Here is a 57,671-nt window from a genome sequence, read left to right on the forward strand (position 1 = left end):
TGTAATATCAACCGCCGTAATTAATAATCGTCACTTTTTTCTGGAACAACCAAACCTTCAATTCCCGCTAAAAGCTCTTCTTCTGACATTTGATCAAATGAAGCTCCTTCTTCTTGCGATGATGTATTAAAAACACTTTCAGCTTCACTTGAATGGGTAATGAACTCACTTGCCATTTCTGGTTCATCTACTTCCACATGCTTTTGCAGCGAATGAATAAGATCTTCTTTTAAATCAGCAGGAGACAATGTTTCTTCTGCTATTTCACGCAAAGCAACAACTGGATTTTTATCATTATCACGATCAACTGTAATCTGCGCACCTTGTGAAATCTGACGCGCCCGATGCCCTGCTAAAAGTACCAATTCAAAGCGGTTATCAACTTTATCAATACAATCTTCTACCGTTACACGAGCCATTTATGTCTCTTTCTCAAATAAAAATTTAATAGCGGATATGAGGAGTATATACAATAGTCAAAATAAAACACAAGAAAACAATATAAACTTTTATATTTTTTTCTTAAAGAACTTATTTGAGAAAACTCTTGGTAACTTTATAGAAAAATGTATATTCTTTTCATGCTCGTTATCAAAGCTGTGCTTCAAACAATTCCAATAGATTGGATTCGAGGAAAGAAAAGTGTTTCTTGACAAAATATCTCTTTGGAGTCTTTAATTTTCTTAAAAGAAATACAAGCTCTTAAAAATCCTTTCCAATAACAAAAGCTTTATGCACATTTTTTATGATACTATATTTATGAAAAACAAATTTTTTTCTTTAAACATCATATATATTACACTCTTATTCATCGAATAAATGACTGAAAGATTGCTTCTTGTTACATCATCATTCGCCATAAGTTTATATTAAACTTTTTCTAAAAAAGTTTATTGATATTCTGATTTTTTTATCAAAACATGATCCATCGTACACGCCATAAAAGACTTAAAAGAATAAAAAACAATTAATGCCTAACGCCATGAATAACCCATTAACATCACTTTACCCAGAGCCACCCCAAAATTGCAATTTATGCCCTAGGCTTCATCAGTTTATTGCTGACTGGCGTGTGAAAGAACCACGTTGGCATAACGCACCGGTACGCCCTTTCTTTCCCTATAAAGGAGCAGACACAACGCGTCTTCTCATTGTTGGTCTTGCTCCCGGTTTACGAGGTGCTAATCGAACTGGGCGTCCATTTACGGGTGATTATGCTGGACACTTACTTTATTCCACTTTAAAAAAATTCGGATTTGCCCAAGGAACCTTCGAAGAAAGAGCAGACGATACTCTTGAACTGATCGATGCTGCAATCGTTAACTCTGTTCGTTGTGTTCCACCAGAAAATAAACCCACCGGTGCTGAAATTAACACGTGCCGCTCTTTCTTCTCGCCTCTTTTAACAAATCTTCCCGAACTTAAAGCCGTTATTACCTTAGGCACCATTGCACACCATTCAACCATACGCGCTCTTAATGCAAAAGTTTTAGCGCATCCTTTTGGACATGGCACAATCAATAACATTGGTAGATTACGCATCTTTTCCAGCTATCACTGTTCTCGTTATAATACGAATACCGGCCGCTTGACAGATGCTATGTTTCACCAAATTTTTCAAGCAGCCAAAACATACTTAGATCAATGCTAAATCAATAAAGCATATCCAAGCCGATCATCCATATCTTTTTAAAAGTCTTGCTTTTTCACGTCCCCAATCACGTTTTTTTTCCGTTTCACGCTTATCATGAAGTTTTTTCCCACGGGCGAGAGCAATCTCTAACTTAACGCGCCCACGTTCGTTAAAATAAAGTTTGAGAGGAATAAGTGTCATTCCTTCACGGGATGTTGCATTAAAAAAGCGTGCCATTTCACGTTTTGAAAGTAATAATTTACGCAAACGTCGCGGCTCATGATTAAAACGATTGGCTTGCGTATATTCAGGAATATAGCTGTTGACTAACCATAATTCTCCATTTTCAAAACTGGCATAGCTTTCAGCAATATTAGCATGATTAGAACGTAAAGACTTCACTTCCGCTCCTTGGAGAACAAGACCCGCCTCAAGATTATTCAGAATTTCAAAATTAAAACGAGCTTTACGATTATCAGCAATTATTTTCCGTGCAGGCGTGTTCTTTTTTTTATTCATGGTTTTATCAATATCATTTTATGCTTTTAAAAGACCCGCATGAATAAGGGCTGCATCAATAATCTTCTTGGTGCTCTCTGTTAATGGAACGATCGGAGAACGCACAGTTTCACCACAAAACCCCAATTTTGCAGCAGCATATTTAATCCCTGCAGGGCTAGGTTCAATAAACACAGCTCGATTGAGAGGCATGAGGCGATCATTTAATTCCCTTGCTGTTTTATAATCACCATGAAAGCAAGCAGCTTGAAGCTCTGCACAAAGTTTTGGAGCAACATTGGAGGAAACTGAAATACATCCGACACCTCCATGGGCATTAAAACCTAATGCTGTACAATCATCACCAGAAAGCTGCACAAAATTTTTGCCACATTTTTCACCTTGTTCACTCACGCGCTCAATTCTGCTCGTTGCATCTTTAACACCAATGATATTGTTAAAGTCTTGATAAAGGCCTCTCATTGTTTCCATAGTCATATCGATAACAGAACGCCCTGGAATATTATAAATTATAATCGGGATAGAAACAGCTTTGGCAATAGAAGAAAAATGCTTATATAAACCAGACTGATTGGGTCTATTATAATAGGGCGTAACAACCAAAACGGCATCTGCACCAGCTTTTTGCGCATATTGTGCAAGCTCTATAGCTTCACTTGTGCTATTGGATCCTGCTCCAGCAACAACAGGAACACGCTTTGCGACCTGCTCAACACACAATGCTATAATTCGCTTATGTTCTTCATGACTTAAAGTTGCTGATTCACCTGTCGTTCCAACAGGGCTTACACCGTTAATCCCTTGTGTGATCTGCCATTCAACAAATTCACAAAACGCTTTCTCATCAATTGCACCCTTCTGATCAAACGGTGTGATAAGCGCAGTTATAGCTCCCTTGAGCATGATAAACTCCCTATAATGTTCGCTTTTGTTTTTTTTAATAATCGCCTTTATAAATTTTAAATAAAGCATAATCTTGCTCTATTATTGAAGCAAGATGAATTTCAAAAAAAGCTTCCATAAAATGAAGATGTCCCTCCTTAAATTTTGAACATTTCTTTAAAATAAGCCATCCGTATTAACGCGTTTTTCATGCTTGTGTTCTATAAGACCTTAAGTTTCTTACAAAAAGCAAGGTCTCAAGGTCTTTTCTCTATGCGTGTGTTTTCTACCTCTCTTTTCGTATCAACCTTTACTGCACTTATACTGGCAATAAGAATTTTATTTTCAAGTGCCTATGCACAAACACCTCTTTTACATGGGAAAGCACCAATCCCTTCGACCCGTCCGATCCCCCTTGCCTTTAAACAAGAAGCTCAAAAGCTTCTTCAACACAGACACACGACTTCGCACAATACTGTGACACTCAAACATCTAAAAGCTGGACTAGATGCCCTTGCAAACAACAATATTGCAAAAACAATAAGTCTTCGTAATTCACTGGAAAAACATAGCCTTGATCGTTATATTTTGACATGGGCGCTAGGGATGTCAAACCAAGATAATATACCAAGCTCTGAAATATATAATGCAATCAACATGCTAAAAGGATGGCCCGGTATAGAAACGATGCAACGCAATGCTGAGCGTGCTTTTCTTAACGAAACAAATGTCACACGCGCCATCATCCAAAAATTTTTGCATCATCCCCCTCTTACCGCACAAGGTATGGCTCTCTTTGCTAAAGCACTTATCGCAATGGGACAAATCACCCGTGCCCAATATATTATTGCGCCATGGTGGCATAAAACACCGCTTAATGCAAAAGAAGAAATGTTTGTTCTTAAAAATGCAGGTGCTGCCTTAAAACCTATAGATCATTTTAAACGCATGCAGTTTATGCTGTATGCACATCGTTTTGATTCAGCGGCACGCGTTGCAAAATTAGCCCATGCTCAATCTCTTTTTGATGCTTTTGTAGCTGTTGAAAAAAATGATCCTAGAGCGACACAAAAATTACAAGCTATAGAGAGAACATGGAAAAAAAATCCTCTCTTCCAGTTTGCTCGAATGCGTCATCTTCGGCGAACAGAGCAATATGATGCCGCAGCAACACTCATGATGAAAACATCCAAAGATACCTTCCATCTTATGAACCCTCATTCATTGTGGAAAGAACAACGCGCCCTTTCTCGCGAAATGCTCGATTTAAACAAACCCCAAATGGCTTATCAACTCGTTGCAATGCACACTGGCTTGACATCTGCATTAGCTGTTGATGCTGAGTTTCACGCAGGATGGTACGCACTACGGTTTCTTCATAACCCTAAATTAGCAATGCAGCACTTTTCACGCATTCCTCAACTTTCTTCTTTACCTTTTTCTGCATCACGTGGATATTACTGGATGGGACGAACAGCAGAAACGCTAAGAGAACACAAAAATGCCCAATATTACTTTCATCGCGCTGCTCATTTTGGTACAACTTATTATGGTCAATTAGCCGCTGCACGACTCAATCAAAAAAAGCTTAACATCTCCTTTCCTAAACCAACAACCGCTGAACGACAGCATTTTAGTGCAAGAAAAACTATTAAAGCAATTCAACGTCTTGAAGAAGCTGGCTATGCTGATTTTGCTAAAGTTTTTTATAGAGAGCTTGGAAAAAAAATAGAAAGCCCTGGTGAATTAGCCCTTTTGGCTGTTATGGCAGAAAAAAATGGTGACTATTATACCAGCCTCAAAATCGGGAAAATGGCTGTTTTTCAAGGGAAAAATGTCGGGGCACTTTCTCACCCTCTGGGCGCTATACCAGCTTCTGCACATATTTCTGTAGAAGAAAAATCACTTATCTATGCCATTGCACGCCAAGAAAGCGAATTTAATCCAACAGCCATATCAAAAGCAGGTGCACAAGGTATACTCCAATTGCTTCCTACAACAGCAAAAGCACTAGCAAGAAAATACTCAATCGCATGGTCTCATAAAAAATTCAGCAGTGATACTCATTATAATGTGACATTAGGTGCCCATTTTCTCAATGAACAATTGGAACGTTTTAATGGATCCTATATCCTAACGCTCATTGGCTATAATGCGGGGCCCCGTCGAGTTAATGAATGGATAAAACGTTATGGCGATCCTCGAGGAAAATCTCTCGATAACATCGTTGATTGGATTGAGCGCATTCCTTATACAGAAACACGGAATTACGTGATGCGCGTTATGGAAAATTACAGCGTCTACAAAGCAAGACTCACTGGAAAAATAGATATAAAAACCGACCTTCTTTCTGGTCGATGGAAATAATATATCTTCTCAAATACGAGTAGGCTCTTAAGAGGACTTTGTTCCTTCCTAAAAAAGTACCCACATACAACCTCACTTTTAACGTACAAGTTTAAGTGATTTTAATTGATTTAGTATCAATAGAGCTGAGATAGGAAAATTCTACGCTATTCTGGGCTCTCATTCCATATATAAAATAATGAATGATCATTATCAATCATCATGTTGTACAAATATTTCATTTCTTCTCAAGATATAAATGATAATAACATAGAAATTATCAATGTAAAAAGAGTGAAACGAATAGCGTATCCTTTTACTGTTGCTTATTCATCAACATTCAAGTTTTGTACAACAACATGTTTTTTCTGATTACAATATTTCTATCCCCCATAGGGGTAGGTTATCACCACTATAGCTGTTTGGATCCTCTCTAAAGCAAAAAGATAAACTCATTGAGTAAGACAACCTTAAAGATAAAAAAATATCCTCCTGCACCTTCTCTTTTCATTCATCTTTACAACTTTTAAACATATTCATATCTTTTAGCAATAAAGATGAAGCTTTACCTTTTGTTTCTCTCATTTTCACATATAAGATCACCCCCTTTATATAAAATAAAATATCTGTCCCAAATAGTATGTATTTCTTATGCCTATTTTTATTTTAAAAGGTATTTTTTAATGCTCTTAAGTTCATTTCACAACGGTGAATATGAAAAGTACTTATGAAAAATCTCTCTCGAATGGAATAGCGATTAGATATATCACTTTTAATGAGATAAGAGTGATGCGCCTACCATCTCCCCTAATACCTGATATTGCAACAGCCTTTTCATTTAGAGCATTCATAAGAAATATGTTCACTCCTCAAACTTTTTACCCATGTTCTCCCTTGTGACGTCTCTTTAAGAGAATGGTTTTGATTGATTCAACGTCAAAAAAACCTAGAAAAAACTATATTTCATTCACATTATGAAATTATGAGCAATCATTCTAAACCAATATATTATCTAAACAGAAACCTTCATAAAAATCAGCTAAATATCAAGGATACTCTAATCATTTTGTTTATCTTTGATGGTGGAGGGGGTGGAAAAGAGCCGACACGTTGAAGGGCTGCCATAGCCAGCCGATCAAGTTCTGGATCTCCGGCAGAAACGACGACACGGCTAGAAAAAATATTCCCCCGCTCGTGTACCCTAAACTCTAACTTCACCGTTCCTTTTGCCCGACTGGTACGTTGTCCTACAACATAATTTTTTTGCTTTTCTAATTGCGACTGTACCTTTGCTAACCACTCCATCAACACCATATCTTCAAACCCTGCTGTACTGCCGCTCTGTCTAGCAGTAAACGAACGTGCAGTCTTCACAAGGGGGAGCTTGATAACTGTTTTTGGTCTCGTTTTTTTTTCAAATATTTTATCTTCTACTTTATAAGGAAGAGATTCTTCCAAAGACTTTTCTATAAAATCATCTTTTTCTACAGTCTGCTGCGGCTCTTCTGGTTGAGTTTCATCCACCCTCTCCGATATCTCAGGCTCTTGCTCAGCAAGATCTGGTTGTAATAATTCTGATTTTGCACTGACACTTGATAAGTCTGTATCATGATCTGGATTCGACGAATCTATATCAGCATCCAGATAAAGACTCTCTTGGGCAAGAGTTAGCATAACCGTCGAAGAGAGCGTACCGTTACTGACACCAGTCTTTCGAAAATAAAACTGTGCGCCCAATACTATATGCAAAGAAAGGGCGCCAACAAATGCACCAATCCAAAGAGCTGATAGCTGCTTCATATTTGCAAAGTTCATCGTTTCTCCCGCCGCTATTCTACGTGCAATATTGGTATTTCATCTCATTAAAACAAGCTATTTTGAAATTGCAACTTTTTTCTTGACTGATTTTATCATGTTTAATATGGTTTCTCTGTGATTTTATATTGTTAAATCATTCCTGCTTGGTTGGTTAACTTTTGATAGGGTTAAGTCAGGCGTTTTTATGTAAAGTTTCAAGCTTAGAGAGGGGATGTTTTAAAAAAAGGTTATAATGTGTTATGCGAATAAGACGAGAAAATATCCATAAGAGCTGTGTGATTTTAGGTGCGTTGTCGGTTTGTATACCTTCGTTTGTTTTTGCGCAAAACAGTGATAAGGATGTTGTGACTGAGCTCAAACCAATCCTTATTAAAGGAAAAAAAATAGAAGATGCTGCAAATTCAATAACCATTCTAACTGATCGTAAAACCAACGAGAATATTGATGAAAAACAAGTAACTGATGCGTATGACGTGAGTCGTCTTAATCCTTCTGTCTCTTATAACTCAGAAAATAATAGTTTTGTTATTCGTGGTTTAGATGCGAACCGTGTTCTTACGACAATGGATGGTATTTCTCTTCCTTGGTTTAATGATGTACTGCGTGGTGGTGGTGGTGGAAACACCACTTTTGATTTCAACGCTCTTTCTGCGTTTGATACTATTCAAGGATCAGATTCTAGTCTTTATGGTTCTGGCGCCTTAGGGGGAGTAATTGCGTTGCGTACCCTTAATCCTGAAGACCTTATAACTGGAGAAAAGAATTGGGGGAGCCTTATAAAAGGTGGTTATAACTCTGTTGATAACAGCTGGCGCATCAATCAAGCTTTTGCTGTGCGCAATTATCGAACATTCTTGCTTTTACAAGGATCTTATGTGGGGGGGAATGAACGTAAGAATATGGGAACTGAGGGAGGATATGAAGAGCGTACACGTAAAAACCCTTCTCAGTTTGACAAGAATAACTTACTTTTTAAAATTCATCAATATTTGAGTGATAATCATCGGCTTGGTTTTACTGCAGAACGTTTTAATTATGATATAAATACGCATTCCTTGAATGGATTCTCCGCTCTTGCTCCTACTGCGTATGTCCCAGGTTCTGTTTATAATAAGGACAATAAATACCGTGAACGTCTTTCTCTTTCTTATAATTATAATGGTGATGGCGGTGCGATTGTTGATGCTTTTCGTGGGCAGCTTTATTGGCAAAGGCAGTTAGATCGTGACACTATGACTGGTGTTCGTATTCGAGCACCCAAAGGGGATTATTTGAGAGATAATTTTCTGCGTAATACCAATTATGGTTTCAATGCAGATGCGCTTAAAAAAGTCGATTTTGGCACTGTAAGCCATACGTTCAAGATTGCCGCTAATGTTTCGTCATCTAAATTTCATCACTATTTGTTCGGTAAAGACAATTGCCATTTAGAAGAAAATGCGCGTGGATGCTCTATGATGCCTGCTAATCGGTCAGATTCACCAGACACAAATGGTTATAATTTAGGTTTTGTTTTTGAAGATGAAATTGGGTTGAGTGATAATCGTTTTCGTATAACATCAGGAGTTCGGTATGATTGGTACAAATATGTTCCGCAAAAAAGCTCCGCTTATGAAAAAGCTCTAATTTCTGATAGATTTCCTCCAGAAAGAAATGGATCTCGCTTTTCTCCTAAATTACGCATGGAGTGGGATATTCGTAATCAAATAACGCTCTATGCTCAATGGGCACAAGCTTTCCGTGCACCACGTATTTCAGAACTTTACGTTTCTTATATTAGACCCTCTGCTTATTACGCAAAGGGAAATCCTGATCTTCAACCAGAAAAAAGCAATGGGTATGATATTGGTCTACGGTATGGAAATGCAAGTTTTGGTGGTTCTTTCAATGCCTTTATCAACCAATATCAAAATTTCATAGATATCGAGGATAAAGGGCCGTCAGAAGAATTCAGGTTTAAACGTCTGCATTATATAAATCGTTCACGCGTGAGAATTTTGGGTGTTGAAACAAAGGCGCGTTTAGTTCTTAAAAATGATTTTCATAGCAATGTTTCTCTTGTCTATTCACAAGGAAAAGATCTTGACAAAAAGGAATATCTTAACTCGATTCCTCCTTTGAAAGCCGTTATCGGATTAGGATATGCAAAAGAGGTTTGGGGGGGCGATATTATTCTTACTTTGGCAGCCAAACGTGACAAAGTAGCTAGAGAATCTGATTATCAAAAAATTCCAGGATACCATGTTGTTGATATGACGGGGTGGTGGAAACCATTCGGTGAAACAGGACCTATCTTAAGAGCTGGTGTTTATAATCTTTTCAATACAAAATATTGGAATGCATCAGATCTTCCTTCCGGTAAAAATGCAATTGCGAATAAAAATATAGCTCCGAAGGATTATTATAGCCAGCCTGGTCGTAACTTTAAGGTGTCTTTCGTACAAAAGTTTTAGTCACGTCTGTTAACGATTAGATCAAAAGTCGTATCGATAAAAGGATCAGTTATTGTGTTTCTAATATCTTTAAAATTACAAAGATTTGGTAGAAAAGCCCTAATTCTTTCCGTTTTATCGTTTTTTGATTGTTCAGCTGTTGGCGGTAAAGCGTTATTTTGTGATAGATTGAACTCTTAAAAGAATTTAATCTATTGCCTTGGAATTATAAAATTTGAAAGTTAGTTTTTGAGTTAAGTAACATAAAGGTAAAGTCCATGGCATATACAGCTGAAATGATTCTTCGTTTACGTGAAGAGAAAAAAGAAATGCGAAACCGCGATTTTGCGGTTTCGATTGGTATATCCGAAGCGGAGCTTATTGCGGCCTATTGTACCATTGGAAAAGCAAAAAGACTACAAACTAATGTTGCTACTCTCTTGGAAAGTGCTCCGCGACTTGGAAAAGTCATGGTCTTAACACGCAATGAATATGCTGTTCACGAAATAACAGGATGTTTTGAAAAAATTGTTCAAAATCAACATATTCCTATTACGTTGGGTGAAATTGATTTGCGTATTTTTACAAAACAATGGAAGTTTGGTTTTGAATATGATGTCATTATCCTTGGAAAGCCTGCAAAAAGTCTACAGTTCTTTGATGAGCATGGCGTTGCTATTTTAAAAATCTATTCTAAAGATATGACCAACATGGAAGAGTGGAATAAACTTGTTGAAAATCTCCTTCTTGAAGATCAGTCCTCTGTTCTTAACATTCTTCCTGTTTCCCTTCCAGTTCAGTGTGACATAACAGAATTGGATATTGAGAATTTTCGGGATCGTTGGCGTAAAATGACAGATGTACACCAACTTCATAAAATTATTTCCGAATTTAGAATTAATCGGCATCATGCTGTAAAATATGCTGGCAATGAATTTGCCGATGAATTACAGGTAGATGCTGTTGAAATAATGCTGAACCAAGTCGCAGAAAAAGAACTGCCCATTATGTGTTTTGTTGGGAATAAAGGGTGTATTCAAATTTTTAGTGGAACTGTAAAAAATATTAAGCAAATGGGACCTTGGCTTAATGTTCTTGATCCAAGCTTTGACCTTCATTTACTCACGTCTGGAATTGCTAGTGTATGGCATGTTCGCAAACCTACCCGTGATGGTTATATCAGTTCACTTGAAGTTTTCGATAAAAATGATGGTATGATTGTTCAATTCTTTGGGCTGCGCAAAGAAGGTCAAAAAGAGCGTGAGGATTGGCGTTCTTTATTGAAGTCTCTTCCTCCCTATCAAAAATTGGTCGTCGCTTAGAAAGATAAAATATGCTTATACTTCTTTTGCGCAGACACTTAAGTTTTTTTCTTCTTTTTATACTGCTTTCTCTTAACTTCTTTTCTCAACGTGTCATTGCTGAACCTACTACGCATTTTTCTAAAAATGCACGAATTGTCTCTATTGGTGGTTCTCTGACAGAAATTGTTTATGCATTAGGTGCACAAGATCAACTTGTTGCCCGTGATAGTACAAGTGTTTATCCCAAAGAAGCCCTCAAGCTTCCTGTACTTGGTTACATGCGTGCTCTTTCACCTGAAGGTGTTCTGTCTTTTGCTCCAGAAGGTATCTTGCTCATTGAAGGAAGTGGGCCTCCTTCAACAATTGAAATTCTCAAAAAAACATCAATCCCTATCGTGATTATACCAGAAAGCTATTCTCGAGAAAGTGTTATAGAAAAAATTCGTCTCGTTGGAAAAGCCATCCATCGTGAAGAGCAAGCCGCTGCATTAATTCAAAAAGTAAGCCGTGACTTTGTAGACAATGATGCTCTTTTGGCAAAGGTAACAAAACAAAAGCGAGTGCTTTTTATTTTGTCTGTGCAAAATGGACGCGTTATGGCATCTGGAACAGATACAGCCGCTGATGGTATCATAAAACTTTCAGGTGGTCTCAATGCCATTACTGATTATAAAGGGTATAAACTTCTCAATAACGAAGCGTTATTGAAAGCAAATCCTGATGTTATTTTGCTTATAACACACAGTGGAAAATCTGTTAATCTTGAAAAGCTTTTAGCTATACCAGCAATTCAAGCAACAGCTGCCGCCCAAAATCACGCTATTAAACAAATGGATGCTATGTACCTTTTAGGATTTGGTCCACGCACTGCGGATGCATCAAGAGAACTTATTCATATGCTTTATGGTACAAACAAAAACGATAAAAACGGATGGAATTGGTAGAGAAGCTGTCCATGATTTATGCATCTGAAACAGAAAAACAGAAAAAAATAAAGCGTGAAAATTTAAGAAAAATACTCTTATTCGGTCTCATAATATTCCTCGTTTTTAGTATTTTAAGCGGGCTTTTAAATGGTGCTTCAAATACTTCACTCTTTGATTTTCTTTATAGCATGTTTACGCAAGAGTTTTCTGTTAGTCGTAGAACGCGTGATTATCTCATATTTATTGATATAAGGCTTCCTCGCGTTATCTTAGGGCTATTGATCGGAGCTTCTTTAGCTGTCTCTGGGGTTCTGATGCAAGGACTTTTCCGTAATCCTCTTGCAGACCCTGGAATTGTGGGTGTATCAGCAGGAGCCGGTCTTGGTGCTGTTTTAGCAATTGTTGTAGGGTTTTCCCTTCCTATTTCATTTGCACCTTTTCTAGAACCGTATAAAGTTATCATAGGTGCTTTTTTGGGTGGGCTTTTATCAACGATTGTCCTCTACATAATAGCTACGCATCATAGCTTTACTTCTATTGCAACCATGTTGCTTGCCGGTATTGCCCTTGGAGCCTTAAGCAGTGCAGTTGTCGGAACGTTGATTTTTATCGCAAATGACCAACAATTACGCGATATCACTTTTTGGAGTCTTGGCTCTCTTGCGGGTGCAACGTGGTTGAAAATATGGCTTGTTCTCCCTTTCGTCTTTGTTGGTCTTCTTTTCTCCCCCTTTTTATCAAGAGCTCTGAATGCTCTTGCGCTTGGTGAAGCCGTTGCTGGTCATATTGGTTTTTCTGTTCAACGCGTTAAAAATATTGCTATTCCCCTTGTTGCTCTTATGTGTGGAAGTGCTGTTTCTGTCAGTGGTGGTATTGGTTTTATTGGAATTATTGTTCCTCATATTTTACGTCAGCTCATTGGTCCTGATCACCGCTATCTCATTCCTTACTCTGCTCTCTTAGGGGCAGCATTACTTATTTTTGCTGATACATTTGCACGCTTAATTGTTGCCCCAGCAGAATTGCCAATAGGAATCGTAACAGCACTTTTCGGTGCTCCCTTCTTCCTGTGGATCCTTATATGCAAACGAGGAACAAACTTTTCATGATTGAGGCGACAAACATTTGCGTTCAGCGCGGAAAGAAACAGATTCTTAATCACGTTAACCTTCAAGCTAAAAGTGGCGCTTTTACCATCATTATCGGTCCCAACGGATCAGGGAAAAGTACTTTTGTTAAAGCATTAAGTGGAGAAATTCCTTACAGTGGAAAAATAACTTTAAATGGTTATGATGTCCGCCAAACAAAAACTTATGAAATGGCAAAAATGCGAGCCGTTTTACCACAATCAACAACACTCGTATTTCCATTCTTAGTTCATGAAGTTGTGGGGCTTGGACTTTCTGGAAACCAAGTTACTATTGCCAAAGCCGAATTGCAAAATCTTATCCAAGAAGCTTTAGAACGTGTTGACCTGTCTGATTACGGTAACCTGTATTATCATCAATTATCAGGTGGAGAACAAGCACGCGTACAACTTGCGCGTGTTCTTTGCCAAATCTGGAAACCTATTTATAATGGAATTCCTCGTTGGATGATATTAGATGAACCTATTGCTAGCCTCGATATTCAACATCAAATTATCGTTATGGACATTGCAAAACAATTTGCCCATTCTGGTGGTGGCGTTCTTGCTGTTCTTCACGATCTCAACCTTGCAGCACATTATGCAGATAACATGATCTTACTCAAGAAGGGCGAGATTTATTGTGAAGGAAATTCTTCTGCTGTTTTGACAACACAAAATCTCCACGATGTTTACCATTGTTTCTTAAATGTTTCTGAATTGCCTAAAGAAGATGTCCCGTTTGTACTCCCTCAAACAGCGTCCCCCTATGAAATGAGATCACAAAGCTATCCGCTTCAATCTAAAAATTAAAATCCTTGAGAGAAATAAAACACGCAATATCCAAGAGTCTGTTTTATTTTTTAATGAACTCTTTTCTCTAAATCTATAGAAGATTTATTTGTAGTTTTAGTGGCATTATTCTTTTCATAACCATGTGCTTTAGCTGTTTTTATCAATAGATAAATATTGATTTATAATAATCATTTACCACTCTCTATAGCCAATAAGAATATCAAATATGATCACATTTTTCTTTCTCTATTTAAAATTTTTTTTGTCTCTCTTAAGTATCATATGAACCGTATAGGTTCCATCTTTATATATAAAAATAACGCGGAGTAATTCCGCGTTAACAAAATTATCAAATGACATAGATTCTGTATTTCCCAATCATACTCATGACTTTATAGCATAGACGACTGTTGTATTAACAGGGCGCGTTTCTGCCTCACCCGTATGGGCAAGAGTTATCTTGTGTGTATGTGCACCAGCAGAATCTGTTGTCCCTTGCAAGGTGGCATTATAGGTATAATAATTCGGGAGTCTCCCAATATTACCAGTTGGCCATCCAACGCCTTTATACTGAAAATTGTGCGTATGTTCACCTGATTCTTCAATGATACCAATATGCGTATGCGATTTTATGCTATCTTGTTGTTCATCGGCAAATTTTCTATTACCATCTAAGCCCCGACCATTATCAAAGCCACGTAAGAACATACCTCTAAAGTCTGGAACTTTAAAGGTTGTTTCACTGTCTTTTCCCCATTTATCACCTATAGCCTTAAATAACTGCGGATAATCTTTACGCTTATAGGCCTTACCATCACATAAAAGCCAACCGGTTGGCACTTCTTGCATAGCAAATGTTGCAATGAATCCAGCCGGAAAAAATTCTATCTTTGGTGGTGTAGGGTTTAATAAATACCAACCATCTCGACCCTCCATTAGAATATTGCCATTATATACCATTTCATAAATACCGTCTGTTTGTAGCTCTCCCCCTTCTAACGGTATAACACCTGTATTCGTCGCTTTATAGATAGGTTTTTCTCCCATGCTATTAACTTTTATTGTCGTCGTGCCAATATTCACGCCATGGGACTTAAAGCGTATGATGATATCATTGTTATATTTCTTTATCGGTGAAACTGTCTTTAAGGTAATTAATGTTGTTTTATCTTCCGCATTGATCATAAAGCTTGATTCAATAGATCCACCATTATCTGCAAGATATTCACGCACGCGCTGCATCATCGCCCGCGCACTATCATTGACAGAACTAGGTGGCTGGCCTTCTGACCAATTAATAATATTATCTGAATGAGCATTTTCATCAGCCTTTAACGACCAATCGTAAATATTAGACATTATAAATCCCCCATTATTTTCATCGTTTTTCTAATAATTTCTCGTTCTGTGCTCTAAAATATGTCACCACATTGGTACATCATAACCACTGACCATCTGTATTTTATGCATTCTTTCTCTCTTTACTCCTTTCAATTTAATAAGCTAATTTCATAAGACTTTTTTCATAATATCAATCTTAATGATTCCATTTCTAATGCGTAATGTAGCAGCTCACTTGATATTATTTGGTATTTTATTTTGTCTATCGTTATATAGTTGTATTTTAAAATCTTGGATCTTGTTGCAAAGTTTTACAAATACTGTTCAAACTTTTCCTTACTATGGATTCATATAACCATTATTAAATGCAATAATTTGTCATCTGCATAGAAAATTGCTGATTTAAATTTTTAATGAAACGTTTTATTTGTTCAATACGTCAAATCTCTTTTTTGACTATCATTTGTATTTAAAAAACTCAAAAGTTTAGCTTCAAATTCTTTGCATGCCTCATTATGTTTTTATTACACGCAGACACCCTATTCATTCAATTTATTTCTGAATTTGTGTTACGAGATCAATACCAATGTTTTTTTGAACAGACTTCTGTTCAGCCTCACTGTATCATAGAGAATATATTTGATATGATAATTTCTTTCCTTCAGTGAACTGAAATGCTAAGGAAAGATTACAGACTTTCCTCAAGTCTAAAAGTTGTATCCGATCCGGATAAGAAATACACTTCCCCCAAGCTTTTATGAATAGATCTCGTCGATTCTTTTAAAAGCCAACAGCCTGTAACCGCCTGTCCTCCTCCCTCACTTAGAACAGCCCTCTCCCTACATATATATTTTATTACAGGTATATTTTTTTTGCAAGAACAATAAATCCTTCTGAACATAATCACGCAATTATTGGTGTTCTCCTTAATTGATGACGATATCAAAGTAAGCCTTCTTCAAACTATTTTTCTAACTTATATGCTTCATCAATTCAGATAAAAACATTCGATCGATTTAACATTTTCTACCCCCTCAGCTATCAAAGACAACTTCTTAATATTATAGTTTATCACTTCATAATGCCTCTTTTCATTCTTAAAAAATATACCAAAATCATTAAAAATAATATCTTTGTGATTGACAATGTCCGTATTTAAGCCAATCATACTGATGCTAACAAAAGTGTTTATATGGGGGAGTGCGGATATTATTTAGATATTGCATTAATCTTTTCAAAATAAATTTTCTTAAGCTTTATTGGAGATCACTTAACTATAAAGTGTTATAAGTATTTCTTCATTCAAGAGGACATAATTGATCATTTATATATCCCCATACACCTTAGTTTTTGAACTCTGTGTTTAGAAGGAAAAAATTTGTGCCCAAAAATATTCCATCAATCAGTTGTAGCCCCTTTCCCGCCTCACGCAAAATTTATCAACAGAGTCCTCTTTTTTCTGATGTGCGTGTTCCATTGCGTGAAATTTTATTAACCAATGGGAGCGGTGAAAAACCTTTAAATGTTTACGATACTTCTGGCCTCTATACCGACAAAGATGCAATCATTGATCTTACAAAAGGTTTACCCGCAATTGGCTCATCTTGGCTCTCTAGGCGTGATGATACTGAACCTTATCCTGCACGCCCAATTAAACCTGAAGATAATGGATTAACGAGCTCTCCTATACCTGCCTTTGAAAAAAAACGATCTATTTTGCGTGCAAAAAATGGCAAAAAAATTACACAAATGGCATATGCGCGTGCAGGTATTGTTACAGAAGAAATGGAATATGTCGCTATACGAGAAAATGAAGGGTTAGCCATAAATGATCAACAACAAGCGCAATCAAGTCCATTGAATGGAGAAATACCAGAAATTTATACTGCGGAATTCGTTCGGAATGAAATTGCAAACGGACGCGCCATTATTCCCCAGAATATCAATCATCCAGAATGTGAACCAATGATTATTGGACGCAATTTTCGTGTTAAAATTAATGCCAATATTGGGAATTCTGCCGTAACATCTTCAATGGCAGAAGAAGTTGATAAAATGGTTTGGGCTATTCGTTGGGGTGCAGATACAGTGATGGATCTCTCGACAGGACGGAATATTCACAATATCCGTGAGTGGATTATTCGAAATTCTCCTGTCCCCATCGGAACTGTTCCTCTTTATCAAGCACTCGAAAAAGTACAAGGTATTGCTGAAAATTTAACATGGGACATTTTCCGTGATACCCTTATAGAACAAGCAGAACAAGGCGTTGATTATTTTACGATTCATGCTGGCTTAAGATTACCATTTATTCCGATGACCATTGATCGTATAACGGGTATCGTTTCACGGGGTGGTTCTATTATGGCGAAATGGTGTCTTCATCATCATAAAGAAAGCTTTCTTTATGAAAATTTTGATGAAATTTGTGATATTGCAAGCACCTATGATATCTCTCTTTCCTTAGGAGATGGATTACGCCCTGGCTCTATTGCTGATGCTAATGATGAAGCACAATTTGCTGAACTTAAGACTTTAGGAGAATTGACAAAAATTGCTTGGGGAAAAAATGTACAGGTTATGATTGAAGGACCAGGGCATGTTCCAATGCACAAAATTAAAGAAAATATGGAACAGCAACTCGATCTGTGTCATGAAGCCCCTTTTTATACTTTGGGACCTCTTACAACTGATATCGCTCCTGGTTATGACCATATTACATCTGCTATTGGTGCGGCTATGATTGGATGGTTTGGAACCGCTATGTTGTGTTATGTAACACCTAAAGAACATTTAGGGCTTCCCGATAAAAATGATGTCAAAACCGGAGTCATCACTTATAAAATTGCCGCTCATGCTGCTGATCTTGCAAAAGGTTTGCCCAGAGCACAGTTGCGCGATAATGCTCTCTCACGTGCACGATTTGACTTTAGATGGTATGATCAATTCAACCTTTCTCTTGATCCAGAAACGGCTTGTGCCTTTCATGATGAAACATTGCCTAAAGATGCGCATAAGTTGGTGCATTTTTGTTCTATGTGTGGACCCAAATTCTGTTCTATGCGTATTTCTCATGATATTCGTGATGCTGCATCACTCCAAAAGACAAAAGGTGAAGGTATGGTTGCTATGGCTGAAAAATATCAAGAAAGCGGTGACCTTTATGTCGAAGCACCTCAAAAAAAGAGAGTCAACAGTTGAAGAATATTCTTATCAAAGGTGCAGGGGTCGGTGGTTTAACGGTTGCTTTTATGTTACAACAAAAAGGCGCTCATGTTACTGTATCGGCTTCTCCTTCTTCTCCTATAGGAACGGCAAGTTGGTATGCAGGAGGAATGCTAGCGCCTTATTGTGAAAGAGAAAATGCTGAGCAAATAGTTGAAGATCTCGGTGTACAAGCCATACAATGGTGGTGCAAAATATTTCCAGATCTTGTCATAAGAAAAGGAACTTTAGTTGTCGCACCAGCACGAGATAAGGTAGAACTCGAACGATTTTCAGCGCGGACACATCATCATAGAATTGTAAACGGTGAAGAAATAGCGCATCTTGAACCCGATCTTGCAGAACGTTTTAACCATGCGCTTTTTTATGAAAATGAAGCCCATCTTGATCCTCGTAAAGCGCTCATTGCTTTAAAAGAAAACCTGATAAAAAACGGTGCATGTTTTGTTAATGTCAAAACATCTGAAATAAATTTTGATATGGTCATTGATGCAACAGGTATAGCTCGTTTGGGAAAAGACAAAAATATCCGCGGTGTTCGAGGTGAAATGCTGCTCATACGCTGTAGGGATATTAAACTTTCTCGCCCAATTCGTCTTCTTCATCCACGCATCCCACTCTACATTGTTCCGCGACAAGATAATATTTTTATGATTGGCGCAACGATGATTGAAAGTGACTTTGATGGTGCCATCTCCGTGAGATCAATGATGGAATTGCTTAACGCTGCCTATACATTGCACCCTGCTTTTGCTGAAGCAGAAATTGTTGAATCTGGTATTGGGGTTCGTCCCGCTTATCCTGATAACTTCCCTTCTGTATACAAATATGGTAATCATATTTCTATAAATGGATTTTATAGACATGGTTTTCTTTTGTCTCCAGAAATGGCAAAACGCGCGGTGAAATTGGCATTGGAATAAAACATGCAAATCTTTGTTAATGGTGAAAAAATTCAAACAGAAGCCACTTTTCTCAATCTCTTACTTGCGGAATTGGGGTATGAAGGAAATTGGCTCGCAACTGCTGTTAATGCGGAAGTTGTTCCTGTAAGTGAGCGAAGCCAATTTGTCTTGCATGAGGGAGATAAAATTGAAGTTTTAAGCCCAATGCAAGGAGGCTAATATTTATGTTGAATCTTTATGGACGTGAATTTTCATCCCGTCTTATGTTAGGTACAGCACAATATCCCTCCCCTGCAATTCTGCGTGATGCTATTTGTAAATCTGGTACAGAAATTATAACCGTTTCATTACGTCGAGAAAGCGCAGGGGAAAAACAAGGGGGGCAGTTTTGGCAATTCCTTCAAGAGCTCGATGTAACGATACTTCCCAATACCGCAGGTTGTTACACTGTTAAAGAAGCGGTGACGACAGCCCATTTAGCACGAGACCTCTTTAAAACCTCTTGGATTAAACTCGAAGTTATTGGTAATCACGACACCTTACAGCCCAATGTTTTTTCTTTAATTGAAGCAGCAAAAATTTTAAACAGTGAAGGTTTCCATATTTTTGCCTATACAACCGATGATCTCGTTGTTGCTGAAAAGCTTCTCGATGTTGGATGCCAAGTCATTATGCCTTGGTGTGCTCCTATTGGCTCTGCTAAAGGCCCTCATAATATCGATGGACTGCGTTCTATCCGTGCTTACCTTCCTGATGTTACTCTTGTGATTGATGCCGGCATTGGGCGTCCATCCCATGCGGTTGTTGCTATAGAACTGGGCTATGACGCAGTGCTTCTTAATACCGCAGTTGCTAAAGCAGGGAATCCTGTTTTAATGGCTGAAGCATTTTCTAAAGCTATTCAGGCAGGACGTATGGGATATAAAGCAGGACTTCTCGAAGCACGCAACGTAGCGGTTCCTTCAACACCCGTTATTGGTAAAGCGGTATTTTGATGAAATTGGATCCATTCTACCTCATCGTTGACAATGCTGATTGGGTTGAACACTTAGTTCCTCTTGGTGTCAAACTCATACAATTGCGTATGAAAAACAAAGACCTTCAAACAATCAGTCAACATATTAGGCGTGCAAAAAACATCTGTGATCAATGGGGAGCACAGTTAATTATTAATGATCATTGGCGTATAGCCATTGATGAAAAATGCGATTTTATTCATCTTGGACAAGAAGATCTACGTAATGCTGATCTTCTTACAATTCGTAGAAATGGGATAAGACTTGGTCTTAGCACCCATGATAACCAAGAATTGGATATAGCACTCTCTGCTCACCCTGACTATATTGCTCTTGGACCTATTTATCCAACAATCTTAAAAAAAATGAAATGGCAACCTCAAGGATTAGAAAAAATCAAACAATGGAGAAAACGGATTGGTACTTTACCTTTAATCGGCATTGGTGGCTTAAATCCAGAACGCGCAATAGATGTTTTGAAAGCAGGGGCTAATAGTGCTGCTGTTGTGACCGACATTATCCTCCATAAAAAACCCGAAGAGCGAGTAGAACAATGGCTCAAGGTGACACAGCCATGGCGTTGACACCTTCTATTCTCATTGTTGCAGGCACTGACCCAACAGGGGGAGCTGGCATTGTTCGTGATATAGAAACAGCTGCATATTTTCACATCAAAGCCAATTTAGCCATTACCTGTGTTAATGTACAAGATGATCATCACGTTGCTGAAATTGTTCCAATGAGTGAAAGACTCGTTGCCGCACAAATGCGCAGTGCTCTAGAAGCCCATCCAGTCAGTGCAATAAAAATTGGCATGACAGGAAATCAAGCAATTATAGCAGCAATTTGTAATGTGCTTAAAGATTATCCCCATATTCCCGTTATTTTTGATCCTGTAATGGTTTCCTCGTCAGGAGGAAAACTAACTACGGAAAAAATTATAGAAATTATGATCAATCAGCTTCTCCCATATGTTACCCTTTTAACACCCAATAGAAATGAACTCGCTCTTCTTAGTCAAACCCCACTGGCGTCTCATCATGAAGAGACAATACAACAAGCAAAAAAACTTTTGTCATTGGGCGCTCGTTCTATTTTAGTAAAAGGGGGGCATGCCGAAGGACCTCTTGCAATTGATAGCTTCATTGACAAAGTGGAAGTTATCAATATTTCTGCTCCACGTTTAAAAGGAACAATGCGTGGAACAGGGTGTATTCTCTCAAGTGCTATTGCAGCCCATTTAGCACTCAATGAATCACTTATTTCAGCTGTAAAAAAAGCAAAAGCATACACCCACACATTGCTTTTAACCCATTGTAAAAACAGTTTTTAAATAATATCAGTTTATATAAAAGTAATATTTATTTATTTTATTTATACAGATAGTATTAATTTTAATAAAATATAAAATATAAAATATTAATTTATAATTAAATTTATTCTAAAATAATATAGAATATAAGTTTTATTCATTATTAAATATAAATATAATGATCAAGATTTTATTATTTAATCACTTGCATAAAAGTGAAAGTTCTTTTACCATAGGGAAAATAATTTGTTTAAAAAGCTAAAATAACGGATCTAAGCCAATTCTTGAAGGATAATTTTTTTGATCTATAACTGTTAGATCATTAGAAAAAATAAAATGTTAAACCAAACGCCGTGCTCAATTTCCTATGAAGAACTCTTAAACTTTTATAAAGAGAGTGGTGTAGATGCTGTTCTGACAGATTTACCGGTTGATCGTTTTAAACAGTCTGCTTGTTCAGAGAGAAAATTAACACCTGTTGTGAACATTTCTCATAATCAACAAACATCCCCCAAAACATCTCCAATCGTAAAATTAAATCATCAGCCACTCCACACCTCGAGGGCTATACAAAACGAACCTACTGCTATAGAAAGTGCCAAAAATGCAAAGACACTTGATGAATTAAAGTCTGCTCTTCTTGCATTTAATGGCTGTTCATTAAAATTAACAGCCAAAAACACCTGTTTTTCAGATGGAACAGCAGGAAGCCCTTTGATGCTTATAGGCGAAGCTCCAGGACGAGAAGAGGATATACAAGGACTTCCTTTTGTAGGAAAAGCAGGAATGTTATTGAATAAAATTCTCGCATCAATTGGCTTAACAAGAAATAATGTATACATCGCCAACACTATTCCTTGGCGTCCACCAGGAAATCGTACACCAACACCAAGAGAAATTGCCTTGTGCCGCCCTTTTATTGAACGGCACATCTATTTAGCACGTCCTCGTGTGCTTATAGCACTGGGAGGCGTTGCTGCACAGTTTCTGACCGGATCTCAAAGTGGGATTATCCGAACACGAGGGAAATGGCATATTTATGAAAGTGAGGATAATATAAAAATACCTGTTATGCCAACTTTCCATCCTGCTTACCTTCTTAGAACCCCTAGTCAAAAGAAGCTTACATGGATAGACTTCTTAGAAGTAAAAAATCGCCTCGATAACCTTTTTTAATTCTTTAATCTTCTTTGACGCTAAAATTAAATACCTTCTTTAACTCTAAAAATAGGAATGGGAGAAACTATGGAACAGCCAGTAACATCTATTTATCATTTGGAAGACTACCAGCCAACCCCTTATGCTATCCCCAAAACACAACTTTTTTTCCAATTGGCACCAACAAAAACCTATATTACAGCTATATTGTCTATTGAACCCCGTCACGAAACAAAAGAATTAATACCTCTTGTGCTCTCAGGTGATGACCTTACTTTAATTTCTGTTGCAATTAATGATGAGACATTAGCCCCAAATACTTATCACGTTACGCCTTCACGTTTAGAAATTACAACGCCACCCGCAGTTCCTTTTACATTGAAATTGGTTACGGAAGTAAATCCTGAAAGCAACCGCCAACTTATGGGACTTTATCTTTCAAATGGTGTTTATTGCACACAATGCGAATCAGAAGGTTTTCGTCGTATGACTTACTTTTACGATCGTCCAGATGTTCTTTCTACCTATAAAGTGAAAATTGAAGCAGACTCTCAAACAATCCCAATCTTACTTTCAAACGGTAATCTCGTGGAAACAGGAACTTTAGAAAATAATCGCCATTTTGCCGTTTGGGAAGATCCTTATCCCAAACCATCTTATCTCTTTGCTTTGGTAGGTGGTGATCTTGATAAGTTAGAAGACCATTTTACAACTGCATCTGGACGACGTGTCGAGCTTGGTATTTATGTAGAAAAAGGAAAAACTAAACGCGCTGCTTATGCAATGGATGCGCTCAAACGTTCCATGCGTTGGGATGAACAATGTTTCGGGCGCGAATATGATCTTGATGTTTTCAATATTGTTGCTGTTTCAGACTTTAACATGGGAGCAATGGAAAACAAAGGTCTTAACATTTTTAATGATAAATATGTTCTTGTCGATCCTGAAACAGCAACCGATCAGGATTATAGAAATGTTGAACGCGTCATTGCTCATGAGTATTTCCATAATTGGAGCGGTAATCGTGTTACCTGTCGCGATTGGTTTCAACTCTGCTTAAAAGAAGGATTCACTGTTTATCGTGATCAAGAGTTTTCATCAGATCAAAATGTACGCAGCCTACAGCGAATTGAAAATGTAAAAACATTAAAGGCTACGCAATTTGCTGAAGATGCAGGGCCTCTTGCTCATCCTGTCCGTCCTCGTCAATATAGCCAAATTAATAATTTTTACACCACAACGGTTTACGAAAAAGGTGCTGAAGTTGTCCGTATGATACGAACGATTTTAGGTCCCTCCCTATTTCGTAAAGGCACGGATCTTTATTTTCAACGACATGATGGACAAGCTTGTACCATTGAAGATTTTATCACCTGTTTTGCTGAAGTCTCTGGCCGTGATTTTTCTCAATTCATGCTGTGGTATGAACAAGCTGGAACCCCCAACGTAGAAATCGACAGTCATTATCATGATGGTGTTTTAACAATTCATGCAAAGCAACATATTCCCGCAACACCGCAACAAAATACAAAAAAGCCTATGCTTATCCCTATTGCATTTGGCTTATTAGGATCTAATGGAAAAAGCCTCGCTTATGAAGTGGAAACAGATATTCAATCAGAGGTTATGCTGTTGTCCCAAGAAAGCCAAACCTTTACATTAAAAGGCTTGCGTGAAAAACCTGTTTTATCACTACTGCGTGATTTTTCTGCGCCAATCATTCTACACACGCCATTCAATGAAAGCGAACTTATTTTTCTTGCACAACATGATGATAATCACATTAATCGCTGGCAGTCTCTTAATCAATTAATGACACAAGTTTTGATTGAAAGTATTCAAGATAAAACACAAGCAAAAGCAACATTCCCCGCTACTTTGCTAAAGCTGATTGAAACGATCCTAACAGATGAAAGCTTAGAGCCTGAATTTCGTGCTTTCTGTTTAAATTTACCAAGTGAGGTTGAACTTGCTCATACAATCGGTAAAAATGTTGACCCAGATCGCATTCATTATGTTCGCAATCAGTTTTTAGCTTCACTTGCAAAAACACATCAAGAGCTCTTAGCAAAGTTCTATGAACAAATGCAAATCCAAGAGCCCTATTCACCAAATACTGAACAAGCTGGAAAGCGAGCATTCAAGAATATCATCCTGGATTATCTTTCCATTGCTGAGGCCAATCCAAATCGTGCTGCGACACAATATGCAATAGCTAATAATATGACTGACCGAATGGCGAGTATTGCTATTCTCGTAAAGCGTTTTAATGAAAGTGAGCAGGCACAAAATGCTTTAAGCGATTTTGAAAACCGCTATCGACATGACCCTTTGGTTATGGATAAATGGTTTTCTATTCAAGCAATAGTTGCTGGCGCATCAACACTCGAGAATGTTCAAAAGCTCATGCAACACCCCCTATTTTCAAAGGATAACCCTAATCGTGTACGGTCCTTGATCGGTGTCTTTACCTCTCATAACCCCACAGGTTTCAACAGAATGGATGGAGCATCTTATCATTTTCTTTGCCAAATCATTTTAGAAATTGACAAAAAAAATCCACAGCTTGCTTCACGATTATTAACCATGATGCGTTCTTGGCGGCAATTAGAACCCATTCGGCAACAAAAACTTGAAACTGAATTAAAAACAATCGCTGCTGCACCAAAATTATCAAGCGATGTCGCTGATATCATCAATCGTCTGCTTACTTGAAACAAAAAAATATTTTAAATCAATGTATTATAATATTTTTAAATAAATTTTAAAAACATCTCGATCACCATTAAACCGATAAACAGGCAATCCAAACCTGTTTATCGGTTATGTTTCAAAAACTTTTTCCTTTTCATATTCCACATCCATAAAAGTAAAATACTTTTTTTTAAAAAAAGACTGGACAGAAGACTCCTGTTTTGATTCACTGCGCTTGATGGGGTTTACTCATGAAGATCAAAGCCGTTTTAAAATCATATTATTCCGGAATTAAAGGAACAAGAGATGACTAAATTGGACGCATATCATGCGCCAACGGAAATATATGCTGATTCAAAATCAAGCGCTCAAAGTCATAAAGCGCAGACGAAGCGTATTCATCTGCTTTATGGCTCTGCTTATCAAAAGCTTCTCTCTATTGAACCTTGGTTACGACGCTCAATTCCATTTGTTATTGTCGCATTTCTCATTGTTCTTGCAGTCATTCGTTTTGTATCAATTTATGATTGGCGCAATACAATTGATAAAAGCACGCGTTCTACCCTCGCTCTCTTAGCATCTCATATTACCAATACTATTGATCGTGATTTATTGGTTATTTCCCAGAAAGGAAAAGTTTCTGCCCTTTCTCATAATCATTTGCAAAATATCCTCACCATTTCTCGTAATCAAGACCTTATTAATCGCAACACTTTAATCGCCATTGTTGATCAAAAAGGCAATGTCTTGGCTTCGTCCGGTTCAGAGATCGTCTTAGGAAAGCCTCTGCAAGATTTTATCTCTGAGAGCATTGCTTTACAATCTCTTGGACAACAGGCTGGAGTTATAAAAATTACAATAGGCAAGGATACCCCTGCCCTTGCTTCATTTCATCAAACAAAAAACGGGCAATATGGCGTATTCATTAGCGAAAAGATGCAAGATAGTGCTATAGAATGGCGCAATTTTTTTTCGCTTAATGTAACCCTCTTTATTGGAACAAGCGGTATTATTCTTGCCCTTCTTTATGCTTATTATAATCAACTTTTACGAGCACGTAAGATAGATCTTATTTCTGAAAAAACTCAAAACCGTATTGATATGGCAATGATGCGTGGGCGTTGTGGATTATGGGATTGGAATATGGCAAGTGGACGTGTCTATTGGTCACGAGCAATGTATGAAATGCTTGGCTATGTCCCTCAAGATGCATTGCTCTCCATTTCTCAAATTAGCGCCATTATCAATCCCAATGATGCTAATTTTTTTAACCTTGCTCAAGAATTAATGGGAGGCAAAAAAAAGCATATCGATATCAATGTTCCCATGCGGCATGCTGATGGCCATTATGTATGGATGCGACTTCGCGCCGAAGTTACTGAAGAAGAAGCCCCCCATTTAGTTGGTATTTCCTTCGACATTAGTGAACAGCAACAATTAGCTGAACAAACAGCGCAAGCTGACCTTCGTATCCGTGACGCGATTGAAAATATTTCAGAATCTTTTGTCTTATGGGATGCTGATGGACGTTTAGTCATGTCCAATAGCAAATTTTGCGAATATGCTGCTATTCCTAAACAAATTCTACAATCAGGGATCCAACGTGCAACCGTCGAAGCCATGGCTCGCCCTGCGCTCAGTGAATATCCCCTCAAAGATGATGGTACCGGTAATTTAACCAGTATTCGCCAAACGGCAGATGGTTGTTGGCTTAAAATTAATGAACGGCGAACCCAAGATGGAGGATTGGTTTGTATTGGTACTGATATTTCTGAACTCAAACAACAACAGGAAAAATTTGAGGACAGTGAAAGGCGTCTTTTTTCTTTTATTCAAGAACTCAAACGCACTAGAGGGAGTGCTCAACAACGTGCAACAGAAGTGGAAAAACTGAATAAAAGTCTGAAAGCAGAAAAAGAGCGTGCAGAAAGTGCGAATAAGGCTAAATCAGAATTTTTAGCCAACATGTCTCATGAATTGCGCACACCTCTGAACGCTATTCTCGGCTTTTCAGATATCATGTTACAATCGACTTTTGGTCCTCTTGGTTCACAGCGCTATAAGGAATATATGCATGATATTTACAATTCAGGAACGCATCTTCTAACTCTTATCAATGATATCCTTGATATGTCAAAAATCGAAGCCGGAAGATTTACGCTTGATTGTAAAAATACTGATCTTGAGCCCATCATTAGTGAAGCAGTACGAACACTTACACCACAGGCTCAAGAAAAAAATATTACTGTTACAACAAATATCACCCCAGAACTTCATGCTGAAGTTGATGGGCGTGCCATGAAACAGATTTTCCTTAATCTCATCTCTAATGCTGTTAAATTTACACCTTCTGGTGGAAATATTGATGTCTGCGCTTTCAAGAAAAAAGATAATCTTATTTTTAAAATTACTGATACAGGCGTTGGTATTCCGCAATCTGCCATCAAAAAACTTGGGCAACCTTTTGAACAAGTTGAAAATCAGCTTACGAAATCCCATACAGGCTCAGGTCTTGGATTGGCCATTTCACGCTCCTTATTAGAACTACACAAAGGGAAACTTGAAATTACTTCAAAAGAAATGAAAGGAACAACGGTAACGATTATAATGCCCATCACACAAAATTAAGTTTGTTTTTAATTTCTTCTGTTTGTTCCCGTTGTAACAAAATCTCTTTCCGTTTAACGCCCCAACGATACCCTGAAATAAAACCATTTTTACGTACAACACGATGACAAGGAATAATGATGGCTAATTCATTACGTGCACATGCATTCGCAACGGCACGAAAAGCATTTGGCATACCAATGTATTGCGCTAATGCTTTATAAGAAATTGTTTCACCACACGGTATATCACATAATTGTGTCCATACTTGTCGTTGAAAAACTGTACCATTTATATCTAAGGAAAAATTATATTTTTTTACCAACTTAGGCGTTTCTATCATGGCTATAATATGCGCAACCTCTTTCTTAAATGCATTGTCACCCACAACTTGTTGTACGTCACCAAAGCGTACTGTAAACTCCTGTAATAATTGCTCTGTGGTATCTCCTAACGCAGTATAACAAATCCCCTTTTGAGATTTAGCCACCAAAAGTTTTCCTATGGACACATCTTCCAGACAGAATATTTTCTTTTGCGAAATATTCAGCATTTTAACTTTCTCTATATTTTAAATAGTTTTGAACATAGCCTATAAAATAAAGGGAGAATATTTACTATCTTTTAAACTCAAATATGATTATCCTGAAATTATCTTCTTCATTATGGTATTAAAATACATCCTCACTATTTTATGGTCTGAAAAAAGACAGAGATTAGCTTTCTTCTTCCCCTAAAGAACTAGGACTGCAACCAGACCAATCTTTAAATGAAACAGCTTTTTTCTCACAGTTTTCACCGTCAAACACTTCAATATAGTTCACTTCATAAACTTTCCTGACAAATCCTAGATTAAATTTTGTTACATACTCTAAACAAAAATACCTCATTTGTAATTTTCATACTCTATATCACCGCTCTAAACAGTAGTGTTTTACAAAACAAAAAGATAAACTGCTCATTTCATTTTACGAAACTTCATCAAAGCATAATAGTTTATGTTTTACTCCCAACGAATTCTTGAATATTCTCATTTTTCGGGACACTCTTATTTTCTTATAAAAGGTTATCCTTTTGATATACTGATGAGCTTATTCAACCCAAAAAAGGAATTTATTTTCAATTTCATGAAAAAAAAGCATGGAAAAGGCATTTTAGTACTTACTTTCTTTGTCACTTAACTTATAAAATGATTGTAGCCTCAAAACTTAAATATTTTTCTTGCCACAATCGTGTACGGATATTTGTCATAGGAAAAAGCCATGCCCAAACGCACAGATATAAAATCTATTCTTATCATCGGAGCAGGACCTATTATCATTGGTCAGGCATGTGAATTTGACTATTCAGGTACACAGGCCTGTAAAGCATTAAAAGAAGAAGGCTACCGAGTTATTTTGGTCAATTCTAATCCCGCCACAATTATGACAGATCCAGATCTCGCTGATGCAACTTATATAGAACCTATTACACCTGAGATTGTTGCTAACATTATTGCCCACGAACGTCCCGATGCCCTTTTGCCCACCATGGGGGGACAAACAGCTCTCAATACTGCTTTATCATTAAAGCGTATGGGAATTTTAGACCGCTATCATGTTGAAATGATAGGGGCCAATGCCAAAGCAATTGATAAAGCGGAAGACCGTGCTTTATTCCGCCAAGCGATGGCAAAAATCGGTTTGGAAACACCACGGTCGATGTTAGCCAATGCTACAGAACTGAAAGAAGAAAATCGCCAGCAATATGCAAAAACGCGTGCTGAATTTAAAGAAAAACTTTCTGGTGCAGCCCTTGAAAAAGCCCTCGAAGAACTTGAACGCAATTGGCGACATACCGAATCTGATCGCAAACAGCATTATATCGCCCATGCAACAGCAAAAGCAGTTCAAGCGCTTGATGTTGTTGGGCTTCCAGCTATTATTCGTCCTTCATTTACCCTTGGTGGAACTGGGGGTGGAATTGCATATAATCGCTCTGAATTTTATGAAATTATTGAACGAGGGCTTGAAGCTTCTCCTACGACAGAAGTCTTAATTGAAGAAAGTGTTTTAGGGTGGAAAGAATATGAGATGGAAGTTGTTCGTGATAAGAACGACAACTGTATCATTGTTTGTTCTATTGAAAACATTGATCCGATGGGTATTCATACCGGTGATTCGATCACTGTAGCCCCCGCTCTCACCTTAACCGATAAGGAATATCAATGTATGCGCAATGCTTCGATTGCGGTCTTGCGTGAAATTGGTGTTGAAACAGGAGGATCCAATGTACAGTTTGCTGTTAATCCTGAAAATGGGCGTCTCATTGTTATTGAAATGAATCCACGCGTTTCTCGCTCTTCAGCACTTGCTTCAAAAGCAACGGGTTTTCCCATTGCCAAGATAGCCACAAAACTAGCCGTTGGCTATACCCTTGATGAATTGAAAAATGATATCACAGGTGGTGCGATACCAGCATCATTTGAGCCTTCTATTGACTATATCGTGACAAAAATTCCTCGTTTTGCTTTCGAAAAATTTCCTGGGGCATCACCTGTCCTCACAACTGCGATGAAATCTGTAGGAGAGGTCATGGCCATTGGACGTACTTTTCAAGAATCATTACAAAAAGCACTCCGTGGACTTGAAACTGGTCTTACTGGTCTTGATGAAATTATCATCCCAGAACATGCTGAAGGTGATGAGAAAAGTTCTATACGCTCAGCCATTGCTATACCAAGTCCTGACCGTCTACGCTATATTGCTGAAGCTATGCGCGCAGGCTTACCCTTAAATGAAATCCACCAAATCAGCAAAATTGATCCGTGGTTTTTAGAACAAATAGCCTCCATCATTGAAATGGAGCAGCGTATCCGTATCCATGGACTACCTCAAGATCGAGATAATTTACGTATGTTAAAAGCTATGGGGTTTTCAGATGCGCGATTAGCCACCCTTACCGGAAAAGAACCCGATGATATCGCCGCTTTACGAAAATCACTAAATGTTAAACAAGTCTTCAAACGAATTGATACTTGTGCTGCTGAATTTTCTTCTCCTACAGCCTATATGTATTCAACATACGAAGTTCCCTTTGCCGGGATAGAACACTCAGAAGCACAGATTTCTGAACGCAAAAAAATTGTTATCTTAGGTGGTGGTCCAAACCGCATTGGCCAAGGAATTGAATTTGATTATTGTTGCTGCCACGCGGCTTTTGCCCTTCGTGATGCAGGCTTTGAAGCCATTATGATTAACTGCAATCCTGAAACCGTTTCAACTGACTATGATACCTCTGATCGTCTTTATTTTGAATCTTTAACAACAGAAGATGTTATCGCTATTTTAGAAGCAGAACAGGAAAAAGGCGATCTCGTTGGAGTCATCGTGCAATTTGGCGGACAAACACCATTGAAATTGGCAAGCGCTCTCGAAAAACACAATATTCCCATCTTAGGGACTTCACCTGACGCCATCGATTTAGCAGAAGATAGAGATCGCTTTCAAAAACTGTTATTTAAACTTAACTTAACACAACCTAAGAATGGAATTGCCCACTCTATCGAGCAAGCACGCCTCATTGCCCATGAGTTAGGATTCCCATTGGTTGTACGTCCCTCTTATGTTTTGGGGGGGCGTGCTATGCAAATTATCCGTGACGAGCGAAGCTTGCAAAATTATCTACTTGAAAGTGTTCCTGAATTAATTCCAGAAGATATCAAAGCTCGTTATCCCAACGATAAAACAGGACAAATCAATATACTGCTTGGTAAAAATCCTCTTCTCTTTGACACTTATCTAACAGAAGCCATTGAAGTAGACGTTGATTGTCTGTGTGATGGCAAAGAAACACTGATCGTGGGAATTATGGAACATATTGAAGAAGCAGGGATCCACTCCGGTGATTCAGCGTGTTCTTTACCAGTCCATACGCTCTCACAGAGCATCGTCGCTGAATTAGAGCGCCAAACAAAAGCATTAGCACAAGCACTTCATGTTCGTGGCTTAATGAATGTACAATATGCCATTAAAGATGATACTATTTATGTCTTGGAAGTCAACCCCCGTGCTTCACGGACGGTTCCATTTGTTGCAAAAACAATTGGTTGCCCTATTGCTAAAATGGCTGCACGTATTATGGCAGGAGAAACGCTGCACAATGCTCTCCAAGCTTATGGTGGATTACCTTCTTCACAGAAAAAACACCATATTGCCGTCAAGGAAGCCGTATTTCCTTTTGCCCGTTTTTCAGGTGTTGATACACTTCTTGGTCCAGAAATGCGCTCAACTGGTGAGGTTATGGGACTTGACTATGAGTTTGCACTTGCTTTTGCTAAAGCACAACTTGGAGCTGGTGTAAAACTCCCTAAGGAGGGAACTTTATTCGTTTCTGTAAGAGATGAAGACAAAAAACGTATCTTAAACCCTGTAAAACGTTTAACAGAGCTTGGCTTTTCTGTTGTTGCCACAAGTGGAACACAAAAATTTCTCACTGAACATCATATTGTGGCAAAAAAAATCAACAAAGTTCTGGAAGGGCACCCGCATATTGAAGATGCTATTCGTAATCGCCAAATTCAATTGATTTTTAATACAACCAGTACGCCCAGTGCCATCTCAGATTCCAAATCATTGCGCTATGCAGCACTCATGCAAAATGTCCCCTATTATACAACAATAGCCGGAGCCGAAGCTGTCGTAGAAGCGATCAAAGCACTCAAAAAAAAGTGCCTCGAAGTACGTTCACTGCAAAGTTATTTCAGCTGAATTTCTTGCTATGTGGAAAAGCTCACGCTTTTTGATAGTCTTTCTTGATTTTTTCTTTGTATAAAATAGCAATTAAAGCTTGCTTTTTATGCTAAAGGCTTTTATACGAGTTCTATCGAATTTTCGGTTACGTGACTTTCTTTCCTGTGCGTTCTGCACTTTTGACGAAACTTCTCCCACCTAATTTCGATCTACAACCGTATTGAAGAATTATAGCTTCAGTATACAATATAATTATATATCTAAGGAGTTTCCTATGTCTACAGGAACAGTTAAGTGGTTTAATACAACAAAAGGTTTCGGATTCATTCAGCCTAGTGATGGCAGTGCAGATGTATTTGTACACATTTCCGCCGTTGAGCGTTCTGGTCTTACCAATCTTAATGAGGGGCAAAAAATTTCTTATGATGTTCTTCAAGATCGTCGTTCAGGAAAATTTGCCGCTGGCAACCTTGCAGCTCTTTAAAGTTTAAATTCTGCAATATTCTTTTTAAAAATCTTCGTCTATAACGACGAAGATTTTTTTTATTTTGTGTAAAGCAAAATTGATCTTGATAAAAGAAAACTCTGCTTCTCTATTTTGCACAATTTATCAAAATATTCCTATCCTTCCTCTAATATTTGTATAATCCTTAAGAGAAGAATTTCTGTCAAAATTCTCAAAAAATAACAATATAAAAACCCATATCAGAGTATTTTAGAAGTTTTTTATTGCATACAATATAATCTCTTATAGAATATTCTTAAAGCAATGATCATTTATTGATATAATATAAGGATTTTAAATTATGGCTTTTATTGCCGACAAGCTGTCTCGTATCAAACCTTCTGCAACAATTGCTGCTTCTCAAAAAGCACGTCACTTAAAAACATTAGGGCGCAATGTTATTGCTTTAAGTGCTGGAGAACCAGACTTTGATACCCCAGACAACATCAAAAATGCGGCCATTGAAGCTATTCGAAGGGGAGAAACAAAATATCCTCCTATATCTGGAATTCCAGAATTGCGCCAAGCTATTTCTGCAAAGTTTAAAAGGGAAAATGACCTTTTTTATCAACCAGAACAAATTATTGTTGGGACCGGTGGAAAACAAATTCTCTTTAATGCATTGATGGCAACTTTGAATAAAGGAGATGAAGTCATCATTCCATCCCCTTATTGGGTGAGTTATCCAGAAATGGTCGCACTTAACGATGGTACGCCTGTCTTTTTAGAAACAAAAGCCGAATTTTCCTATAAACTCCAACCACAAGAGCTAGAAGCGGTCATTACCCCCCAAACAAAATGGTTTATCTTCAACTCTCCTTCAAATCCATCAGGGGCCGCGTATACATATCATGAATTGAAAAAACTCACAGATGTTTTAGTAAAATATCCTCATGTCTTTATCCTTTCCGATGATATCTATGAACATCTCACGTATGAAGGTTTTACCTTTGTTACTCCCGCTCAGGTAGAACCAGCGCTTTATGAGCGTACACTCACAATGAATGGTGTTTCCAAAGCCTATGCGATGACGGGCTGGAGGATCGGTTATGCAGGTGGCCCACAAGAACTCATTAAAGCGATGGATATTATTCAAGGTCAGCAAACATCTGGTACGAGTGTTATTTCACAATGGGCTGCTGTCGAAGCACTCAATGGACCTCAAGACTTTATCACTAAAAATAAAAGTATTTTTCAAGTACGCCGTGATCTCGTTGTTTCCATGCTAAACCAAACTCCTGGCATTCACTGTCCAACACCTGAAGGTGCTTTTTATGTTTATCCTTCTTGCGCAGAACTTATTGGCAAGAAAACACCAAACGGCCAATGTATTAGGAATGATGAAGACTTTGCTATAGCACTTCTAGAAACAGAAGCTGTTGCTGTCGTCCAAGGGTCTGCTTTTGGACTTGGATCAGCTTTTCGTATTTCCTATGCAACATCAGAAAAATTACTTGAAGAAGCTTGCACACGTATCCAACGTTTTTGTAATAGTTTAATTTAAAATTTTTAACCTCATCTCTTGTGATTGTTTTTGTCGAATATCAATCTATCCAATAAAATATATTAAGGACAAAGCCTATTGATTCAGCAAAAATATTCATGAATAAACATAACGAAAAAATAGAAGCTGCAGATAAAAATCAAAAAAGTTCAGTGATTAAATAAATAAATCAGTCTATTGTCATGAGAGATGAAAAACTTGGTGAGCTTTCTCTATCGGAAAATATAAATTTCAAGCTTAGCGAAGAAATCCACATTAAGAAATTATCTTGTTTGTCCTCTTCTCACTTAAAAAGGGGCGATGCATTCGTTGTTATAAATATACGATAAAAAATGGAATTTTGGATAAAGCTTATTATATCTATATTTTATTTTCATTTATAGGCAAAAAGCATTATTCTTGCAAGTTTTAGTTGAATTATAATCAATATTTTTCCATATAAAGAGAGATTTCTAGAAAATAGACATCCTTATACATTAAAAAATTTAGCTGTTTTTATTGTTTTTGGACATATGTTTCATATAAGAAATTATAAACCAAAGTCTTCCAAGAAAAACTTATGTCGTATAATATTTTCTCGCAAATTTGAAAGTCTATAGAGACCTTTCATCCTCCTACGAAAATGAACTGATTTGAACTTCGATTCTCTTTATTTTCTCTAGGCGCAATATAAATCATATTATACTTTATAATCACTTAAGTTACAGTAAATGATATACAGAAAAATATTGATTTATAATAATTTTTGGATTCTTAAATTGAATTATCCTCTTGTAAGATTCTATTATTTCAAATCTTCCTATCTGAGATCCTTTAATATCATTGTCTTACATATCAATAAGCAAGGTTAATGTGTTATAAAACACTAAAGAAAGGAGTAAAAATATCCCCCTTCTCAAAGGTAAAAACAACCTGACTGAAAGCTGATAAAGAATGAATATACTCAATCTGCTTTTTTATAAGTGTAAAAATAGTTATATAGAGAATCTTATACCATTTTATCAAAACTTTTACGTGATACTATTTACGGGTATCAGAACATTTGGACACATTGAACAATATTTCTTTAAATAAGCACATAAATTAATAAAATTTTCCTTCTCTATCCAATTTAGAACACTAAAAAAGACCTCGTACTTTTCAACATAATCGCCCTATATAATGAAACATTTTCTATTTCTCAGCTTTCTTTTTGCCAGAAAATGAAGAAGAGTCTATCTTCTCTGTTGTGTAAATAGTTCAATTTAAGTTTTTGCTATTAACCACTTGATTAACTTTATAGGTTTTATGGACAATCTTTTACTATTCATCCTCATACTCTCATAAAAAAACACTTCATGTATAAAGTTTTACATGTTTTATATCACGCTCCTAAAGACAGTGTTTTTATGGTACAATAGAATAAACCTCTCTTAAATTCCTCGTTGAGCTTTAATATACCTAAAAAAATTTGTTGGATATTCATAAGTTTTGAAATTTTCTCTTATCCATCTTCCCATGCATCACAATTTCTAGGTGCTCTTTTAGGAATAAAAAAAAGCCGGACAAATGTCCGGCAAATTTAGAAAATCCTCAGAGATAAAATCAATCTGACAGACCTTCATAAGGGAACACTCAAGAAAATGCAATGGGAGGCAACATAATCAAGAGATAACATTGTATGTCATTTTATAATTAGAAGCACAATAAAGACTTAAGCGTATCTGCTATGCAATAAACACATAGCTTTATTTTTTCAATCTTGTATCTCTTTAATTAAATAGGAAGAGATCATCCTCATACGATTGTCTAATTTTTAATGTTATAATAGCCTTCATATTTGAACGCATTTATAAAAGACGCTTTATCCCTTTTTGTAAAAATATTTATCCACACAAACGCCTTCCACCGTATGAGCTAAAATGGTTTGAGCAACCTTATGAGGTATCGATTTTTTCAGCAAGCTAATCCCGTAAAATAAAGTGAAACCCATACAAACAAGTTTCAAGTTTATTTTTTCTATATACTTTGACATACAGCTATCAGAAAAGTAACCACAACCTCTAACAAAAAAATTATTGTAGGATAACAGGCACACTTGTTTTAAAGAGACATCTCTCAAGACTCTCACCTCCTATCTCACGATAGCGCCGTGTGAATGTTATAACGATAAGGCCTTTAAATTCCTCTATCTTTACACTTGTGTAGGAGTATAAACCGCCACTATTAAACAACACTTTACCAGCCTTAAGTATTTCGACAGTCCTTGGTACTTGAAGCAGTTCACAAAAGGCATGCTTTTTTGTACAATTTTTATCCACGTGTCTTACCCGCTTAATGATGTGCTCGTAAATGAGTTGATTGATTCGATATAAACAGATTTGGAATGAAAGAAGCTTAAGGTACTCAAGCTTCTAATTCAATATGAATAACGCTATATTATTATAAATCGATAAGTTGTATACTTACAGCATCATGCAACAAATGATTTTATTGATTCAATGTGGGAAAATTTGAAACAAACGAATATTATGGAGAGCCTTAAGGTGCAAAACAATTAATTGTTGCTTATAAATTAAGGCATGAATATTAAAAAGACCACTGACGGGCTTTTAAAAAAATATAATCTCGAAAAGCATTCAACCTTGCCAAGTTCTTTAAATTATAAGGATAACAAAAAAAAGTATCAAAAGAAGGAATATCAACCATATCAGGAAAAAGACGTACCAAGCGCTCATCATTATTGACGATATAATCAGGCAACACAGCAATCCCAAGATCACGCATAAGTGCATTCTTTATTGAAATAATATTGTTGATTTGTAGGACTGAAACACGCAATGATCCATCACTTCTACCAGCCTTTTCCAACCAATTTAAACCAGACAAATAAGGAGGAACAGGTTCACCAAACGAAATAATACGATGTTCATCGAGCTCAGACAATTTTTCCGGTTTTCCATAATTTGCAATATACTTTTCCGAAGCATAAACATGCATATGAATTGTAAAGAGTTTTCTTTGTATAAGATCGGGTTGTTGGGGTTGATGGAGACGAACAGCACAATCTGCGTGACACATTGTCAAATCAAGCTCTTCATCAGAAAGTAAAAGCTGAACCTGCATATCAGGATAAAGACTAAGAAATTCTGGCATACGCTCTGCAATCCACCCAGCCCCCATTCCAAAGGTCGAGGTCACACGTAAATGCCCCGTTGGTTTTGCATAGCTTTCACTTAATTGCAAACGTACACTTTCAAGTTTCATCAAAACATCATGAGCCGTACGATAAAGAGTTTCTCCCTGTTCTGTAAGAATCAAACCACGCGCATGACGCAGGAATAAAGATACCCCAACCTCTTGTTCTAAAGCCGATACCTGTCGAGAAACTGCTGATTGAGATAAATGAAGCTTTTGAGCAGCATGTGTAAAAGATCCAGCTTCTGCTGCTGCGTGAAAAACCCTTAATTTATCCCAATCCAACGGTGGCGCCACAATTAATCCTGCCTCTAAATTTTCTATATTCTCAATGAATTATTAACGCTTAAGCATATCTAAAAACCGTTCAGCTTCCAATGCAGCCATACATCCCCTTCCTGCGGCTGTTACAGCTTGGCGGAATGTTTCATCTGTTACATCTCCTGCTGCAAAAACACCAGCAATACTTGTTGCTGTTGAATCCGGTTTTGTCCATAAATAGCCGCCTCGTTTTTGTTTCAGTTGCCCTTCAAACAGAGAAACAGCAGGATCATGCCCAATGGCAATAAATATTCCCTCTGCTTCCACTTTCATCTCATGACCTGTTTTAATATTTTTCAAACGTGCCCCTGTTACAACAGCGCCCTTTCTCCCCTGAGCTGGGAGCCCCACAATTTCCTCGACCACATGATCCCAAAGAACACGTACGTTATTACAAGCAAGTAACCTATCTTGCAAAATTTTCTCTGCCCGAAACTGTTCTCGCCGATGAACCACACTTACACTTTTTGCTATATGCGATAAATAAAGGGCCTCTTCAACGGCCGTATTTCCTCCCCCTACAACAATAACATCCTTACCCCGATAAAAAAAGCCATCACATGTAGCGCAAGCAGAAACACCACCGCCCATAAAAGTCTGTTCACTTTCTAAACCAAGCCAGCGCGCTTGGGCTCCTGTTGCAATAATCAGTGCATTACAAGAATATTGTGTTCCTAAATCCCCATATAAAACGAAAGGATAATTCAATAAATCTGCTTTTGTAATCGTATCATAGACAATTTTTGTCCCCATATTCTCAGCTTGTTTTGCCATTTGTTCCATCAACCATGGTCCTTGAATGGGGTCAGAAAAACCTGGATAATTTTCCACATCCGTTGTGATTGTCAATTGTCCCCCTTGCTGCAAGCCTGTCACTAAAACCGGTTGGAGCATTGCTCTTGCCGCATAAACCGCCGCTGTATAACCAGCTGGACCAGAACCAATAATCAGCAGACGAATATGCGATTGTTCCATTAAATTCCCTTTATTTTTTACAATTTAATTATTTTACAACTTAATAATTCTATAAATTCTAATGGAATGTAAGTCTTTTAAAAAATATTTTTCAATAGGCTCAATTATGTTATATATACTTCTTTTCAAGTTTTATGAAAAGGTCTGGTTATCAATTCATCAAAGCATACTAATGTTAAAGGTTAATTTTTATCCTATAAAGAAAAGAACGTAAATTCTTATGAGCACAAAACCATAGTAAAAAGAGATATAAAGATAGGGAACGGTCATTTTTCAGTTTATTATCAATGTCTGTGCACGTTTTGCGTTGATCATGGGAGGAGCAATGCTTTTGCCAATTTTGGTGGATTTGCATGACAATAACCGTAATTGGATAATCTTTCTCTATTCTTGTGCCATAACCACCATGTTAGCAACCCTAATTCTTTTAGCAACGAAGGGGGCTACTTGTCGTTTTTCAGCACGACTTGGCTTTATGCTCACTGTTTGTCTTTGGCTTACAGGAAGCATTGTAGGTGCTTTGCCTCTTTATCTTTCCTCTCTTCCCATTTCTCTAGCAGGAGCCATTTTTGAATCTGTTTCGGGAATTACAACAACAGGCTCCACAGTCCTTTCTGGTCTTGATCATTTATCGCGAAGTATTTTGTTATGGCGCTCTCTCATATGCTGGATTGGGGGCATTGGTTTTATCGGTTTAGCCCTCTTACTTTTGCCTTCACTCCGTGTGGGTGGCGTGCGGCTTTTTCATATGGAATCATCTGATAAATCTGAAAAAATATTGCCTCGCATCAATCAAATTGCTAACGGAATTATCATTGCTTATGTTGGACTCACATTGGCTTGTATGCTTTCTTATTTTGCTGCGGGCATGAATTTATTTGATGCCATTAACCATGCAATGAGTACAGTCGCAACTGCTGGTTTTTCAACGCATGATGCTTCTTTTGGCTATTTTTCTGATACACCAGCCATCTTAATTATTTCAACAATCTTTATGTTGCTTTCTGCTTTACCCTTCGTACTTTATGTTAAATTAATCCTTCCTGGACACTCAAAACGTTTCCTTGACCCACAAGTGATTGTTTTTCTGCATATCGTTATCCTTTTCAGCTTTGCTTTAGCAGCGTGGCTACGGTTTCATGATCATCGCGCTTTCCACTTGATTTTTCTTGATGTCATTTTTCATATCACATCCATTATTAGCACCACAGGTTACAGCGCTGAAGATTATCAACTTTGGGGGCCCTTTGCGCTTGGAATTTTCTTAATTGTTTCTTTTACAGGCGGGTGTGCTGGTTCTACTTCTGGTGGCATGAAAATCAATCGCCTCATTATTCTTTGGCGTATTACACAAACAAATATAGAAAAACTTCTTTTTCCTAATGTTGTTGTAAAAGCGCGCTACGATCACTCAAATATATCAAACGATGTTGCTCAAGCCGTTTTGTTTTTTGTCTGTCTTTATATGTTCTGCCTTGTTATTGGCACTGCACTTTTGCTTACAACCGGTCTTGATTTTACCTCTGCCTTTACAGGAGTCTTAACAGCACTTTCAAATGTTGGACCAGGCTTTGGAGATATTATTGGTCCCATTGGGAACTTCTCTACAATCAACGATAATGCTTTATGGATTTTAAGTTTTCTAATGTTAGCTGGACGCCTTGAAATCATAACAATATTCGTCCTTTTTATTCCCGCTTTCTGGCGTGAATAATTCTAATGCATAGAGTACTTTATTCTACTATGATAAAAAATTGACAAGATAAAAAGGCGTGAACAATACGCAGAATAATATTCAATCTTCAATCGGAAGATTTCATAAAATTTTAAATATCCTATAAATAATTAAGTGCCAACAGCTTTCAAAGCCATAACGTATAGCTACTTTACATTACATTCTTGAGCTTCTTTACCAAACAAAATGGATCCATAGAACATCTTTTTTTACGAATAATCGCTCACGCAAAAAATATGAATATTTGATGATAAAAATGTTTTTCTCTAATAAGTCATGGTCTTATAAAAAATACCTCACGGTACTCACCTCCCCCATTTCACGGAAGTCCTCACAAAAGGTATAAAATGGGCATTATTACTTTTATTTAAATAATAAGGTGCAAGTCGGTACCACAAAAAAGATATAAATTAACACCACTATATTATTTCCTTTCTGTCAAGGTTGCAACAGCTTGTATTTCAAACAATGTATAAAAGTCATCTTTATAGCTTGCCTTTAATAATTTTTATCCACCAATGCCATCTTCCAATTTTGATGTGTAAGAAGACAGCTCTCATTGATTTAATAGCAACAACTTTGACATGTAAAAATCTTAAGATATTATTCAAATTGCAAAGGTAGATTATCTATATGAATCAATATATTATATCTTAGATTTGTTTTATTATGAATTTATTAAAATTATGTATAACTATTTTATCCATGGAGAGACCATCATTATCTTTTTTAAGAGAAGAAAACACTTTTTTGTTCTCTATTTAAGTCTTACAAAACAAAAAAATATCAGTACAAAACTGTTAAGATAGTCCATAGATCTATAAGATTTGAGGTGAAGAATCGTTTTCTTATTCTAAAACATCACGAGAATAAAAATAGCTTTCTTCTCGTATGCTTTCTCATATATAAGTCTCATATCGCTCTCAAGCGTATACATTTTTAATCTTTTTTATCCAAATTTTGAAAAATTCTTATAGCATTCAACTAAAGACAAAATAAATTTTATAAAATAACATTTATATCTTTGAGCTATTTTCTTGATAAGTGCAAAATAACCTTAAGGAACGCATTTTTTATCATTGCTTAAGAAGATTTTCGATATAATATTAAAGTATTTTTTCCGCAAACAGTTCTTCGTAAACACTTTCAATTTCGCTTGCTTCTTTTTCCAAAGGAAAATGCGTACGGACGTGGGTTAACGCTTTCTTTCCAGCTGCCAATGTTTTTTCTACATCAGCAAAATAGGGTTCAATTGCTGCGGTTAAAGCCAAACCATCTCCTGCTTTAACAACTGTTCCTGTTCCCTCTACCACCAATTCTTTAAAAACGCCTACATCACTCGCAACAACAGCTGTCTGTGATGCCATTGCCTCTAAGGGCGTCAAACCAAAGCCTTCCAAACGCGAAGGTGTTACATACAGCGACAAGCGGCGATACCACAAAGGTGTATTAAGCAGCTCACCAAGAAAAATAATGCGCTCTTCTAAACCGGCATCAGCAATCCTTTGGCGTAATTTTTTTTCAAATTTATAATGTTGTTCTGTCGTTCGACCAGCAATAAGTGCTGTCCAGTCAGGGTAACGTGGTAGCAACGCTATCATTGACTCCACAAACAAATCAGTGCCCTTTAAATAACGCACACGACCAAAACACCCAACAGCATATTTTCCAGGAAGTCCTGTTGAAGAAAAGTAATCATCAAGAGTTTTAGGTGGTGAAAAACGTCTAACATCCACACCATGCATAATAACTCTATAGGGCACTTCTATATAAGACCCTGTCGGTACACTAGTAGCAATCACCCTATCCATACGCCGAAGCAACCATTTGGTAAAAGACTTATGGTTACGCCGAGAAGCGGATGTAAAAACAAGTTTAAGCTTCATTTTCAAGATATCGCGCAAAAAGATCCCACAAAGCATCTCAATATTGCGCCTTGCATGCCAAATACGAAACGGTTTACCTTTCGGACTTTTCCAAAGTCCGAAAAGGTCCCGAAAACCAAGAGCTGGCAAATTCTCTGGAAGCCCAAACCCCAAAGTAGATATACGCACCCCTTGTTCTCGCTGCAATGGAACGAGTTGAATAACCGTAGATGTCACACCGGACAAACGTTTTTTAAAGTGAGGAGCAATAACCTCAGTTTCTTGCAAAGACATACGCATAACTATTGATATATTTAGATGTATTGAACCTTAATGATTTCGTAATTATGCGCACCACCGGGGGCATTCACTTCAATTACATCCCCCTCTCGCTTGCCAATGAGTGCACGTGCAATCGGTGAAGAAATAGAGATTTTACCAATCTTTACATCAGCCTCTTGATCCCCTACAATTTGATACACTTTCTTTTCTTCAGTATCCTCATCTAAAAGTTTAATAGTCGCTCCAAATTTGATTTTATCGCCTGAAAGACGAGACACATCTATAACTTCTGCCCTTGCTATATAATCTTCAAGCTCATTTATACGACCTTCATTATGGCTTTGTGCTTCTTTAGCAGCATGATATTCGGCGTTTTCTGACAAATCACCATGGGCACGCGCTTCAGAAATTGCTTCAATAATTCGTGGACGTTCCTGTTGTTGACGCCAACGCAACTCTTCTTTAAGACTTTCAAAGCCAGCTGTAGTCATCGGAACTTTTTCCATAATCCGTCCCTTTCTATTACACGGAAGGTTTAATAAAAACACAAAAAACGGCTTCCAAAATTACTTTTGGAATCCGAAAACTACGATCTTTTCCATTATATAGCACTGTATCCTTGTTTTCCATATAAAAATAAATAAAGAGAACAAAACATGCACTAATAGTGTTTAAAACATCTCATTTTGGTGCTTAAAACGTTAAACTTCGCTCTCCTCCTTAAAATCTCATAAAGAAGAAAGAATTGTAATTTTCTTTATTTTATCATAGTCTAGAAAAAGAAACCCTATGAAATGTTAAAGAGAGAAGGATAATTTTTAAAAAAGTTTTTTGCAGAAAAATGAAAAAAATCGTCATTTTTTTTGTGTTTGGCTCTTTCTTTTTAGCCACAACAACATCTAAAGCAGCAGATGCCTTTGTGACAACAAATCTTAATTTTAGAACAGGACCCAGCACTCAGTATGCAGTTTGCGGCTTAATCTCTGCTGGAGAATTGGTTTTTGTTAAAAACTGTGAAGGAAATTGGTGCCATATCCGACACAACGCTCAAATAGGTTGGGTATCATCTCGTTATCTTTCATTTAAAGATGGCAATGAGCTTTATCACACCTACACAATGTCTTTAGTTCCAAAACAGGCCGTACATGATTATTCTCCATAACAGCCATGATAATTTATGCCTTCTTGAAGATCATCATGGCAAGAATGCAATAGTGTCCCACGAGCGACCATAAATATGTCTCCTCCAAGGAAACATTTTGAAGAGTTCATCTCACAAAAAACTTTATTAATATGCTCATGAAAAAGTCAGTAAACCACAACAAACCTGTGCAATAACATTTTGCTGCTATCGTAATGAAATTGTAAAAACTAGTATTCCCTTTAAAATCACCAGAACTTTTCTATCAAAGGATACAACAATGAAAAATGGTGTTACTGCAACTGTAGAAGCTCTTTCTGCTCTTATTGCTTCAGGTAATCCTCTTTTTAAGAATGGGGCATTATGGACACCTCACCGCCCTATTCGTCCTGAAAAATCTGAAGGTGGTATTCCATTTCAACTCGAAACATCCTTTAAAGCAGGGGGAGATCAACCACAAGCCATTAAGACTCTGGTTGAGGGAATTGAAAAAAATGAACGGACCCAAGTGCTTTTAGGGGTTACTGGCTCAGGAAAAACCTATACAATGGCAAAAGTCATTGAAAAAACGCAACGCCCAGCTCTCGTCTTAGCCCCCAATAAAACGCTTGCCGCACAACTTTACGGAGAATTTAAGAGCTTTTTTCCTCATAATGCTGTTGAATATTTTGTTTCTTATTATGACTATTATCAGCCAGAAGCCTATGTTGCACGCTCTGATACCTATATTGAAAAAGAATCCTCTACGAATGAACAAATAGACCGTATGCGTCATGCTGCAACACGCGCTGTCTTAGAACGTGATGACGTCATTATTGTAGCATCTGTGTCCTGTATCTACGGGATTGGCTCGGTAGAAACCTATACAGCCATGACTTTACAAATACAAAAAGGAGATAAACTCAATCAGCGAAAACTCCTAGCTGATTTAGTTTCTCAACAGTATTACCGACAAGACATAAACTTCATTCGTGGTTCTTTTCGTGTCCGAGGAGACACCATCGAAATTTTTCCTGCCCATCTTGAAGATCGTGCTTGGCGACTTTCGCTCTTTGGCGATGAAGTAGAAACAATTACTGAATTTGATCCTCTCACAGGACAAAAAACAGCAGCTCTTCAATCTATTAAAATTTATGCCAATTCACACTATGTCATACCACGGCCAACACTCAATCAAGCCATGAAAGCCATTAAAATTGAGTTGGTTCAACGTCTTGATGAATTGAACGCAGCAGGACGCCTTTTAGAAGCACAACGTTTAGAACAGCGCACAATGTTTGACTTAGAAATGTTAGAAACGACCGGCTCATGCGCCGGAATTGAAAATTATTCACGCTATTTAACAGGACGACAGCCTGGCGAACCACCACCAACCTTGTTTGAATATATTCCAAACAACGCTCTTGTTTTTATCGATGAAAGCCATGTAACAATTCCTCAAATTGGTGGTATGTATCGAGGCGACTTTCGCAGAAAGGCTACTCTAGCAGAATATGGCTTCCGCCTGCCCTCCTGTATGGACAATCGCCCTTTGCGCTTTGAAGAATGGGATGCTATGCGCCCACAAACCATTGCTGTCTCTGCCACACCTGGACGCTGGGAAATAGAACAATCTCACGGCATTTTTGCTGAACAAATTATTCGCCCAACAGGGCTTGTTGACCCACCAACAGAAGTACGTAAAGCCTCAACCCAAGTCGATGATGTTGTAAACGAAATTCGCAAAACAATTCAAAAAGGCTACCGTACCTTAGTCACTGTACTGACCAAACGTATGGCTGAAGATTTGACAGAATATCTTCATGAACAAGGCATTCGGGTACGCTATATGCATTCTGACATTGATACATTAGAGCGTATTGAAATTCTCCGCGATCTGCGGCTTGGTACCTTTGATGTTCTCATCGGTATTAACCTGCTTCGAGAAGGTCTAGATATTCCAGAATGTGGTTTTGTTGCCATTCTAGATGCCGACAAAGAAGGTTTTTTACGCTCTGAAACCTCGCTCATCCAAACCATCGGACGCGCTGCACGCAATGTAGATGGACGCGTTATTCTGTATGCTGATACCATTACTGGCTCTATCGAGAGAGCCTTAAAAGAAACACAACGACGTCGAGAAAAACAGATAGCCTATAATGAAAAACACCATATCACCCCCACCAGTATCAAAAAAAATATCGACGATATTCTCAATTCAGGGGGAGAAAACCACCATACTCCTAAAAAACTTACCAATTTTATCAAGCAAAATAATATGGTTGGCAATAATTTAACAACCCATATTCAACATCTCGAAAAATCAATGCGTCAAGCAGCCGCTGATCTAAACTTTGAAGAAGCAGCACGACTGCGTGATGAAATAAAACAATTACAGAAAATGGAACTCGCAATCGCAGACGATCCTTTCACACATCATAGTGAACAATCCATCCATGAACCCATGATGCAAGCAAATCGTTTTGCAAAGCCAGATCTTGATCACATGGGGACAACAATCGACACCGGGATTTTGGAGAATCGAAAAGTAAAAAAAAGACCTCAAAAAAATACTTTTCACAAAACAACACGAAACACAAGAAAACGTTAACTCAATCAATAATCTAAAGCTGTTAAGCTTTTCAAAATAAATCTTTTTTCTCTAATATCTTAATAAGATATCATTAATAAATAACACCATTCCATAAATGAATAATCTCAATATCAATACTGCTCCAATTAAGCAAACAAAGTAAAAAAGAAATAGTGTAAGAAAATATTTCTCATAATGATCTTTTTATAAGAAGGCCATACATCTAGCTAAAATATTTCTAAACTTTAAAGCAGTAACAACCAAATCAAAAAATATCTCTTTCACATCTCCCAAACTCCCCATATGCCATAACACAAGAGAATATTCTTATGAAAGGTGCAAATAAATAAGACTTATATCATGACAATATAATCACCCGATAGCAAGAATGCTCTCTTTTTTCATGCTGCTTTCGTTCATTCTTGCAGTCTTTTAAAATAAAAGAAAGCTAAAAAGGATGATTTTACATAACACTTTATTCACAAAGAAAAAATTAATAACGATCAATACAATATTATAAATGAAAATAAGCAGAATATATTTCTCTAAAGCAAACTTTTGTCATGATTTTATGTTCATATTCACCCAAAGAGCTTTTTATTCGTTTTATCAAAACAAATCACAAACCGTTCAGGTTGTGTTCAGTTTGACGCCTTTAAAATAGGGGAAAAATGCGAATTTACATACATAAGGAGCATCGCTATGAAAAAAATAATCAAATTAGCGGTATTATCAGCAATGACAAATGTAACTGTTTTTATGCCATTAAGCACAACGCTTGCAGATACCTCATGGAGTTATGAAGAAAAGACTACCACGAAGAAAATGAAGAGTATAGAAGAGGAAATAGATGAGCATATGAAAAGTGTAGAGAAAGAAATAAATGATCATATGAGGAGTGTAGACAAGGAAATAGATGATCGCATGAATCGTATGAAGAAAGAATTTGATTCCCACTTCTCTTCTCATTCTTCTCCTCATCGTCGTCCTCTTCAACATGTAGCCTATACAGGGGGTGAACATCGTCATTTTGAGCGCAGGACATATCATTATAGTGAACGCAACACGACAACCCATCATCATCATACCCATAAACATTATAAAACGCGTAGCAACTCAGGAGAGGCTTTAGCAGCAGGCATTCTTGGTTTTGCTGCAGGTGTAGTTCTTAATAATGTTTTCAAAAAACCAGAACAGCCACAAACACAAATCATCTATCAAAACCCACAACATCCCCAAGTAATTTATCAAGAGGTTCCTCAAGTCGTCTATCAACCAGTTCTACAAAATCAGGTTATTTATGAAGTTCAATCAACAACATATCAGCCCCTTCAGCAATCAGACACTCACAATTGGCTTCAATATTGCAAGAAAAAATACCGTTCGTTCAATCCAGAAACAGGGACTTTTCGGGGGCGTGATGGCCAAGAATATATTTGTTATGCCCCATTAAATTAATTCCCGTTACACTTTGCTAAAAAAATTAAGTAACGAAAAGAACACTTGAAAGTGTTTTTTTCGTTATGCATTGAGTTCTTGAAGAAAAGGATTCCATTGCCGCTCATAGCCTAAGTGACTACCTGGTCCATGCCCACAGATGAAACGGACATCATCGCCTAAAGGCAAAACTTTTTCTCGAAGTGATTTCATCAACGCTTCATGAGAACAGAAAGGGAAATCCGTCCGTCCAATAGAACCACGAAAAAGCACATCACCCAAGAGAGCAAAACGTTGTTTTTCATTGAAATAAATGACATGACCAGGAGAATGACCAGGTGTATGAAAAACAGTGAACACATGTTCAGCAAAACGAAGAGTATCGCCATCTTCCAACCATTGATCAGGGACACAATTGCGTGCATCAGTAATACCGTAGCTTTTTGCACTCTCAAACGCAGCATCCATCACAGGTTTATCACCCTGATGTGAACCGATAATTTTAACACCAAGAGCTTCTTTTGCTTGCATTGCTGCTCCCACATGATCAAAATGCCCGTGTGTTATCCAAATAGCTTCAACGACAACGCCCATCTTTTGGATAACTTCTTGAATTTGAAGCCAATCACCACCAGGATCCACTAAAACCCCCACTTTTTTTTCATTATCAAAAAGCAAAGTGCAATTTTGTTGAAAAGGTGTAACCGGAATAATATGTGTACTAAAATTGCTCATCATATCCTTTTCAAAGTAAATTTTTTTCAACTTTATGAGAGAGAATTTTCTTCTTTACAGAGTAAAATAGCTTGCTCGACAGCTTTATGCAACTTATGTAAACTTGAACTTTATAAAAACACCATTTTGTTAAGGTTTTGAAGAATGACCGATCACGTTCAAGTTTTGTGTGATGATGCTCCTCACCTTCTTGTGATTGATGACGACACCCGCATTCGTAATCTTTTATTGCAATTTCTCATTAAAAATGGATTTCGTGTTTCAATTTCAGCTAATGCTGATGAAGCAAAACGGCAACTTGCAAGCTTAGATTTTGATCTTCTTATAGTTGACGTCATGATGCCTGGACAAAACGGCATTGATTTCACCACCTCACTTCGTCAAACAAGAGACGTTCCTATCCTCATGCTCACAGCTTTGTCAGAAACAGACAATCGCATCCATGGACTAGAAGCAGGGGCTGATGACTATCTTGCTAAGCCATTTGACCCTCGTGAGCTTCTCCTTCGCATTAATGCCATTTTACGACGTGGTTTTCCACTACAACAACCTAAAATCGAGCAAATTGTTTTTGGACCCTATATCTTTTCCATTGCAAGGCGCGAACTCAAGAAAGGAGGAGAAATTATTAAATTGACAGATAACGAACAAAAAATGATGGTTATTTTTGCCGAAAATGCAGGAGATATCATTCCACGCCATAAATTTGCAATGGATGATAAAAATATTGGCGAACGTGCAATTGATGTACAAATCAACCGCCTTCGCCGTAAGATCGAAGAAAATCCAGCACTCCCGATATGGCTCCAAACCGTACGAGGAATAGGTTATAAACTTTCAATTGAACAAGCATAGTATGATCACACCTGTAAGAGAATTTGTCCGCTGGCTGACAAAGAAGATGCCAAAACGGCTTTATGCGCGCTCTTTGATCATCATTATTGCTCCCATGGTCCTCCTACAAACAGTGATTGCTTATGTTTTTATGGAACGTCACTGGCAAATGGTGACCGAGCGCCTTTCTACCGCTGTTGTCCATGATATTTCAGCTATTATCGATATCATTGAAACATATCCGCAACAAGATAACTACGAAGACATCAAACGTATTGCACAACAACGTATGGGATTAAACATAGCTCTCCTACCTCCTTCCCCTCTTCCTCCACCAGGTCCGAAACCATTTTTCGCAATTCTTGATTATTTTCTCAGTGAAGAAATCACCCGTCAAATTAATCGTCCCTTCTGGATTGATACAGTAGGCGATTCTGATCTTGTCGAAATCCGCATCCACCTTGGACACGGTATCTTACGCGTATTTGCACCACGTAGCCAAGCCTATGCTTCCAATACTGCTATTTTTTTAAGCTGGATGGTAGGAACAGCGCTTTTTTTATTACTGATAGCGATTTATTTTCTGCGCAACCAAATCAAGCCAATTCAACAATTGGCTGAAGCAGCAGAAAGTTTTGGACGTGGTCGCCCTTTACCTGAGGGCTTTCAACCACAAGGAGCAGATGAAGTCCGTCGTGCTGGCATTGCTTTTTTACGCATGCGTGAACGTATTGAACGCCAAATTGAACAACGTACCATGATGCTTTCAGGTGTAAGCCATGATTTAAGAACGATTCTCACACGTTTTAAACTTCAGCTCGCCTTAGCAAATACTGACTTTGATATTAAACCCCTTGAGCAAGATATAAGCGACATGCAAAACATGTTAGAAGATTATTTTGCTTTTGCTCGTGGTGAAGGAAATGAAAGCGTTAAAACCTTTGATTTAAACACTCTCATGCAAAAATTTTCCACCGATGCACATCTTCACAAACGTCAATTTTCCTACACCATTGAAGGTCCTACACAAATACAAGTACGTCCCCGCGCCTTCACACGCCTTGTAAGCAATCTTGTCTCAAATGCATTTTACTACGCCAACACTATTAAACTGACAGCTATATCTTACCAAGAATCCTTTATATTAATGATAGACGATGATGGACCTGGAATTCATAAAAATATGCGTACAGAAGTCTTTAAACCATTTTTTAGACTCGACAAAGCAAGGAACCAAGATGCAAGTGGAACGGGACTTGGCCTTTCTATTGCCCAAGATATAGCCCGTAGCCATGGAGGAAACATTCAACTAGAAGATAGCCCACTAGGGGGCTTGCGCGCTATTATTGATATCCCCCTATAAGCAAAACTTCACAAATCGTTAAAAAAAACACTCAACAAACTGTCGTAATTTAGGCATTTCCTACAGTTTCAAACAAAGTATATTGCAGTGCCTTATAAGCACTTTCGCCACGCCAAGCAACCATCTGAAATGCAACATAATGGCTTTCACAGACCTTTAGTGCGTGTATCAACAATGTCTCAACTTGTATATGAGATGGATGAACCCCTCCAGCCAGTAAAAGCCCTTGCCGATAAATAACCGAATTATTACTTCGCCAATAATCAAAATGCCCCAGTAACAATTTTTCATTAATTGCCAGCAATAAGCGATGTATTTCTGCCGTTTGAGCATTTTCAATAGAAAGATCAAATGCACAAGCCAAATGAAGCGCTTCCTGCTCTTCCATCCATGAAAACGCAAGGCGATAATTGGTCCGTTTTCCTTCTACACAAACACGAATTTCATCTTGTGCATCACGCTCAAACGACCAATCATATTTACAAGCAATCTGTTCAATAAAGTCAACAGGATGCTCTTCTCTTTCTGTGGCGCAAAATGCAAGCCTCATTATAATCCTCAATCATATTAAAAACATTTCAACAGAATACAAACCACCTCAACTGTAACAACATTTTGTTACAATCAAAGCCTTTACACCAAACAAATACACATTAAAAACATCGACAGTACACAAGTACTCGAAACTCAATCACGCTTCAAAAGTGAACCTGATAATCATAAAACGAATCATCAAGCTTTTTCAGTGTATTGATACAATTTTACAGCGCCAATCCCCCGATCTAAAAAAATGTCTTTTTTCACAAAAGACGAACAAAAATAAATGGATACTTTCCTCTAACAGACTCAAGATTAAGCATTTTTTAGTTTCAGGAATCCTACTGAAAAATTGGGGATATTTTTTCTAATAAAAATTATTTTACTTCTTTCGTGTCTGTGTTTTTTTCCAGATCATCAAGACGTTTTTTTACATCCGCATTTTCAGCATTTACTTTGAGCACCATTTCTTTAAAGGTTTCAAATTCTTCGCGTGAAACAAGATCAAGTTTATTTGCTATTTTTTCAGCCTGCAAACGAAAAGCCGTTCCAGCTTCACGTCGTATACCTTGCACAATATCAGCAGCATCTGTTGCTAATTTTGCCAATTCATCAAGAATACGGTTTGATCCATTACGCATAATGTTTTTCCTTAAATTTAAATTATTGACGCACGCATTATAGCGTATTTTCATAACATTTAGATACTGTATTTGTTCCTTTTGCCCTGTAAATTTTGCCCTACCATGCAGATTTTGTTTTAAGTCTTTTACACTCTTTTTACCATCATAAAATTTTAACAGGAGAAACCAGTGGAAATCTACCACTCTCCCCGCTTGACCATTATACATTCATCTGTCATTCCTGACCATCATATAACCTAAAAGAAAAAATGCTTAACTCATGAACAATCTTGTCTGTCCAGCCATTGCTTTTCCAGATTTTTTTAATCCGGTAATTGTCCGTTTAGGTCCCTTATCTCTTCATTGGTATGGACTTGGTTATGTAGTGGGCATTCTTTTTGCTTGGTGGTATGCGCAGAAGTTATTAGAAAAACAATCTCTATGGTCCGCTAAACAACCTCCTATGGATAAGCAAAAGATAGGGGATTTTGTTGTTTGGTCTGCGATCAGTGTTGTTGTTGGTGGACGCTTAGGACAAGTGCTTGTATGGGATCCCCTTTATTATTTTAGCCATCCAAGCGCTATCATCGCAGTATGGGATGGAGGAATGTCCTTTCATGGCGGACTCATTGGCATCATCATTGCAATGATCTGGTTTGCCCGTAAAAATAATATCAAGATACGCGCAATGTTTGATATCATTGCTTCCGGTGCCCCTATTGGTATCGGTATTGTACGGATATGCAACTTCATTAACCAAGAATTATGGGGCAATGTTACCGCCCAGCCTTGGGCAGTTTGTTTTCCCCTAGACCCTTACTATTTACCACGCCATCCAAGCCAACTTTATGAAGCCTTCATGGAAGGATTTCTTCTTTTTGTCATCTTATCCACTGTGATTTTTGCTTTCAAAGCATTAAAACGCTCTGGCACCGTATCAGGAATATTTATTATAGGTTACGCAATAGCACGTAGTGTTTCAGAAATTTACCGTGCTCCCCAAGAAGATCCAGAATGGTTTTCCAGGCTTTTTCATTCTACTGGCTTCACCTATGGTATGGCTCTATCCCTTCCTATGCTCCTTTTAGGGGGCTATCTCCTTTTTCAAGCTTGCAAAGACAAATCTACAGAAAATGTCCACCCTGAAAGAAAAAATTAAGAAAATCATTGCCCTTCATGGTCCAATCCCTGTTAGTCAATATATGACGTTAGCGCTCACAGACCCTCAATTTGGCTATTATCAAACACAAAAGCCCTTTGGGCGCGCTGGTGACTTCATAACAGCCCCTGAAATAAGCCAATTATTTGGAGAAATGATTGGCATTTGGTTTCTTGCAAATTGGAAAGCTCATGGTTGCCCTCACCCCTTCATTATTGCTGAAATAGGCCCAGGACGTGGAACTTTAATGAGTGACATTTTGCGTACCATGCAAAAATTATCCTCAACCGCATTTAATGCAGCTGAAATCTTTCTTATTGAAGTAAGTGAAAAGCTCAAAAAAGAACAAAAGAAATGTCTCTCACCTTATCAAAAAAAAATCCATAGCATTAAGAGTTTTGACCAAATTCCTTCAAAACCACTTTTTTTAATTGCGAATGAGTTTTTAGACACACTCCCCATCAATCAATATATTAAAATCAATGGAGAATGGAGAGAACGCCGCATTACAGTCAATGAAGAGGGAGATTTCATCTTTATTGCCGCCCCACATAAACTTTCCTCTTCTTGCTTACAATCCTATTGTTCTGAAATGCCTGATGGCACAATTTTTGAACATGCACCCTCACGCCATCAATTGATACAACAAATCAGCAAGCGTTTAGTACAAGTACAAGGTTCTGCTTTGCTCATCGATTATGGTGCTCGAGATCTTGCCTTTGGCGATACACTACAAGCACTCTCAAGACATAAATTTCGTGATATTTTTGAGGCTCCAGGTCAACATGATTTAACATCCCATGTGGACTTTTCCTTTTTAAAGAATATAGCCCTTGAACAAGGCTGTTTTATTGAAATCTTAGAACAAGGAGACTTTCTTTTAAAAATGGGACTGCTAGAACGCGCACAACAGCTTGGGTCGAATAAAAATGCTCCATTACAACACAAAATCCGCCAAGATGTCGAGCGATTAGCTGGCCCAGATCAAATGGGAAAATTATTTAAAGTCTTACATATGAGTGATAAAAACATACCTGTACCTCCCAAATTTTGATGCCCATAAATATTGACAAATACGCGCATTTCATACACCATTCTCTCCTTGGAAATGACCATCTTTATGAGGAAGTTTAATGAAGCCTATCTCACCTCCTATCCTTGCAAAAGAGCTTTCTGCCTTACACATGCACGGGATAAAACATGGTTTTTTCACACGCCAATGCGGTATTTCAAAAAGTCTCTTTCCAAGCCTTCATGTTGGACAAAATTTAAATGATCAATCTGCGCAAAATTACCTTTTGATCGCCGATTACTTTAGTGTTGAGGTACAAAATTTAATCACTGTCAATCAAATACACTCTTCTGAAGTTATCGTAGTGAATCAACCTTTTATGGGTGAAGTTCCCAAAGCAGATGCTCTCGTTACCACCATACCAGGACTCGTCATCGGCATTCTTACAGCAGATTGTGGCCCCGTTTTATTGGCAGATCCACAAACCGGTGTCATCGCTGCAGCACATGCTGGCTGGCAAGGAAGCTTAAAGGGAATTATAGAAAAAACAATTACTGTTATGGAAAAACAAGGCGCCAAAAGACAATCAATAACAGCAGTTCTTGGTCCTTGTATTGGTCCTTGCCACTACGAAGTCACAGACGAATTTTACCACCAATTTATTAAGTGCGAGAGTAAATTTCAAAAATATTTTTTAAAAACAGATAAAGTTAATCACTTTCACTTTAACCTGTGGGCATTCAATCTCAATCAACTCAAAGAAGCAGGGGTTAGTGCTTCTTGTTTAGAACTTTGCACCTACCAAGATGAACAGCGTTTTTTCTCCTATCGGCGTGCAACGCTCCGAAATGAACCGGATGATGGACGACAATTTTCTGCGATTATGTTAACGAGATGAATAGGGCTTTTTTCATCTAAAGAGAATAGCAAAACTGCAAAGCAAAATTTTTGCTCACAGTGAAACAAAAAACACTCTCAAACATTGTGCTTTTTATCAAAAATATTTTCTTAACAAACTAAAGTATGAAAGAACTAACTATTCTTATTCTCCAAAATTTGTCTGTGATGGCTAAAATTAAAACAATTTTAAACATGAACTTTGCTTTATTCCTTTTATACAGAAAACTATATCCACATTGTTTTATAGAATAAAAGAAAAAATAAAACACAGAGCTCTTTTATAAGATAAAGATAAAATTGTAAAGTTTTTGTAATTGTTATCCTTGCAATCTGATAATAAGAAGTTAAAAAACTTATCATATTCTACCGTGACGACTCAGAGGTTCCACTATGAAGCTTTTCTGCGGCAATTCTAATCCACGCCTTGCTGAAGATGTTGCAAATTATTTAAATATTCCCTTAGGCAAAGCAACCGTGAAACGCTTTGCTGATCAAGAAATTTTTGTAGAATTACATGAAAATGTCCGTGGACAAGATGTGTTTGTTTTACAATCCACATCCTATCCAGCCAACGATCATTTGATGGAATTGCTCATTATGATTGATGCGCTTCGCCGCTCTTCGGCGCGTCGTATTACAGCCGTCATCCCCTATTTTGGTTACGCGCGCCAAGATCGTAAACCTGGACCACGCACCCCGATTTCTGCAAAACTTGTTGCCAACCTGATTACCGAAGCAGGAGCCCACCGTGTTTTAACATTGGATCTTCATGCCGGACAAATTCAAGGTTTTTTTGATATTCCCACAGATAATCTCTATGCTGTTCCGGTTATTTCTCGCGATGTCAAAATGCATTACTCGCTTGAAAATGTTATTGTTGTTTCACCAGATGTTGGGGGGGTTGTACGCGCTCGCTCTCTTGCTAAGCGCTTAAATAGTTTGCTCGCTATTGTTGATAAACGTCGCGAACGTCCTGGTGAATCAGAAGTTATGAATATCATCGGAGATGTCTCTGGAAAAGATTGTCTTTTGCTTGATGATATTGTTGATTCCGGTGGAACACTATGCAATGCAGCAAGTGCTCTCCTAAAACACGGTGCTAATAGTGTCACAGCTTACATCACACATGGTGTTCTTTCTGGAAATGCTATTGAGCGTATTACTAACTCAGAAATGAAAGAATTGGTTATTACAGATTCGATTATGCCGACAGGGGCCATTGAAAAAGCCCATAATATTCGTGTTTTACCGATTTCCGACCTGATTGGCGAGGCAATCGCTAGAACAGCAGCAGAACAATCTGTCTCAAGCCTATTTGGTTAAAGGGGTGCTTTAGGATCCCCTGGTGCCGTTTCGACGCCAAGATCAGGGAATGCAACGATGCGTTGACCACTAAAATGTGTATGGATAACAATGAGGCCACGCTCTTCAAAATAGGTTAAAAGCCGACGTGCGCGGCTTAAAGAGTGTGTCCCATAAAGACGGGCTAAAAATGCATCGGATGGGCATGGCTTTCCGTCCAATGCGGCCTGTGCCACATTTAAGAAGACTCCTTGAACATCATCTTCCAGACTTTCTGATATCTGCAAAATATGTTTCCAATGTTCACTTACAGCTGTTTGTTCATCAACAAAAGCTTGAGCAATCGCCAATTTACGCCGAAATTGTGAGAGATTAAAAGGAACCTTAGAGATACCATGGATACGGCAACGAACCGAAAAATCTTGATAAAGCACCGCTGTTGAACGATAAAAAGCCTCAGGATCCTCAAGAATTTCCCGAATAACATGTTCTGCTTGACTATTACGCTCAACATCAGAAAGTTCAGGAAATAAACTTAGATTTTCTTCTAAGTCCTCTTGTTTTTTATGCACCACCTCCTCTAACATCTCGTGCATTGATTTTTCTCTCACAGGCTCTCGTATTTGTTTAAATGGCGTTAAAATTTCCTCTGGTGAAGCCGTAAAAACGAGTTCTTTTGCATCTATGTGCTCTGTTGGAAGTGGCATTAATTTAGGGCTAGAAGAGCGTGCTAAAGTTTCAACCGAACCAATGATAATTGGCAAGGGACGTCGTGATAAAGCAGGACCTAAAGCAATAAAATGTCCCCGCTCAAGATTTCTAAACATTTCCGCTTGACGACGCTCCATCCCCAAAAGATCAGCCGCACGCATCATATCAATATCTAAAAAAGTCCGACCTATTAAAAAATTTGAAGCTTCAGC

Annotated in this window: 44 protein-coding genes (1 of these 44 only partly in view); 29 read left to right on the forward strand and 15 right to left on the reverse strand. The window is 37.6% G+C overall.

The genetic code is table 11. The features are described 5' to 3' along the window. Positions 1-20 precede the first annotated feature (20 nt). Positions 21-419 carry a DNA-directed RNA polymerase subunit omega gene (rpoZ, locus tag PVV65_RS03005; RefSeq protein WP_120121952.1) on the reverse strand — a complete coding sequence of 133 codons (399 nt, stop codon included), beginning with the start codon at positions 417-419 and terminating at the stop codon, positions 21-23. A 563-nt stretch (positions 420-982) separates the two neighbouring features. Between rpoZ and PVV65_RS03010 the strand changes: the two genes are divergently transcribed. Further along, entirely contained in the window at positions 983-1,651 is a 669-nt protein-coding gene (locus PVV65_RS03010; RefSeq protein WP_273754412.1) for a uracil-DNA glycosylase, read from the forward strand. 24 nt (positions 1,652-1,675) lie between these two features. Here the strand turns inward: PVV65_RS03010 and smpB are convergent, their stop codons facing one another. Together smpB and dapA are read right to left on the reverse strand one after the other, a co-directional pair. Then, positions 1,676-2,152 carry an SsrA-binding protein SmpB gene (gene smpB / locus PVV65_RS03015; protein WP_273754413.1) on the reverse strand — a complete coding sequence of 159 codons (477 nt, stop codon included), beginning with the start codon at positions 2,150-2,152 and terminating at the stop codon, positions 1,676-1,678. A gap of 18 nt (positions 2,153-2,170) precedes the next feature. Continuing rightward, a complete protein-coding gene (gene dapA / locus PVV65_RS03020) occupies positions 2,171-3,055 on the reverse strand; it encodes a 4-hydroxy-tetrahydrodipicolinate synthase (protein ID WP_273789164.1) in 885 nt (294 codons plus the stop codon). A 252-nt stretch (positions 3,056-3,307) separates the two neighbouring features. Between dapA and PVV65_RS03025 the strand changes: the two genes are divergently transcribed. Further along, on the forward strand, positions 3,308-5,401 hold the full coding sequence (locus tag PVV65_RS03025) for a lytic transglycosylase domain-containing protein (RefSeq protein WP_273789165.1): 2,094 nt from the start codon (positions 3,308-3,310) through the stop codon (positions 5,399-5,401). 1,014 nt (positions 5,402-6,415) lie between these two features. Here the strand turns inward: PVV65_RS03025 and PVV65_RS03030 are convergent. Further along, positions 6,416-7,195 (reverse strand): energy transducer TonB, encoded by a 780-nt coding sequence (locus PVV65_RS03030; RefSeq protein ID WP_273754416.1) that lies wholly within the window; start codon positions 7,193-7,195, stop codon positions 6,416-6,418. 242 nt (positions 7,196-7,437) lie between these two features. Here PVV65_RS03030 and PVV65_RS03035 point away from each other — a divergent pair, with 242 nt between their 5' ends. The 5 genes from PVV65_RS03035 (at position 7,438) to PVV65_RS03055 (ending at position 13,799) form a co-directional block, all read left to right on the forward strand. Beyond that, complete coding sequence (locus PVV65_RS03035) at positions 7,438-9,651, forward strand: TonB-dependent hemoglobin/transferrin/lactoferrin family receptor (protein WP_273789166.1); 2,214 nt, start codon at positions 7,438-7,440, stop codon at positions 9,649-9,651. A gap of 257 nt (positions 9,652-9,908) precedes the next feature. Further along, entirely contained in the window at positions 9,909-10,952 is a 1,044-nt protein-coding gene (locus PVV65_RS03040) for a hemin-degrading factor (RefSeq protein ID WP_273789167.1), read from the forward strand. Between the two features lie 11 nt (positions 10,953-10,963). Beyond that, positions 10,964-11,878, forward strand: a complete 915-nt coding sequence (locus PVV65_RS03045; RefSeq protein ID WP_273789168.1) for a hemin ABC transporter substrate-binding protein — start codon at positions 10,964-10,966, stop codon at positions 11,876-11,878. Between the two features lie 11 nt (positions 11,879-11,889). Continuing rightward, positions 11,890-12,969 carry an iron ABC transporter permease gene (locus tag PVV65_RS03050; protein WP_273789169.1) on the forward strand — a complete coding sequence of 360 codons (1,080 nt, stop codon included), beginning with the start codon at positions 11,890-11,892 and terminating at the stop codon, positions 12,967-12,969. Further along, positions 12,966-13,799, forward strand: coding sequence for a heme ABC transporter ATP-binding protein (locus tag PVV65_RS03055; RefSeq protein WP_273789170.1), 834 nt, complete (start codon positions 12,966-12,968; stop codon positions 13,797-13,799). Before PVV65_RS03050 ends, PVV65_RS03055 begins: the two co-directional genes overlap by 4 nt. A 366-nt stretch (positions 13,800-14,165) precedes the next feature. Here PVV65_RS03055 and PVV65_RS03060 read toward each other — a convergent pair whose 3' ends face one another. Next, on the reverse strand, positions 14,166-15,140 hold the full coding sequence (locus PVV65_RS03060) for a tail fiber protein (RefSeq protein WP_273789171.1): 975 nt from the start codon (positions 15,138-15,140) through the stop codon (positions 14,166-14,168). A 1,362-nt stretch (positions 15,141-16,502) separates the two neighbouring features. Between PVV65_RS03060 and thiC the strand changes: the two genes are divergently transcribed. From thiC to PVV65_RS03105, 9 genes are all read left to right on the forward strand, one after another. Continuing rightward, positions 16,503-18,323, forward strand: coding sequence for a phosphomethylpyrimidine synthase ThiC (gene thiC / locus PVV65_RS03065; RefSeq protein ID WP_273789172.1), 1,821 nt, complete (start codon positions 16,503-16,505; stop codon positions 18,321-18,323). After that, positions 18,320-19,270 (forward strand): glycine oxidase ThiO, encoded by a 951-nt coding sequence (thiO, locus tag PVV65_RS03070; RefSeq protein ID WP_273789173.1) that lies wholly within the window; start codon positions 18,320-18,322, stop codon positions 19,268-19,270. Before thiC ends, thiO begins: the two co-directional genes overlap by 4 nt. Positions 19,271-19,273: 3 nt before the next feature. Continuing rightward, entirely contained in the window at positions 19,274-19,471 is a 198-nt protein-coding gene (gene thiS, locus PVV65_RS03075; RefSeq protein ID WP_273789174.1) for a sulfur carrier protein ThiS, read from the forward strand. 5 nt (positions 19,472-19,476) lie between these two features. Further along, on the forward strand, positions 19,477-20,247 hold the full coding sequence (locus PVV65_RS03080; protein ID WP_273789175.1) for a thiazole synthase: 771 nt from the start codon (positions 19,477-19,479) through the stop codon (positions 20,245-20,247). After that, a complete protein-coding gene (locus PVV65_RS03085; RefSeq protein ID WP_273789176.1) occupies positions 20,247-20,852 on the forward strand; it encodes a thiamine phosphate synthase in 606 nt (201 codons plus the stop codon). Before PVV65_RS03080 ends, PVV65_RS03085 begins: the two co-directional genes overlap by 1 nt. Continuing rightward, positions 20,822-21,601, forward strand: a complete 780-nt coding sequence (locus PVV65_RS03090) for a hydroxymethylpyrimidine/phosphomethylpyrimidine kinase (protein ID WP_273789177.1) — start codon at positions 20,822-20,824, stop codon at positions 21,599-21,601. Before PVV65_RS03085 ends, PVV65_RS03090 begins: the two co-directional genes overlap by 31 nt. A 315-nt stretch (positions 21,602-21,916) precedes the next feature. Beyond that, positions 21,917-22,756, forward strand: a complete 840-nt coding sequence (locus PVV65_RS03095) for a uracil-DNA glycosylase family protein (RefSeq protein ID WP_273789178.1) — start codon at positions 21,917-21,919, stop codon at positions 22,754-22,756. Between the two features lie 69 nt (positions 22,757-22,825). Then, complete coding sequence (gene pepN / locus PVV65_RS03100) at positions 22,826-25,453, forward strand: aminopeptidase N (RefSeq protein WP_273789179.1); 2,628 nt, start codon at positions 22,826-22,828, stop codon at positions 25,451-25,453. Between the two features lie 285 nt (positions 25,454-25,738). After that, positions 25,739-28,060 carry a PAS domain-containing sensor histidine kinase gene (locus PVV65_RS03105; protein ID WP_273789180.1) on the forward strand — a complete coding sequence of 774 codons (2,322 nt, stop codon included), beginning with the start codon at positions 25,739-25,741 and terminating at the stop codon, positions 28,058-28,060. Here PVV65_RS03105 and PVV65_RS03110 read toward each other — a convergent pair. Beyond that, positions 28,047-28,592 (reverse strand): methylated-DNA--[protein]-cysteine S-methyltransferase, encoded by a 546-nt coding sequence (locus tag PVV65_RS03110; protein ID WP_273789181.1) that lies wholly within the window; start codon positions 28,590-28,592, stop codon positions 28,047-28,049. The genes PVV65_RS03105 and PVV65_RS03110 overlap by 14 nt on opposite strands. A gap of 709 nt (positions 28,593-29,301) precedes the next feature. On the opposite strand from PVV65_RS03110, the gene carB reads away from it, so the two are divergent. The 3 genes from carB (at position 29,302) to PVV65_RS03125 (ending at position 34,778) form a co-directional block, all read left to right on the forward strand. Beyond that, complete coding sequence (gene carB / locus PVV65_RS03115) at positions 29,302-32,787, forward strand: carbamoyl-phosphate synthase large subunit (RefSeq protein ID WP_273789182.1); 3,486 nt, start codon at positions 29,302-29,304, stop codon at positions 32,785-32,787. Positions 32,788-33,043: 256 nt separating this feature from the next. After that, positions 33,044-33,253 carry a cold-shock protein gene (locus PVV65_RS03120; protein ID WP_005773801.1) on the forward strand — a complete coding sequence of 70 codons (210 nt, stop codon included), beginning with the start codon at positions 33,044-33,046 and terminating at the stop codon, positions 33,251-33,253. 322 nt (positions 33,254-33,575) lie between these two features. Further along, the gene (locus tag PVV65_RS03125; RefSeq protein WP_273754437.1) at positions 33,576-34,778 is read left to right on the forward strand and encodes a pyridoxal phosphate-dependent aminotransferase; all 1,203 of its coding nucleotides are present in this window, start codon (positions 33,576-33,578) and stop codon (positions 34,776-34,778) included. Positions 34,779-36,832: 2,054 nt separating this feature from the next. Here PVV65_RS03125 and PVV65_RS03130 read toward each other — a convergent pair. The 3 genes from PVV65_RS03130 to trxB all read right to left on the reverse strand — a co-directional run bounded on the left by PVV65_RS03130 (position 36,833) and on the right by trxB (position 39,251). Beyond that, entirely contained in the window at positions 36,833-37,078 is a 246-nt protein-coding gene (locus tag PVV65_RS03130; protein ID WP_273789183.1) for a hypothetical protein, read from the reverse strand. Between the two features lie 268 nt (positions 37,079-37,346). After that, positions 37,347-38,252 carry a LysR family transcriptional regulator gene (locus tag PVV65_RS03135; protein ID WP_144751908.1) on the reverse strand — a complete coding sequence of 302 codons (906 nt, stop codon included), beginning with the start codon at positions 38,250-38,252 and terminating at the stop codon, positions 37,347-37,349. 42 nt (positions 38,253-38,294) lie between these two features. Continuing rightward, complete coding sequence (trxB, locus tag PVV65_RS03140; RefSeq protein WP_273789184.1) at positions 38,295-39,251, reverse strand: thioredoxin-disulfide reductase; 957 nt, start codon at positions 39,249-39,251, stop codon at positions 38,295-38,297. A 325-nt stretch (positions 39,252-39,576) separates the two neighbouring features. Here trxB and PVV65_RS03145 point away from each other — a divergent pair, with 325 nt between their 5' ends. Next, positions 39,577-40,965, forward strand: coding sequence for a TrkH family potassium uptake protein (locus PVV65_RS03145; RefSeq protein ID WP_273789185.1), 1,389 nt, complete (start codon positions 39,577-39,579; stop codon positions 40,963-40,965). 1,127 nt (positions 40,966-42,092) lie between these two features. On the opposite strand, the gene PVV65_RS03150 is transcribed toward PVV65_RS03145, so the two are convergent. Beyond that, positions 42,093-43,151 (reverse strand): glycosyltransferase family 4 protein, encoded by a 1,059-nt coding sequence (locus PVV65_RS03150; RefSeq protein WP_273789186.1) that lies wholly within the window; start codon positions 43,149-43,151, stop codon positions 42,093-42,095. A gap of 14 nt (positions 43,152-43,165) precedes the next feature. Continuing rightward, positions 43,166-43,639 carry a transcription elongation factor GreA gene (gene greA / locus PVV65_RS03155; protein WP_273754442.1) on the reverse strand — a complete coding sequence of 158 codons (474 nt, stop codon included), beginning with the start codon at positions 43,637-43,639 and terminating at the stop codon, positions 43,166-43,168. Positions 43,640-43,974: 335 nt separating this feature from the next. On the opposite strand from greA, the gene PVV65_RS03160 reads away from it, so the two are divergent. The 3 genes from PVV65_RS03160 (at position 43,975) to PVV65_RS03170 (ending at position 48,304) form a co-directional block, all read left to right on the forward strand. Further along, positions 43,975-44,295: an SH3 domain-containing protein gene (locus PVV65_RS03160; RefSeq protein WP_273754443.1), complete on the forward strand. Its 321-nt coding sequence runs from the start codon at positions 43,975-43,977 to the stop codon at positions 44,293-44,295. A gap of 259 nt (positions 44,296-44,554) precedes the next feature. Beyond that, positions 44,555-46,864 carry an excinuclease ABC subunit UvrB gene (gene uvrB, locus PVV65_RS03165; protein ID WP_273789187.1) on the forward strand — a complete coding sequence of 770 codons (2,310 nt, stop codon included), beginning with the start codon at positions 44,555-44,557 and terminating at the stop codon, positions 46,862-46,864. Positions 46,865-47,548: 684 nt separating this feature from the next. Further along, the gene (locus PVV65_RS03170) at positions 47,549-48,304 is read left to right on the forward strand and encodes a BA14K family protein (protein ID WP_273789188.1); all 756 of its coding nucleotides are present in this window, start codon (positions 47,549-47,551) and stop codon (positions 48,302-48,304) included. A 63-nt stretch (positions 48,305-48,367) separates the two neighbouring features. Here PVV65_RS03170 and PVV65_RS03175 read toward each other — a convergent pair whose 3' ends face one another. Next, complete coding sequence (locus tag PVV65_RS03175; protein WP_273789216.1) at positions 48,368-49,018, reverse strand: MBL fold metallo-hydrolase; 651 nt, start codon at positions 49,016-49,018, stop codon at positions 48,368-48,370. Positions 49,019-49,162: 144 nt separating this feature from the next. Between PVV65_RS03175 and PVV65_RS03180 the strand changes: the two genes are divergently transcribed. Then, on the forward strand, positions 49,163-49,873 hold the full coding sequence (locus PVV65_RS03180) for a response regulator (protein WP_273719802.1): 711 nt from the start codon (positions 49,163-49,165) through the stop codon (positions 49,871-49,873). A 1-nt stretch (position 49,874) separates the two neighbouring features. Further along, positions 49,875-51,215, forward strand: coding sequence for an ATP-binding protein (locus PVV65_RS03185; protein ID WP_273789189.1), 1,341 nt, complete (start codon positions 49,875-49,877; stop codon positions 51,213-51,215). Between the two features lie 49 nt (positions 51,216-51,264). Here PVV65_RS03185 and PVV65_RS03190 read toward each other — a convergent pair whose 3' ends face one another. Both PVV65_RS03190 and PVV65_RS03195 read right to left on the reverse strand, forming a co-directional pair. Beyond that, the gene (locus PVV65_RS03190) at positions 51,265-51,765 is read right to left on the reverse strand and encodes a YbjN domain-containing protein (protein WP_273754450.1); all 501 of its coding nucleotides are present in this window, start codon (positions 51,763-51,765) and stop codon (positions 51,265-51,267) included. Positions 51,766-52,129: 364 nt separating this feature from the next. Next, the gene (locus PVV65_RS03195; protein WP_273719799.1) at positions 52,130-52,393 is read right to left on the reverse strand and encodes an accessory factor UbiK family protein; all 264 of its coding nucleotides are present in this window, start codon (positions 52,391-52,393) and stop codon (positions 52,130-52,132) included. 262 nt (positions 52,394-52,655) lie between these two features. Here PVV65_RS03195 and lgt point away from each other — a divergent pair, with 262 nt between their 5' ends. From lgt to PVV65_RS03215, 4 genes are all read left to right on the forward strand, one after another. Further along, positions 52,656-53,534 carry a prolipoprotein diacylglyceryl transferase gene (lgt, locus tag PVV65_RS03200; protein WP_273719798.1) on the forward strand — a complete coding sequence of 293 codons (879 nt, stop codon included), beginning with the start codon at positions 52,656-52,658 and terminating at the stop codon, positions 53,532-53,534. Beyond that, complete coding sequence (locus PVV65_RS03205) at positions 53,509-54,588, forward strand: class I SAM-dependent methyltransferase (protein WP_273789190.1); 1,080 nt, start codon at positions 53,509-53,511, stop codon at positions 54,586-54,588. The genes lgt and PVV65_RS03205 overlap by 26 nt, the downstream gene beginning before the upstream one ends. Positions 54,589-54,667: 79 nt before the next feature. Further along, positions 54,668-55,444 (forward strand): peptidoglycan editing factor PgeF, encoded by a 777-nt coding sequence (gene pgeF / locus PVV65_RS03210; protein WP_273789191.1) that lies wholly within the window; start codon positions 54,668-54,670, stop codon positions 55,442-55,444. Between the two features lie 392 nt (positions 55,445-55,836). After that, a complete protein-coding gene (locus tag PVV65_RS03215; RefSeq protein WP_273789192.1) occupies positions 55,837-56,769 on the forward strand; it encodes a ribose-phosphate pyrophosphokinase in 933 nt (310 codons plus the stop codon). Here PVV65_RS03215 and PVV65_RS03220 read toward each other — a convergent pair. Continuing rightward, positions 56,766-57,671, reverse strand: the 3' portion of a protein-coding gene (locus tag PVV65_RS03220) for an ATP-binding protein (RefSeq protein ID WP_273754456.1). Its footprint extends 594 nt past the window's final position; only the last 906 of its 1,500 coding nucleotides appear in the window; its start codon lies off the right edge, out of view; the stop codon is at positions 56,766-56,768. The two genes, PVV65_RS03215 and PVV65_RS03220, sit on opposite strands and share 4 nt — an antisense overlap.

Source organism: Bartonella sp. ML70XJBT (assembly GCF_028618425.1).
Taxonomy (GTDB): Bacteria; Pseudomonadota; Alphaproteobacteria; order Rhizobiales; family Rhizobiaceae; genus Bartonella.

Bases quoted from the DNA above. Each gene is read 5' to 3' on its own strand.
- rpoZ (WP_120121952.1), bottom strand. From the start codon at position 419: ATGGCTCGTGTAACGGTAGAAGATTGTATTGATAAAGTTGATAACCGC.
- PVV65_RS03010 (WP_273754412.1), top strand. From the start codon at position 983: ATGAATAACCCATTAACATCACTTTACCCAGAGCCACCCCAAAATTGC.
- smpB (WP_273754413.1), bottom strand. From the start codon at position 2,152: ATGAATAAAAAAAAGAACACGCCTGCACGGAAAATAATTGCTGATAAT.
- dapA (WP_273789164.1), bottom strand. From the start codon at position 3,055: ATGCTCAAGGGAGCTATAACTGCGCTTATCACACCGTTTGATCAGAAG.
- PVV65_RS03025 (WP_273789165.1), top strand. From the start codon at position 3,308: ATGCGTGTGTTTTCTACCTCTCTTTTCGTATCAACCTTTACTGCACTT.
- PVV65_RS03030 (WP_273754416.1), bottom strand. From the start codon at position 7,195: ATGAACTTTGCAAATATGAAGCAGCTATCAGCTCTTTGGATTGGTGCA.
- PVV65_RS03035 (WP_273789166.1), top strand. From the start codon at position 7,438: ATGCGAATAAGACGAGAAAATATCCATAAGAGCTGTGTGATTTTAGGT.
- PVV65_RS03040 (WP_273789167.1), top strand. From the start codon at position 9,909: ATGGCATATACAGCTGAAATGATTCTTCGTTTACGTGAAGAGAAAAAA.
- PVV65_RS03045 (WP_273789168.1), top strand. From the start codon at position 10,964: ATGCTTATACTTCTTTTGCGCAGACACTTAAGTTTTTTTCTTCTTTTT.
- PVV65_RS03050 (WP_273789169.1), top strand. From the start codon at position 11,890: ATGATTTATGCATCTGAAACAGAAAAACAGAAAAAAATAAAGCGTGAA.
- PVV65_RS03055 (WP_273789170.1), top strand. From the start codon at position 12,966: ATGATTGAGGCGACAAACATTTGCGTTCAGCGCGGAAAGAAACAGATT.
- PVV65_RS03060 (WP_273789171.1), bottom strand. From the start codon at position 15,140: ATGTCTAATATTTACGATTGGTCGTTAAAGGCTGATGAAAATGCTCAT.
- thiS (WP_273789174.1), top strand. From the start codon at position 19,274: ATGCAAATCTTTGTTAATGGTGAAAAAATTCAAACAGAAGCCACTTTT.
- PVV65_RS03080 (WP_273789175.1), top strand. From the start codon at position 19,477: ATGTTGAATCTTTATGGACGTGAATTTTCATCCCGTCTTATGTTAGGT.
- PVV65_RS03085 (WP_273789176.1), top strand. From the start codon at position 20,247: ATGAAATTGGATCCATTCTACCTCATCGTTGACAATGCTGATTGGGTT.
- PVV65_RS03090 (WP_273789177.1), top strand. From the start codon at position 20,822: ATGGCTCAAGGTGACACAGCCATGGCGTTGACACCTTCTATTCTCATT.
- PVV65_RS03095 (WP_273789178.1), top strand. From the start codon at position 21,917: ATGTTAAACCAAACGCCGTGCTCAATTTCCTATGAAGAACTCTTAAAC.
- pepN (WP_273789179.1), top strand. From the start codon at position 22,826: ATGGAACAGCCAGTAACATCTATTTATCATTTGGAAGACTACCAGCCA.
- PVV65_RS03105 (WP_273789180.1), top strand. From the start codon at position 25,739: ATGACTAAATTGGACGCATATCATGCGCCAACGGAAATATATGCTGAT.
- PVV65_RS03110 (WP_273789181.1), bottom strand. From the start codon at position 28,592: ATGCTGAATATTTCGCAAAAGAAAATATTCTGTCTGGAAGATGTGTCC.
- carB (WP_273789182.1), top strand. From the start codon at position 29,302: ATGCCCAAACGCACAGATATAAAATCTATTCTTATCATCGGAGCAGGA.
- PVV65_RS03120 (WP_005773801.1), top strand. From the start codon at position 33,044: ATGTCTACAGGAACAGTTAAGTGGTTTAATACAACAAAAGGTTTCGGA.
- PVV65_RS03125 (WP_273754437.1), top strand. From the start codon at position 33,576: ATGGCTTTTATTGCCGACAAGCTGTCTCGTATCAAACCTTCTGCAACA.
- trxB (WP_273789184.1), bottom strand. From the start codon at position 39,251: ATGGAACAATCGCATATTCGTCTGCTGATTATTGGTTCTGGTCCAGCT.
- PVV65_RS03145 (WP_273789185.1), top strand. From the start codon at position 39,577: ATGCTTTTGCCAATTTTGGTGGATTTGCATGACAATAACCGTAATTGG.
- PVV65_RS03150 (WP_273789186.1), bottom strand. From the start codon at position 43,151: ATGCGTATGTCTTTGCAAGAAACTGAGGTTATTGCTCCTCACTTTAAA.
- greA (WP_273754442.1), bottom strand. From the start codon at position 43,639: ATGGAAAAAGTTCCGATGACTACAGCTGGCTTTGAAAGTCTTAAAGAA.
- PVV65_RS03160 (WP_273754443.1), top strand. From the start codon at position 43,975: ATGAAAAAAATCGTCATTTTTTTTGTGTTTGGCTCTTTCTTTTTAGCC.
- uvrB (WP_273789187.1), top strand. From the start codon at position 44,555: ATGAAAAATGGTGTTACTGCAACTGTAGAAGCTCTTTCTGCTCTTATT.
- PVV65_RS03170 (WP_273789188.1), top strand. From the start codon at position 47,549: ATGAAAAAAATAATCAAATTAGCGGTATTATCAGCAATGACAAATGTA.
- PVV65_RS03175 (WP_273789216.1), bottom strand. From the start codon at position 49,018: ATGAGCAATTTTAGTACACATATTATTCCGGTTACACCTTTTCAACAA.
- PVV65_RS03180 (WP_273719802.1), top strand. From the start codon at position 49,163: ATGACCGATCACGTTCAAGTTTTGTGTGATGATGCTCCTCACCTTCTT.
- PVV65_RS03185 (WP_273789189.1), top strand. From the start codon at position 49,875: ATGATCACACCTGTAAGAGAATTTGTCCGCTGGCTGACAAAGAAGATG.
- PVV65_RS03190 (WP_273754450.1), bottom strand. From the start codon at position 51,765: ATGAGGCTTGCATTTTGCGCCACAGAAAGAGAAGAGCATCCTGTTGAC.
- PVV65_RS03195 (WP_273719799.1), bottom strand. From the start codon at position 52,393: ATGCGTAATGGATCAAACCGTATTCTTGATGAATTGGCAAAATTAGCA.
- lgt (WP_273719798.1), top strand. From the start codon at position 52,656: ATGAACAATCTTGTCTGTCCAGCCATTGCTTTTCCAGATTTTTTTAAT.
- PVV65_RS03205 (WP_273789190.1), top strand. From the start codon at position 53,509: ATGTCCACCCTGAAAGAAAAAATTAAGAAAATCATTGCCCTTCATGGT.
- pgeF (WP_273789191.1), top strand. From the start codon at position 54,668: ATGAAGCCTATCTCACCTCCTATCCTTGCAAAAGAGCTTTCTGCCTTA.
- PVV65_RS03215 (WP_273789192.1), top strand. From the start codon at position 55,837: ATGAAGCTTTTCTGCGGCAATTCTAATCCACGCCTTGCTGAAGATGTT.